Genomic DNA, 56,546 nt, shown 5'->3' on the forward strand with positions numbered 1-56,546 from the left:
ATCGCCCTGTTGACAGGTCTCGGGGGAACCCCGCTGATCGAGCTATACGCCATGTTCGGCGAGGTGGCCGACCGGCTCAAGGAACGCAACATCACGCTCGCACGGTCCCTGGTCGGGGACTACATCACCAGCCTGGACATGGCCGGCTGCTCCCTGACCCTCGTCGAAGCTGACGAGGAAATCCTTCACCTCTGGGACGCCCCTGTGGACACTCCCGCCCTGCGCTGGAAGGCCTGACATGACCGAAGAAGAACTCACCGTCGAAGCCCTTCACGCCTGGCTGCAACGCTTCGCTGCAGACATCACCTCACAGGCGGACTGGCTCACGGAACTGGACTCCGCCATCGGCGACGCTGACCACGGCACCAACATGGTTCGCGGCACCACAGCGGTCATCGCCAAACTCGACGCCGGAACACCGGCCACCGTCCAAGACCTGCTCAAGAGCGTCGGCATGACACTCGTTTCCACCGTCGGCGGGGCCAGCGGCTCCCTCTACGGCACCTTCTTCCTGGAAATGGGCCGCAACAGCCCAGCATCGGGGCAGTTGAAGGCCGCGGAGTTCGAAGGAGCTGTCCGCGCCGGTGTGGACGGTGTCATCGCCCGGGGACACGCTGGGATCGGCGACAAAACAATGATCGATGCCTTGGAACCTGCCACCACGGTTCTTGCGAAGTCACTGGCCAACGGTACTGACCTGCGTGGCTCCATCGCCACCGCCGCAGCCGCAGCGTCCAAAGGCAGGGACTCCACCAAACCCCTCGTGGCCCGGAAAGGCCGCGCCTCGTACCTCGGCGACCGCAGTGCCGGGCACATCGATCCCGGAGCCGCATCCGCGGCCATCCTTGTCGCAGCACTCGCTGCCAGCGTCGAGGAAGGAAGTACCCGATGATCGGCATCGTCCTTGTCTCCCACAGCGAAGCATTGGCCAAGGCTGCACGGGACCTGGCCCTGCAAATGGTCCACGAAACCCAGCCGCCCATCCGCATCGCCGCAGGAGCCACAGGAGGCTTCGGTACCGACGCCACGGCCATCGCAGCAGCGATCGATGAGCTGGCCGACACCGACGGTGTCCTTCTCATCACCGACCTGGGCTCGGCCGTTCTTAGCTCATCACTGGCCCTCGACCTGAGGGAAAGCACCCACCCAGTCGTCATCAGTGACGGGCCCTTCGTGGAGGCGACAACGGCAGCCGTCGTTGGCGCCGCAGCGGGCGCCACCCTGAAAGTTATCGCCGCTGACGCCAGTAACGCCCTCGACGCGAAAAAGACACAACCCGTCACCGGGCCAACAGGAACGCCATCGGCGCCCGCATCGAACGATCACCAAGCAAGCGCCGAGGAACGCCTCATGAACCCCATGGGCCTGCACGCCCGGCCAGCGGCACTGCTGGTCCAGACCGCCGGAAAATTCAGTGCAGAGATCGAACTGACAAACACCACCGCAGGACGCGGCCCGGTGGACGCCTCCAGCGTTATCGGGATCCTGTCCCTCGCCGCGAGCAAGAACGACCAGATCCGCATCGACGCCAACGGTCCCGACGCACCTCAGGCCGTGAACGCCGTCAAACAACTCGTCCTCCAAGGATTCGGCGAACTTTCCTAACAACCCGATTGATCTCTCTGACGCATCATCAACTAGCAGAACCGGAGTAATCCCATGCCCACAGCCGTGCGCCGTCACATCATCAACAACCCCCACAACGTCATCGACGAAGCCCTCGAGGGCTTCGTCCTGACCTACCCGGAACTGGTGACATTCAACAACGAAAACAACCTCATCTCCCGCAAGAACCTCACACCCGGCAAAGTCGGGCTGGTCTCCGGCGGCGGCTCCGGACACGAACCCCTGCACGCCGGATTTGTCGGCAGCGGCATGCTCGACGTCGCCGTGTGCGGGGCTGTATTCGCCAGCCCGACAGCCGACCAGGTCCACGCCGGCACCCAGCTGGCTAACACCGGCGCAGGTGTCGTGCAGATCGTGAAGAACTACACCGGGGACGTCCTGAACTTCCAGATCGCCGCCGCCCTGGCTGATGAGGACGGCTTTGCCGTGGAGCAGGTCCTGGTCGATGACGACCTCGCCTCCGATAATGGCAACGATGGCCCCGGACGCCGTGGAACCGCTGCAGTGGTCACCGTCGAAAAGGTCTGCGGCGCCCTAGCCGAACGCGGCGCCGACGCCAGCACCATCGCAACCCTTGGCCGCGGAGTTGTGGCACGCTCCCGCAGCCTCGCCATCGCCCTGGACGCTGGCGCCCACCCGGGAGAATCCGCTGCCGCATTCGAGCTCGAACCGCACGAGGTCGAATTCGGCGTTGGAATCCACGGTGAACGCGGCACCGGGCGAATCCCCTACGCACCGGCCGATGACCTGATCGAACAACTCGTCTCCCCTTTGGCAGCGAGCCTTGACCTCAAGCGCGGCCAGTCGGTCATCGCGATCGTCAACGGCCTCGGCGGCGCATACCCGCTGGAACTATCCATCGCCGCCCGCCACGTCCACAACCTCCTTAACGGCCGCGGTATCGCCGTCGCCCGCATCTTGGCCGGAACCTACGTGTCGTCCCTGAACATGCATGGCCTTTCGGTCACCCTGACGGTGGCCGACGACGAACTGCTCAGCCTATGGGACGACACCGTCCGCACCCCTGCTCTTACTTGGTAAACGAAACAACAACTAAAGGAAATACCATGAACAACCTCATCGACGGCACCGCTGCACTGACGTGGATCACCTCATTCAGCGAACGGTTCGGCTCGACGCAGGCCTACCTGACTGAGCTGGACCGGCTCGCCGGTGATGGTGACTTCGGCACCAACATCGCTTCCGCCCTGGAACGGACCCACGCGGGCCTGCCCGACGCAGCCGAAGCCACCTGCATCAACGTCTTCCAAGCCGCCAGCCGCGGCTTCATGGCCACCGGCGGCACCAGCGGCCCCCTGTTCGGCATGTGGTTTCGTGACATCGCCAAAAGCACCAAAAACGACGCCGCAGCCGTCCATGAAATCGCCCAAGGCATCGCCGCTGGCTTGGCCACCATCCAAAAACTCGGCGGAGCCAAAGTCGGTGACAACACCATGATCGACGCTTTGGAGCCAGCGTCGGTGGCCCTCACCGCAGCAGCAGAACGTGGCAGCACCCTGGCAGAAGCCCTCCTGGACGCGGCACTGGCCGCACGCGCAGGTGCCGAATCAACCACTGAGCTCATCGCCACCCGCGGCAGAGCCACCTACGTGGGAGAGCTCGCCCGTGGCGTCCTTGATCCGGGCGCCGTAACCATCGCGATCTTCTTCGAAGCCGGCGCCGACGCTACCGGCAACTCCCATACTTGGCAGCCTCTGGGTGCTTCCGTGCAGTGAGTTCCTCAATTGTAAAGCTGACGGGAGAACCTAGACCGGACCCGGGAAGAGCCCGACGGAGCGGAAATCGATCTGCTGGACCGCAACATTGCGCTCGAGCTCGTGCACGCCACGGAAGCTGCAGTCCGATCACGTCACCGGAAGGCGTTTAGGATGACCGTGCGCAGCGATGGGCGTCTCGGGCTGGGGCTGGCAGCCATTGGCCGTCCCGCGTACATCACCGCCGGCCGAGGCGACGATCTGGGTGACCCATCCCACCGGACACCAGCTCGCATGGAGGGCCGGGCGCATCAACTGCTCGATGCTGCATGGGATTCAGGTGTGCGGTACTTCGATGCGGCCAGATCCTACGGGCATGCCGAAAAGTATCTCGGATCCTGGCTCGCCGGGCACCCCGGGCAACGCAGGGATCTCGTCATCGGCTCCAAATGGGGGTATGAGTACGTCGGTAACTGGGAGATGGACGCGGAAGTGCATGAACGCAAAGAGCACTCCGTCATCATGTTCGAACGCCAGTTGCCCCAGTCCGTAGAGGCACTGGGCACCAGACCGGACTTCTACCTGATCCATTCGGTGACCCCGGACAGTCCCGCGCTGACGGACACCCACCTGCTCGACCGGCTCCGGCAACTTGCCGGTACCGGTGTGCGCGTCGGGATCTCCACCAGCGGTCCGGCACAGGGCGAGGTCATCGATCGTGCACGTGCAGTTCCGGACTCACCGTTGACGGTCGTCCAGGCAACGTGGAATGTGCTGGAGCAATCGGCGGCACCGGCGTTGGAAAGGGCCCACGCCGCGGGTTGGTTGGTGGTGGTCAAGGAAGCGTTGGCCAATGGACGGCTCACCGATGGTGGTCCCGTGCAGCATGTGAATGCGCTGGCCTCATTGGACGGGCAAACGACGGACGCGTACGCACTCGGTGCGGCCTTTGCCCAGCCTTGGGCGGACATCGTCCTCAGCGGCGCTGTCACACCTGCCCAAGTGCAGGCGAACCTTGCCGCGCGCACTCCCACGGACCTCAGTAAACTCCCAGACTTTGCCGTGGAACCGGCCGGCTACTGGTCCGGGCGGGCTGCTCTGGCCTGGGCCTAGGATCGCACTCCCACAAATTTCTATCCGGTCCATGTGGGGAGGGTTGACCTGCTCTTCCATCTGACCATGATCCCGCCAATTGGGGTGTTCCAGTTCCTTGAACGTGGGAGACGCGTGGCGGGACGTTGATTTCGCACTTCGGTGGCGACTCAATCGACGTGAATTGAGGGAGCAAGGACCGGAGTCGCCGCCCTGTTACGGCGGCTACTCCGGTCCTTTGTTTGGGGATTGTGAGAGTTCAATGCGCCTGGGGACCCGGTCCCCGTTCGAACGGTGCACACACGACGAGACCCCCGCAGCGCAGGCTGGGATCTAGGACTCGGTCAGGTCCACGATGTCTGATCCTGCGTTGCCTTTCACGGAATCGATACCTTTCATCGCAGCTGCTTTGCTGCTGTAGGACTCTCCTGTGGCAATGACCTCTCCGTTGCCGGCCTTGAGGCGGAATCGGAAGCCCCCGGAACTGTCCTTGTACACTTCAAACTTGCCTGCCATGCGCCTGTCCTCCTGGTCATCGCCGACCGGACGTGTCCGGTACGGCACGGATACTGCCCAACGTGCACATCCTAGCGAGCGGGATGGCGTCGAGCATGCCCACTTGGAATGACAATATTTTGGCGTCCGCGCCGCGTAATCATCTTGTTTCAGAAGTTGTTCCGAAAGTCGTGCCGCCTGATCGCGTGCCGAACCGACTTTCGGTACCGTGCTGGGGTGGGTGTTGGGATGGCTGGACTACGAGACGGGAACGCCGAGCAGCGGCGGGCAGAAGGCATTGATGACGGAAATAAGACGATCGGCCCCGCACCCTGAATGGGTGCAGATGTACCGCCAGGGAATCCCGTCTCCGAAGATCGCGGCCGCACCGGCGTCGCAGCGAGCACGGTCCACTACCACCTCTATATCGCTGCCCAGGCCGAGCCAGCTATCCGGGAGGAACACAAGGCAGCCACCGCTTCAACCTCAAGGAACCTCGCCGCAGGGGTGCGCAACATGTACGACACGATCGCATTCCACAAGGCTGAAGGCAGGCTCCCCACCATGGGCGGGGCTACAGCTCGGGAGCGGGCGATGGGCGTCTGGATCCACCGGCGCCGACAGGAGGCCGTCCTGGGGACCCTCTCCCCCATCTACAGGCAAGGCGTGAGCGTCATTGCCGGATGGGAGAAGCCATCCACCCGCAAATCCGACGACGAAGCCCGGTGGCGCCAGCGCCTGGCCGAGGTCACCGATTACAGGGCCGCCGGCAACGACTGGCCCCGGCACAAGAAAACCGACACCGAGAAGGAACGGGTCCTGGGCGTCTGGCTCCACGTCCAACGGATAAAGCACCGCCGCAACCAGCTGGACCAGAACAAGGAAGCACAGCTGAACACGCTTCTCCCCCGGTGGCGTACCGGCAGGGTCAGGGGCCGGCGTGCCGCGAGCGGTCATCGTCCGCCTCCGAACCGGATGTCGAGGCGAGCCGCGGCGAGTCCCATCAGCTCCGGTGTTGCGGACAGATACCAGTACGTTCCTGCGGGATTGATATGGCCGAGGTAAGTCGACAGCACCGCCATTCTGCCGCTGACGTCGATGCCAGAGCGATGCCAGCCGGTCAGAGTGCGGACCGCGAAGGAGTGCCTCAGGTCATGAATTCGGGGTCGCACTGTCGTGGTGCGCATTCCGATGGAGGTGGTGATCTTATTGAAGAGGTATCGCGTGTTGGCGCCGGTTGCCGTAGCGCCGTCTGCGGTGATGAAGAAGGCCTTCGAGCTCGGCTTCGGACACAGCTGGTCGCGACATGAGGCATAGGCCTGCAGTGCCGCGCTCACGCTCGGGTGGACCGGCACCAGCCGGGGGCGGTCGAACTTGGCTTCCCGGATCGTCAATACTCCCTCGACGGGGTCGACATCGTGGCGCTCCAGGCGGAGGGCCTCTCCCAAGCGCATCCCTGTCACGGCGAGCAGTCCGAGGAGCGCCGCGAGGGTCGCTGCCGTGAGCGGCGGCTGGATCTGACGCGCCGCCGCCAGGAGACGTCCGATCTCCTCGTCCGACCACAGATACGGTGCCGGGCGCGGCTGACGCGGACCGAAGACTCCCAGAGGCGGGGCCGCCTGCGGGGGAAGCAGCCCAAGCTCTCGAAAATACAGGAAACACATCTGGTCTCCGTTCACCGGGCAGGGACGCACACGACGGTGGAACTAGCCGAACTCTTCTCAGTGGCGCGCTCAACCGTCTACCGCGCCATTAAACGCGCCGGCGACACCACGTAACCCCTAGCCTAGATTTCCGTCCCGATCCTTTTCAGACCGCGGAGTAGCCACTAGGCCCACGCCTGTGGCTCACGCCAGAGCGCCGCCCGACGGCGCCTGACATGCACAAACGACGCCGTTCCGCGCCGGAGCCTCGTCGGACCCCTATAGAACCTTGGATGTGGAACGCCAGAATTGGTCCTTCGGCCGGGGCTGCGCACAATTATCTGCGCAAGGCTGGGTTCGCCCGATTATGGATGGCTAGCAGGGGCATGATGGGACATGATCGGAATATGAGCCGATCCGGAAAGACTCCATTCTCGGCGGTCCCGCCAGCCCTGCGTGGCTACAGGATCGAGTGGCTGCGCCACGACCTGGTGGCCGGCGCCGCGCTCTTCGCGATCTTGGTCCCTGCGGGCATGGCGTACGCCCAGGCCGCCGGTCTTCCACCGGTGACCGGCCTGTACGCGACGGTAGTGCCCCTGATTGTCTACGCAGCGGTCGGGCCATCGCGTGTGCTGGTGTTGGGGCCGGATTCCGCGCTCGCGCCGATGATCGTTGCAGCATTGGTCCCCCTGGCCGCGGATAACGAGCAGAAATCCGTTGCGCTGGCGGGTCTCCTGGCCATACTGATCGGCGGCATCTTGCTGTTCGGGTCGGCGCTGAGGCTGGGAGTCGTCACGGGACTGTTGTCGAAGCCCATCCGGCTCGGCTATCTCAACGGCATCGCCTTGCTGGTAGCTGTGTCCCAGCTTCCCACCCTCCTGGGGATCACCGTGGAAGGCGGCACACCCTGGGAAAAACTCTTCGCCGCCGTGCCGAAGGTGTTTGCCGGCGAGTCCAATTTGACGGCGCTGCTGCTCGGCTTGGTCTCGCTGGCGCTCATCTGGGTTCCCCGCTGGCTGAAATGGAAGGTTCCGGGCGTGCTCATTGCGGTAGTTGTGGCCTGCATCGCAGTGGCCCTGTTGGGACTCCACGAGCGTTTGGAGGTCACAGGTGCCCTCCCGCAGGGGCTCCCTGCACCGGCCCTGGGCGGAATTGGCTGGGCCGACGTACTGGCACTTTTGCCCGCCGCCGCCGCGATCGCCCTCATCGTCTTCGTTGATACCGGAACCCTGTCCCAATCCCTGGCGGCCGCAGAGGACGGCAGGGTATCCGGCAACCATGAAATGGCAGCCTTGGGTGCGGCGAACGCTGCCAGCGGGCTACTGGGTGGCTTCCCGGTGTCGGCCAGCACGTCCCGCACGCCGGTGGCAGTCGAGTCCGGGGCGAAATCCCAGCTCACAGGGGCCGTAGGCGCAGTACTGGTGCTCGGATTCATGCTCGTGGCGCCCGGCGTCACCGAGTTCCTGCCCGCCGCAACCCTTGCAGCCATTGTCATCGCCGCAGCCGCAACAGTAGCCGACCCGACCGGTGTGCGACGGCTTATCTGCATGAGCCGCAGTGAATCGTTGGTGATGCTCGCGGCATTTCTGGGGATCACCATACTGGGCGTCCTCCCGGGCATCGCCGTTGCCATCGGCTTGGCAATTCTGGACTTCCTACGGCGGGCCTGGGACCCCTACCGTACTGAACTGGTGGACGTGCTCGGGGTACCGGGGTATCACGACGTGAGCCGTCATCCGGAAGGGAAACGCATCCCCGGCTTGTTGATCCTGCGCTTCGACGCACCGCTGTTCTTCGGCAACGGAGCCTTGCTGGGGTCCTTCGTGCGCAACGAACTGGACCAGGCGGCGGACGGCACAGAACGCGTGGTGCTGGCGGCAGAGCCCGTGACAGGAATCGACACGACTGCACTGGACGAGTTGGTGCAGCTTGACGAATGGCTGGATCGGCACGGCGTGGACCTGGTGTTCGCCGAGCTCAAAGGCCCGGTGAAGGACAAATTGTTGCAATACGGCATGGGCGCCCGCTTCTCTTCCGAACATTTCTACCCAACAGTGAGCGAAGCAGTGAGGGCGTTCCAACGGGAGGATGGGGAGGCGTAGGGAAACGGTTATCCCCGGTCATCAACCATTTCCTCCACGAGGCGGGACCGGTTCCGGCCGCGCTATCCCGGGGGACCGGTAGTGTCAGCGCTCTGCCGATGGCGGCGCGGCCTTCCCGCGCAGTCTGTTCTTAGCGCCATGTTCTATCAGAGTCGGTATGTAGGTGCGGATCCGGCTGGTGTCCAGCCGGGCGTACTCTTCGGCCACGACACCGGCGATGTAGTACCGGGATGTTTCGGGGTATCGCGCGGAGAGGCGGTCCGTGACCTTGGCGATGGTTTCACGCTTTTCCGTATCGTCCATCAAATCATTTTGAGGCCCGGGAACGGCGGCGTCCATCAGCCTGCTTACTGCATTTGGCGGCCCCTGCCGACAGGCCGGTGCCCGGCCTCTGCCCGGGAATGTCGGCTGCTCTTCGGCCGGGCGTGAGCCTGGCATTGAAAAATCACGTTGTGGAAACTTTCGGGCAACCTTGGGGCGTGCACAGTGTAGTCAGGGAACGCCTCGGAAAGGACCCGCCCATGAACGTAGCTGCGAAGAGAGTCGTTGATTCCTGCCATGAGTTGACGGACGGGGATAGGATCGACGCCCGGTATAAAGAAGCTTTGGTGCACCGGGGACGGATGCCCGACCACGGGTTGTTCTGGATCATGGATGAGATTACCGGCGGCCGGAGGCTGCTGGACATGGCCGAACTGGAAATCGTCCTGCTGCAGGCCGAGGCAGGACCACAAGCTGCCGACATCGAAGCTACCGCTGCGTAACTTCGGGACGGACTGGGTGTGCAGAGACATCGGCTCCGGGCTTTCATTGAGGGAGCCCGGCTCGCCCGTTCCGTGGACGCCCATTTGGTGTGCGCGTACGTGGACCCGGCGGGCTATCTGGCGGAATGGGATCCTCCCCGTTCCGGCACGCGGCGTCGCTGGACCCGGCAAGCAGTGTCGAGGCTCTGGTCCCTGCCACGAAAGTGCAAGAGGGCCTCGTGCTCTGCCTGGGAACTCCAGGGGCTGGGTGGTCCTTCCGGGTTGCTGAGCGGTGCCGCCGCACCGGCCCTGGCCCGTCTCACGGCGAGCACAGGAGTGTCCCTGCTGATCGTCGGCGGTCCCCGGCCCGGCGTCCTCGCCAAGCCCAGCGCGTGTTGGAAGGAGCCGTTCCGGATTCAGGACCGTCCGGTGCTCGTCCTCCCGGCAGGGTAGCCCTGACTATCCGGTCAGCCGAACAGTTCGGCGCGTTCCTTCACGGCTCTGATATGTCGGCGAAGGATCGTTCCGTGTCCTAGACGGTTTTTCCCATGAGCCCGGCCAGAGGGCCGGCGAATTCTTCCTGCACGCGCAGGTGCGTCATCGCGTCCTGGGAGGGAGGAGATGGTGAAGGTCCGGACGCTTTGAACAGGCCCAAGGGGCAGACCGCCGGTCCAGGTCATCACCTCGCCCGGGATCTGTTCCACGCGGAGACGGTACCTGCGGTTACCGCTGGTGGTGGTGCGGATCCGGATGGTGCCGCCGTTGCGGACGTCACCGTCGATCTCGGTGATGCCCGAGTCCCACACGGTGTAGCTACTGGCATCGGTGATGCCCGAGTCCCACACGGTGTAGCTACTGGCATCGGTGATGACGTCCCACACGGTCGAGCTGCGGGCGTTGATCAGGATCCCGGCCTCAAGGATCTGCATGGCCTTCGCAGTGTCCGCCGACTCCTGCCGGACCGCCGGTTTTGGCCGCCCTGCGGGTTAACGTCACATGTCCTGGTCGACACATTCCGGGACATAGCGGGTTCCCGCCGCCTGCTCGACGGTTTGAGGTCAGGTTTGGAGGCGGCGGCCGCGCGTTTTTTTACGCAGTTTCCGGTAGGCCGTCTCGGTTTTTGCAGCCGTTTCGGCTTCCTGTTCGGTCAGGGCCTTGTAGACGGCGGCGGTTCCGGCGGCCATGTCCGGTGCCGAGGCGAGCCGATTCAGAAGCTCGCGCGCAACGACGGTGTCCTGGTGGTCGCCGAGGACACTTTGGATCCGATGCCCGGTTTTTTCCAGGACACGTGCCCGTTTCCTGTTGATGGCGGTGGCGGATTCTGCGGCGTGACGCAGCCGTTTGGCGTCTTTGCGGACCTGGTGGAGCGTAGTGTCGTATTCGGCGGTTCCGGCTGCTTTCCGGGCGGCTTTGTGGGCCCGGTCCAGGCGGCGGGCAGCTTTGTTCACCAGCCGTGCGCTGGCTTTACGGGCCGGCCGGGAGGCTTTGGATTTCGCGAGCGGGTTGTCGCGGAAGTGTTCCAGGGCAGTCACGATCCGGTAGTACCGCGCCGAGCTGAGCGTTGCGAGGGCGCGCTGGTAGCCGGTGTTGTAGGCGGTGCCGAGTTCGTGTTCGATCTGTCCGAGTGCCGGCCCGGAAGCCTGCGCTTCGGGGAGGGCGTGCAGGTTCGCGAGGATCCGCGCGCGCATCACTTCGGCGTCGCGGGGACGGCCCAGGATCCGGCCGAGCCACTGCAGGTCCCGTTCCAGTCCGACGACGGCACCTTTTTTGAACAGGGTCCGGTAGGTCCGCAGCACGGACCGGAGCCTGCGGGCGGCGGAGCGCATCTGGTGCACGGAGTCCGGCACGCCTTGCCGGACTCCGGCGTCATGGGTGAGGAGTTCGTTGATCTGCGCGCCCACATAGGCGGTCACGACGTCCCGGACCGGGCCCTTCTTCCGCGGCGCCACCGGGCCGGCGGTCCGGGCCTCGGGCCAGGAAGGGCCGAGGGCGCGGGCGACTTTGGCGGCGTAAGCTGACGGCACTGCCCCGGCAGCCTCCAAGGCCGGCTGCGCGGAGGTGAAAAGCTCCGGTGTGCCGTGGACGAGTTCGAGTTCCCATTCACGCCAGTGCGTTACCGGGCCCAGGTTATGGAGGGGGACGGCGTGGACGCGGTCATCGGTGAAGTCGGCGAGGTGTTCCCCTGCGGACCCGTGCAAACTGTAGGTGCTGCGCCGGGTTGAGAGGCGGGCCACAGGCGAGAGCTCCTGACCGCGGGTGAAGACGGCGAGGTGGTCGAGCAGTTCGGCCGGGACGTGGTCGGGCTGGCCGAGGGGCGCCTGGAGCTCCCGCCGGCTGTCCGGCCCTGCCGGCAGTTTCAGGTGCCAGCCCTGGTCGGTGCCGCCCGTGCGGCGGCGCAGGGTGATGCCCCGGGCCGCGAGTTCCAGTCCGGCGGTGTCATAGTAGACGGCCTCCAGGAACGTCTCCGAGGGTTCTCCGGCCGGTTCGACGCCGGCAATATCGGCGAAGACCGGGACCCGGGCGGTGTGGCCGGTGTCGTACTTACGCTCCGTTTCGGTGCTGTCCCGGGACGCCATGATGCTCAGGCCGCCAGGGCCGTGCGACAGGCTGTGGGGGCGGTGGTGGCTGCAGGGGTGTTCGTCATGGTGCACGTCCTTGCCGGGCGCCGTGGCAATGGCCGGGGCGGGGCGCCCCGCACATCCCGGTCGTGCACTGATTCTAGGGCCCGCCCTGCGCGCCGGGCCAGTGCCGTTGGCCCGGGTCTAGCGGCTCGGGGCGGTGCCGGCCCATGGTGAAGGCCCGCCATGGGGGACGGCGGGCCTTCGGGAACGACCTTACCGGTGCGCGTTTCGAACATCGAGTGGAGAAAGCGGCAGGAGAGGCCGTTGGCTCCACGGCGCCGGACGTCCCGAAATGCGGAGTGGCCACCTGGTCCGCGTGCAGACGACTTCTGACATTCCGTGCAGTCGACTTCTGAAACTCACACCGAGACATAAGCGAGCCCGGCTTTTCAGCCGGCCACTAACCCCTCCCCAAGCTTAAAGTGCTGTCTTGAAAAGCTTATGTTTTTCGAGACAGGCGTGGTTACAGCCCTCTGGCCGCAAGGCTTGCGACGTGGGTGGTCTGAGTCTGCGATGCAAGCGGCTGGGGTGGCAGTCAGGGCCTGACGTAGGCCCAGCCCTGCCATTGGCGCTCCGCCAGGTGCGCCACTGCTGCTGGAAAAGTGCTGATGCCGGCGGTAAGGTCTTCTGTTTCCAGTCCTGCCGAGCGCATGCTGTTTGCACAGGCGAGAACTTCTACGTCCAGTTGCCGGGTGTGGGTGATGGTCTCGCTGACCGGCGAGTCTGCAGTGAGCAGGCGTACGCCAGGGCCTTGAACCACTACTTCGATGGCTGCTCCGGGCTCGAGTGCGGCACGGGCATTGGCTGAACTGCGCAGGATGCCTGCCAAAGTGTCGGGCTCAAGTGGACCTGCTGCATGGATGAGCAGACCTGGACCGTTTGGTGCTTGTGGCACTACAGGGGTGCCCTCGTTGTCAGACACTACTTATTCCGTTAGTCGCTCAAGGCGGCAAGGGCCTTGCGCAGGCGACTGCCGGCGTCGTCTGCGACCTCTTTAACAGCCGGCGAAGCGCTGAGCTGGACCATGGTCTGCGGGTCGATGGCCTCGATGATGGTCGTTCCTGCATCTTTGCCTTGACGTACGACGACGTTACAGGGCAGGAGCGCACCGATTTCGGGCTCGGCAGCAAGGGCACGGCTGGCTAGGCCGGGGTTGCAGGCACCAAGAATCACGTAGTCGCCGACAGCGTCAGCGGCTTCAGCGCCAAGCTTGGCCTCGAAGGTGGAACGCACGTTGATCTCGGTAAGTATTCCGAACCCCTGGGCCGACAGGGCCTCCCGGGCACGGTCAACGGCTTCGGCCCACGGAAGAGCGATGGTCGTGCTGAGTGTGTACGTCATGGTTCTCCTTGGGTGGCTCGAACGTGGGGGTTGGTCAGGCGAGGGAAAGGAAGAGCTTTTCCAGGTCTTTCTTGTCCATCGTTGCGTCCTTCTGGACGATGCACTGCTCCAGGCCAGTAGCGATGATGGCGAACCCGGCCCGGTCGAGTGCCTTGGACACGGCCGCGAGCTGGGTAACGACGTCCTTGCAGTCCCGGCCTTCTTCAAGCATGCGGGTGACAGCGGCCAGCTGGCCCTGGGCGCGCTTGAGCCGGTTGATCACGGGTGTCAGTTCTGAGGGATTGAGTTCCAAGAGTTTCTCCAAATGTCGATGACTTCCCTAAACCCTATACCCCATAGGGTGTTTTGACTACCCCCGGGGGTATCTGTAATACTCGGTGGGGTATCCACCTGACGACCTTTTGAGAGGCCAGCAATGACTTCCCCTTCCACGGCTCCTGCCGTTACCGCCCTTGCTCCCGAGACCCTGCGTACCTGGATTGACCAGCACCAGGACCTCGTGATCGACGTCCGCTCCGCCGCGGAGTTCGAGTCCATGCACATCCGCGGCTCTTACAATGTGCCCCTGCCGTTGCTGTCCGAGCACACCGACGAGCTCGCCGCCCGTCTGGGCTCCCGCGTGGTGCTGGTCTGCCAGTCCGGAGCGCGCGCCGAGCAGGCCCGCCAGCGCCTTGCCAAGTCCGGGATCGACTCCGCCTACGTCCTGACCGGCGGGGCGCCCGGCTTCGCTGCCGCCGGCGGCGACGTCGTCAGGGGCAAGGACCGCTGGGACCTGGAGCGCCAGGTCCGCCTCGCCGCAGGCTCCCTGGTGGTCCTGGGCCTGGCCGGCGGCAAATTCGTCTCCCCGAAGATCCGCATGCTCGCCGGCGCCATCGGCACCGGCCTGACCTTCTCCGCAGCCACCAACACCTGCGCCATGGGCCAGGCCCTATCGGCAATGCCGTGGAACAAGGCCGCCAAGGAACCCACCCGCGAAAGCGCCATCCTGACCCTTCCCGTCGCAGGCGCCCGGGAGGAGGCCAAAGCCTCATGACCGCCACCCTGATCCTGGTCCTTGCCCTGTCGGTGGTCATCGGACTCTCGCTCGGCGTCCTGGGCGGCGGCGGATCGATCCTGACAGTCCCGATCCTGGTCTACGTCGCCGGGTTCGAGGCCAAGGAAGCCATCGCGGCATCCCTGTTCGTTGTCGGCGTCACCTCCGCGGTGAGCGTGCTCAGCCACGCACGCGGCGGCAGGGTGATGTGGCGGACCGGCCTGATCTTCGGCGCGGCCGGCATGGTCGGCGCGTTCGTCGGGGGCCTGCTGGGCGGGCACATCCCCGGCCAGATCCTGTTGATCGCCTTCGCGGTCATGATGGTGGCGACCTCCGTGGCCATGCTTCGCGGCCGGAAGAAGAAGTCCGACGCCGGCGCAGCGCCGGTCAAGCATGAGCTGCCCCTTGGCAGGGTGCTGCTGGACGGGGCCGTCGTCGGGCTCGTGACCGGTCTGGTTGGCGCGGGCGGCGGATTCCTTGTGGTCCCGGCACTGGCACTCCTGGGTGGATTGCCGATGTCCGTCGCCGTGGGCACCTCCCTGGTGGTCATCGCGATGAAGTCCTTTGCGGGGCTCGCCGGATACCTCACCACCGTCCAGCTCGACTGGGGCATCACCCTCGGCGTGACTGCTGCCGCCATCGTGGGCACCCTTGCCGGCTCCAAACTCGCCGGCCGCATCCCCGAGGCCGCGCTGCGCAAGGCCTTCGGCTGGTTCGTCCTATTGATGGGAACCTTTGTCCTCATCCAGCAGGCCCCCGCCGACCTCCGATGGTTCATCGCCGCCGGAATCGCAGCTGTCACGGCAGCCACCGCCGGCATCTGCTGGTTCTTCATCCGCTCCTGCCCTCTGCGCAACCGCAGCGGCCGCCGCAGCAGCAGCGTACCCTCACCCGCCTGACCCACGACCACAAGGACAACACCATGGGCCTCATCAGCTCCCTGAAGAAAGCCTTCAGCAAGCCCTACAAAACAATCTCAGTCGCTGAGGCAAAAGACCTCCTGTCCTCAGGCGCCTCGCTGATCGACGTCCGCTCCGCCCAGGAATGGCGCTCCGGGCGGGCACCCCAGGCAAAGCGCGTCCCGCTGGACCGGCTGCAGACCAGCACCTCCGGAATCAACAAGAACCGGCCCGTGATTGCCATGTGCCAGTCCGGGGTCCGTTCCGCTTCTGCGGCCCGACTCCTCGCTACCCAGGGTTACGAGGTCTACTCCCTGCGCGGCGGCATGAGCGCCTGGCGCCAGGCCGGCGAACCCGTCCGCTAACAACAGCCCACATTATTTTGAAGGAGAATCCGATGGCTGAAATCACCATCACCGAAGCCGAGCAGCGGCGCTCCAACTCCTGCATTCTCGATGTCCGCGAGGACTTTGAGGTCGAGGAAGGCATGATCCCCGGCACCCTGCACATCCCCATGGGCCAGCTGCAGGCCCGCCTGTCCGAACTGGACCCTGCAGTCCCCGTCATTGCGGTCTGCCGCAGCGGCAACCGTTCAGCCCGCGTCGCCGACGCCCTCAACGGCGCCGGTTTCACCGCGGACACCATGGCCGGCGGCATGATCGCCTGGACCCGCGCCGGCCTCCCCACCACCTGACCCCTGCAGCCCCGCCACCAACCAAGACAACGCCCGAAAGGACACGAAAGACGATGGCAACCATCGACATTACCCAACAGAGCTTCGCAGAGACCCTGGAGAACAACGAGATCGTCTTCGTTGACTTCTGGGCAGCCTGGTGCGGTCCCTGCCGCATGTTCGCCCCCACCTACGGAGCCGCCGCTGAAAGGCACCCGGACATCACCTTCGCCAAGGTCGACACCGAAGCAGAACAGGCCCTCGCCGCCGCAGCCAGCATCACCTCCATCCCGACCCTGATGGCATTCAAAAACAAGACTCTGGTCTTCTCCCAGCCCGGAGCCCTCAACGCGACCGGCCTGGAAGAGGTCATACAGGCCGTCAAGAACCTGGACATGGACATGGACATGGACAAACTCCGGGCTGATACAGCCGAATAGCCTGCCTGACGCACGCAACGGATTTCCCGGCGCATATCCCTCTTTGCAGGATACCCCCAGGGGTATTACACTTAAACCAAGTCCCCAAGACACCCACTCCACGAAGGAGAGCACCAGATGCTTATCGAGCGCATTTACGATGAAGACCTCGCCCAGGCCAGCTACCTGATCGGCTGCCAGGCCAACGGCACCGCCGTTGTTGTTGACGGCCGCCGCGACATCGCGGTCTATCAGGATCTCGCCGCAAAGAACGGCATGAAGATCGTGGCCGTCACCGAAACCCACATCCACGCCGACTATCTCTCCGGCACCCGCGAACTCGCCGCCGCCACCGGCGCGAAGATCTACGTCTCCGGTGAAGGCGGACCGGACTGGCAGTACGAATTCGACGGCGAACGCCTCTACGACGGCGACAAAATCACCATCGGCAATATCACCATCAAGGCCCTCCACACCCCGGGCCACACCCCCGAGCACCTGTCCTTCCTGGTGACCGACGGCGCGTTCAGCGACCAGCCCGGTTACCTGCTCTCGGGTGACTTCGTCTTCTCCGGCGACCTTGGGCGGCCGGACCTGCTGGACGAGGCAGCCGGCGGCATCGACACCCGCTTCGAAGGCGCCAAGCAGCTCTTCGCCAGCCTGCGGGACAAGTTCCTGACGCTGCCGGACTACGTCCAGGTCCACCCCGCCCACGGCGCCGGCAGCGCCTGCGGCAAGGCCCTCGGCGCCATCCCCTCCTCCACCGTCGGCTACGAGCGGCTCTACGCCTGGTGGGGCCCCTACCTCGCCGCGAACGACGAGCAGGGCTTCATCGACGAACTCCTCGACGGACAGCCCGACGCGCACGCCTACTTCGGCCGGATGAAGCGCGAAAACCGTGAAGGCCCCGCCGTCATGGGCGAGCGGACCCCGCTGCCCGAGCTCGCAACCGGCATTGTTGCTGCAGGCCTGGCAGAGGACACCCTGACCTTCATCGACACCCGCCCCAACAGCGAGGTCCACGAAGGCACCGTAACCCGTTCCCTGAACGTGCCGGCCGGAAAATCCGTGGCCAGCTACGGCGCCTGGGTGGTCAACCCGGAGACGGACAATAACCCGCTGGTGCTCCTGGCTCAGGACCAGGAACAGGCCCAGGACATGTGGGACCACCTGGTGCGCGTCGGCATCGACAACGTTGCCGGCTACATCACCAGCATCGAAGGACTCCCCACCTTCACGCCGAAGCTGATCCAGCCCGAGGAACTCGACGGATTCGATCCCGCCATGGTGCTTGATGTCCGCAACAAGACCGAGCACACTGCCGGGCACATCTCCGGCTCCCACCAACTTAGCGGCGGCCGCCTCATGTGGCACCTGGACGAAATCCCCACCGAGGGCACTATCGTGACCTACTGCCAGAGTGGCGTCCGCAACTCCGTCGCCGCCAGCGCCCTGCGCCGGGCCGGGTACGACATCGTCGAACTCGACGGCAGCTACGCGGGCTGGAGCGCCTGGCGGAACTCCGTTCCCGCAGCCTAACCAGGCATCCCCCCAGACCGCCCGGGCTGGTCCCCCCTCCGGCCCGGGCACCTTTATGACCGCACAACGAACGGAGCACCGCGAATGCCGGGCAGCACACTCCCGCGCCATTACCCAGGATCTGCGGGCGCCGTGCTCGGCCTTCGGCAAAACCTTGCGCAGTTCATGCTGCTGGTGACAGTCAACGCACTGGTGGGCGGCACGATCGGCCAGGAGCGCACCGTCCTGCCCCTGCTCGCTTCCCAAACATTCCACCTGGACCTGTACACAAGCGCGCTGACGTACATTCTCGCTTTCGGTCTGTCCAAAGCCGCAATGAACTACTTCGCGGGAACACTCTCTGACCGGTATGGCCGCAAACCAGTCCTCGTCACGGGCTGGCTGGTAGCGATCCCCGTACCACTCATGCTCATCTTCGGGCCGTCGTGGGGATGGATTGTGGCGGCGAACGTGTTCCTCGGTGTCAGCCAAGGCCTGACCTGGTCCACGGCAGTGATCATGAAGATGGACCTGACCGGCCCGAAGCGGCGCGGCCTCGCCATGGGCCTGAACGAAGCGGCAGGCTACCTCGGAGTCGCCGTCACGGCCCTCGCTACCGGGTACATCGCCTCCGCGTACGGGCTCCGCCCCGGCCCGTTCCTCCTCGGAGCCGCATACATCGCCCTCGGTTTGGGCCTATCTGTCCTGACCGTGCGCGAGACCCACCACCACGCCAGGACCGAGGCCTCCCAGCACGTTAGTACACACAGGAGTGCCCACGCCGGCCTCACCACGGGCCAGGTTTTCACACTCACCAGCTTCAAAGACCGCTCACTCTCCGCAGCCAGCCAGGCGGGACTGGTGAACAACCTCAACGACGGCCTCGCTTGGGGCCTCTTTCCGGTCTTATTCGTCAGTTCCGGGCTAAGCCTGAACCAGGTAGGAATCCTGGCCGCCGTTTACCCCGCGGTCTGGGGCGCCGGGCAGCTCTTCACCGGGGCCGCCTCAGACCGGTGGGGCCGCAAGTGGTTCATCGTGGCCGGCATGATCGTCCAAGCCGCGGGACTCGCGATAGTCGCCTCATCCCACAGTTTCGGGCCCTGGCTCATCGCCGCAGTTCTCCTTGGGCTCGGAACGGCCATGGTCTACCCCGCCCTCCTGGCTGCAATCGGAGACGTCTCACACCCCACCTGGCGGGCCCGCTCCGTCGGGGTCTACCGGCTCTGGCGTGACGGCGGCTTCGCCATAGGGGCACTCCTGTCGGGTCTTCTCGCAGACCTATATGGGATTCCCACAGCCATCGCCACTGTCGCGGCACTCACCGCCGCCTCTGGCTTAGTAGTCGCCGTCCGAATGCGCGGCAACGACCACATGACGGGGTAAAAACTGGCCCTTAGCCTGACACGGCAGCCCGAACGATTCCGCATGAACGGACGGCCGTCAGCAGCCACAGCTCATCCGCAATCACGACACACAGCGACAACAAAACGCCGCCAAGCACCGTCAAAACCCACAGATTTGCGTTTCGAGTTCCAACCCTTAGGACCCAACCACGTGTCTCACTTAGCATCATAGAGAGAGACATAGTTACTGATTCTCAGTGCCAAACCATATCGATACGTTCGTGGTTGATGCCTCTCTTTCCCTTCGCGTCGGGTTTAACCCTATTAACCCTCGGAGTCGCCACCGCACGGAGGACGCGGCGCTTGTGGGGTAAGTCCAGTTCGGCCCACCCTTTTCGGGCCGCCCCTTCCCGCACGAGCCGCACCACGACCGGGTCCATCTCAACGAGCTTTTCCAACCGGTTCTGGGCTGCTTTGATCTTCGGCCCGATTCTGGCCTCCTGATCCAGGACCAGATCAAACCTGAGTTTCTGGGCGGCGTCCTCGCGGACCCTGTCCAGGTAGTCCTGATAGCTCGCAATCTCCGCCAATATGGCCTGGCGCTTGGCGTCGGTGTCCGTGTCACGCTCCCCGATCATCGCAAAGAAATCAGGCCGCTCCAGCCGGGTCAACACTAGATCGGTAACAACCTCGTCCAGGTGCGAATCGCGCATCGCGACGTGGAAGCCCGTCTTCCCGGGCACCCCGACGCAGACGTAGGTGTTGTAAAACGGATACGGCAGCTCATTGCCGTGGTCATCAACAGGCTTCGGCAACGGTTCCCCGGTTACCCTGTCCTTCCGTCGTCCGGCGTTTTGCTTACCTATTCGCATCGGAGCCCCGCACACACCGCACACCGCGATACCGGTGAGCAGGTGTTTGGCCGGCCAGTCGTTAGTCCGCTTGCGCTCCGGAGGACTCATGACGATCTGAAGTTTCTCCCAGGTTTCCAGCTCAATGAGTGCCGGCCACATAGCGTCACCGATGATCTCCCCCTGGTGCTGACGTTTTGCCGCATAGGCGGGCATAGTCAGCATCTGCTTGACGGCCGGGGGCGTCCAGCCAAGGCCCTGCCGATGCTCTTTGCGGGTCTCACGCCTCGGCGGGATGCCGCGTCCGTTGAAGTCCTTGGCGATGGCATAAAAAGTCTGTCCGGCAAGGACGCGCCGTGCTGCCTCCTGCACGATAGAGGCCTCATGTTCATGAGGCTCAACCCGGACCAGGGCGCCCGTCTCAGAATCCTTGATGCGCCGGTAGCCGTAGATCTTCTTGCCGTGCGGCCGGCCCTTTTCGGCGTTGGAGCGCATGTCGCGTTGCAGGCGTTTACTCGTCTTGGCGCTCTCATATTCCGAGTCGACCGCATCTTCCAGCAATGATCGGCGGTCCCGGGCATTGGCCGGGTCATACAACCTGCCGTGCGTTGTCACCCATATGCGGATACCACGCTCCTCACAGAGTTCGATGAGATCGACCCACTCCCCTGTCCGTCGTGATCCACGGCTTGACTCCCACAGCCCAAGTGCACCAGCACCAAAGGTGTCTTCTTCCAGGTCCATCATCAAGCGTGCAAAGCCCTCACGCGCCTGCTTCGAGTACCGGCTGGCACTTCGGTCATTGTCCCGGTAAGGCTCAGGATGGAGATCCCATCCCTGCTGCGCAAGAGCTGCGGCATTCTCCGCGTGCTGCTGGTCAGGACTTTTGCCCTTGCCACTACGATCCTTTGACCTGCGCAGATACTCGCGGACGAGCAGATTCTTGGGGTTCATTGACCCACCCTACTTTATAACTGTGTCCACGCTGACGGCCGTGAGGTGGGTAAATTCTGTGATCACGTCCGATCAAATTTGCCAGCCAGCGTCGCTGTTCAGTGCGGGACGTGGCACGACCATCGACGTCATGCCGCAGTGCTGCAACTCCTCCGTGAAGGACCTTTCGGCTCTCACCGGTCGCACTTGCCTGCTGCTTTGGTAACGGTCATGCACCAGATCGAGTCACTTCCATGTAAGGGGTGCCGAGGTCATCCAGGATCTGCCGATCAGGAGGGCACCATGCTCGACGATCAAAACACCCCAGATATGAGCGTTCCGGAGCAAGCCGCAACGCCAGGTCCGCGCCGGGACGTCCCACGCTCACAGGACGCCACTTCCGATGGTCACGGAAGCACGGTCTGGGGCATCCACTGTGACGGGGCCAGGCGACTGAACTATCGCGACTACTACTGGATGATGTCGCTGGCAGATTTTCTGGCGTGGATCCAGAAGGACGATGGCAGCGACCCGCCGATATCGTTCTCCCAGACCTGACTTGCCCAGGCAAACCATCTGATCCGGGCCCAACGTTAATCCCGAACATGCCAAGCCTCCTTTTTGCGCAGGAATCCCAACACCAATCGACCCTTCTGGTCCCCCATCATCGCTGGGCGGTCCCTGCACGCAACCCGCGCGCTACGCGCCGGTCATTCCCCCGGAGATTGTTCCTCGGCGCTCCTACGTCGCTTATTTCCTCACAACAATCTCCTCCCCCTGCCCGGTTCCCCGGGTTGCCCTCCGGTCCCTCATACCCAGCGGTGATTCCTCTACCAGAAGGCCCCACCAAAGCAGAAGCCCAAGCCAACAAAAAAGGGCCCTGCCAACCACGGAGGAGAGATCACCATGGACACCCTGCACATCACCACACCGGCCGACCTCGTCAGCCTCATCGGCCACAGCCTCGGCTACTGGCCCCACGAAAGCCTCGTCTGCATCTCACTCCAAGAAAACAGAATGGGAGCAACCCTCAGACTGGACCTGCCCACCACACCCGACCACGCCCACATGTACGCACGAAAAGTCGGCGGATACCTCCGCAGCGACCAGGACGCGACGGCGGCCGTCTTCGCGATCTTTACCGACACCACCCGCGACAACGACAGTGAGGCCCTCTTCGGCCCTCTCGTCGAATCACTCGCCCAGCAACTGGCATTGGCCGGGATGCCGATCCAGGCCGGCTGGATTGTCGGCCCCACCTCCATGGCCGAGTTCAGGATCCACCCCGTCTCCTATGGCCCGGACATCCCGCTTACTACCGTCCAATCAAGCGTGCTCAACGCCGAACTCATCTTCCGCGGCAGCCAAATCAAGGAGAGCCTAGCCCTGACACTCCCGAACCGAACGGTCACGCCTGAATTCACCGCCGACGTCGACACTCACCTCAAAGCCGCGGCGACGCAAAGTTACTCACAGCGGACAGCCGACGCCCGCGGAATCTGGTCCAGCCTCCTCGACGACGGGGAGGAGCCGACGACGGAGCAGCTCGCCGAAGTCCTCGCCCACCTACAGAGTCCCGAGCTCAGGGACAGGCTCATCGCGGACACACCCGGTCTTGACCTTCCGATGGAACTCCTCCTGTTCGGCGAATCCGACACCGCGCCTGACTGGGACCGGATCGACACCGCCGAAGCACTGCTGCGGCAGCTCTATGCCGTCGCTGCCCCCGAGTATGCCGCGGCCCCTCTCACCGTTCTCGGGTGCATCGCCTGGTGGAAAGGCAAAGGCTCCATCGCTTCCGACCTGATGGACCTCGCCCGGACTTACGACCCGGACTACCGCCTCGCCCGTCTCATGAACCAGATGCTCGGCTGCGGCCTCGTCGCAGGATGGGCCACGAGCAAAACCCAGGCCTACCGCACGCTCTAACCAAACCCCAGAAGGGAGCCGACACCATGAACATCGTTCTCTACGGCAAGCCCGGCTGCCAGCAATGCCGCCTGACAGCCCTCAGCCTCGACAAGGCAGGCCTCAACTACACGAGCGTCGACCTCACCACCAACGACGCGGCCCTCGAATACGTGCAGGACCTCGGCTACGGACAAGCGCCCGTCGTTGTAGTCGACGACCAACACCACTGGTCTGGCTTCAACCCGACCGAAATCGAGCGGCTAATCCGAGCGCTCCAGCACGCCCCTGGCACCCAGCCAACACCGAACGGCATTTTCTAGACCCCTCCACGGCTGAGCAATCCAAAGACCGTCGACCCGCCGTCGACGGTCTTTTCCTGTGCCCGAATCCACCCCAACCCAATCCCCCACTCATGGACCCGCCGGCAATCACGATTTCAGGCCAACCCCTTCAGCCCAGCTGTCTGCCACGTGGCTCACCCTCCCACGCCCCCCAAAGCCCGCGCCGCCTAGGCACAAGAGCGCCTCACACCTCTGGCATCTTGCAATGCGCCGTAACGAAGCACATAACGCCGAGTCATGCCGAGTCCTGCACCCGGACCCATGAACGGGTGTGAAAGACCAAACTTGCCCGGAATGCCACACCGCCTTCACGCCCACCCGCCGTGGGCAGGTCTACTGCACGTCAGCCTGTGCGAGCAGGCGGCGCCAACGACGCTACCGCGCGGCACGTCTGCGCCAGAGACGTAACTCGGGACAGCCCCCGGAAACAGTTCCCCATCGAACTGACAAAGATGAGCGGCCGACGCCGCAGCGCGCTGAGGTCTCACGTCTTCGCACAGGCTACGAGCGACGACTGCACAAGGCCTCGGCCGACCACGACGTTGAACTGGCGACGGCCTACGACCGGCTACACAAGATGGCCGTTTCAGCCGATCAAGCCATCTCCACGGCGACCGCATTGGCAGAACGTTGCCGCCGTCTCCAGAGCGAAAACTGGTCGCTGCGCCAGCACCGCGGGCAGGACCTGAGCGACCTCCAGCTGCTGGCCGCTCGCCTTGTCTCGTTCACGACGGCGGGCGCCCACTTGGGGGAACGGGTCACCGACGTCTTCACTCGCCGGGGATGGAACACAGGCAGGACCGACCCATGACTGTATCGATAGCCAGGCTGTCGAGTGAGTCCGGCGTGAAGTACCTGCTCAAGACGACCCTGCGCGCTGACGTCGCAACCCGCAACCTGACCGATTACTACACGCAGTCCAGCAACCCGCAGGGCAGCTGGCTGGGTGCCGGCCTGGCCGGCATCGGCGTCGAATCCGGCTCCACGGTCACACCATCGGCGGCTCAGGCGCTCTTCGAACGGGCTGAAAATCCGACGACGGGCGAAGCGTTGGGCAGGCATCCACACCAGGATCCGCCTTCGTCGCACGCAGCCCCGCAGAATAGGCGCCCCACCGTGGCAGGTTTTGACCTGACGTTCAGTGTCCCGAAATCGATCTCCGTGCTCTGGGCGCTGGCCGACAGCGTGGACAAGGCCAGGATCCTGCGAGCCCACCACTCCGCCCTCGACGCAACGATGGTCTGGTTGGAAGCAACGGCGATTCACACCCGCGCCGGCCACAACGGCATCGCCCGGCTCAGCGTCCGCGGCGCAGTCGCCGCGTCCTTCGACCACTGGGAATCCCGGACCGGAGATCCCCAGCTTCACACCCATGTCGTGATTGCCAACCGCGTCCAACGCAACTCCGACGGCGCCTGGGGCACGCTGGACTCACGCACCCTCTACAAGGCCACCGTCGCCGCGAGCGAGCACTACAACGGTCTCCTGTTTGACCAGCTCAAACGCGACCTCGGCACGGCCGCCGACGTCCGCCGGCCCGGCAAGACCGAGCTCAACCCCAAACTGGAGCTCACCGGCGTCGACGACATCCTGATCCGTGAGTTCTCCAGCCGAACCCGGCTGATCGACGTTGAAACTGACCGGCTTGTCCAGGACTGGGCCGAAACCCACGGCCGCGAACCCACCGCCACTACCAAGATCCGGCTTCGCCAGCAGGCCACGCTGTCCACCCGCACCGCCAAGCCCGACCTCATCGTCCCACTCTCCACACGGACCCTCGAGTGGCGGAACCGCGCGGCCGCCATCGAGTTCGACGCCGAACGTGTCGTCGCCGAAACCATCAACCGCTCACGCACTGCACCACTGCACCAATCGGACCTCGCCGCGGACTGGATACAGTCCACAGGAAGGCTTGTGGAACACGCTGTTGCCGGCCGACGAGCCACGTGGAGCCGGTGGAACCTGCTCGCTGAAGCGGAACGCATCTGCCTCGAACTCCGCTGCGCGAGTCCAGAGGACCGGCGGCACATCATGGATGCCGTCGCGACCGCCGCAGAAGAGCAATCCGTGCCACTCAGTGAGTTCCGCTACGGCCCAGTGGCCAGCACGGCTCCCGATCTGGCCTTCGATGGGCACAGCGTCTTCGACTGGCCCAGCGACCACCTATACACCGACGTGTCCACGCTGGCCAACGAGGTCCGCGTCATGGCAGCCCACCACACAACAGATGCCCCCGCGCTGTCTCCGTCCGCATGCTCCGCCCTCACCGAGTACACGAACGCCAGGGGCGTCGGGTTGTGGCCGGACCAGCTCGACGCAGCGGCCAGCATCCTGGGAAGCGGGCGCCGGCTGGACGCCGTCGTAGGGCCGGCCGGAACCGGCAAGACCACCACCATGGCTGCGGCAAAGAGCCTCTGGGAAGCACAGCACGGATCGGGCAGCGTCATCGGTCTGGCCCCCGCCGCGGCATCGGCCGACGTCCTCGGACACGAGCTCGACCTGGCAACGGACAACGTCACCAAATGGCTCTACGAATCCACTGGCCCCGGAGCCGCCAACCGCGCCGAACAATACCTCGACGCCGAGCAACGCTACCTGGTAGCCCTCGCCACAGCAGGCCGCGACTCGTCGTCCGCGCGCTACATACAAAGGCTCGCGCAGCAGCTCAGCGTACTCACCGCGACACAATCCAGATGGCGGTTCCGCACCAACCAGCTGGTCATCGTCGACGAAGCATCCATGGTTCCCACGCATCATCTCGCGGCCCTTGTCGATCAGGCCGAGGCAGCCGGCGCGAAACTCGTCCTCGTCGGCGACCCTGCCCAGCTGGACGCGATCGACGCCGGCGGCATGCTCGGGTGGCTCAGCCGCACCGGCAAAGCGGCGCAACTGACAACCATCTGGCGCTTCAGCCAGTCCTGGGAGCGCCAGAGCTCCCTCAAACTTAGGTCGGGCGACTTCCAGGCCATCCAGGACTACAACAGCCGCGGCCGGATCCGCGCCGGCACATACGACGCCATGGTCGACGCCGCCTACGACCGCTGGAACACAGACGTTCAGGCCGGCCGGTCATCCATCCTTATCGCGCCCGACAATGACACCGTCGCCATGCTCAACGAACGCGCCCAGGCCGACCTAGTCACCACCGGCAGCGTCGACCCGGAAATAACCGTCATTCTCAGCGACGGACTACACGCCGGCCGCGGGGACAGGATCCTGGCCCGCCGCAACGACCGTCGCCTTACCGACGAAACAGGCGATTTCATCCGAAACGGCACACTCATCACAATCACAGATCCGCCGGCCTTGGATGGCTCTGTCACAGGCATACGGCTCGACACCGGCGCCACCATCACGCTGACCAGCCGCTACCTTGCCGAGTCCGTCGAACTCGGCTACGCCACAACAGCCCACCGCTCCCAGGGAATCACGGTGGACACCGGGCACACCCTCGTCTCGGAAGGACGCCTCACCCGCGAACTCTTCTACGTCTCCATGACCCGCGGACGCCACTCCAACACCGCCTATGTGTGCGAACCAGACCCGCGCGACCACCACGCCATCGATCCCTCAACCCTCCCGGACTGGCAGCAGATCCTCAGCCAGGTTCTCGCGGCAGAGGGTGCCGAACACACCGCCCATGAGGTCCAGGCCTCCGAAGCGGCGACGGCCGACTCCCTGAGCCTGCTGATGGCGGAGCGGGACTACCTTCTCCAAATCTCCGCGCACGACGACGTCACTCGCCTTATCAGCGACCACTCCCCCGAGTCGCTTGACCGGCTGCGTCAATCACGGGATTGGGGCCCGCTCACCACGGCCTGGAGGAGGGCTTCCGCTGTGAACCGCGCCGCTGCGGAGGAAGCCCTCGTCGACGCACTCGGGACTGCGGCGAGCGGCCACGACTCTGCATCCGGTATCCGCTCACGACTGCTCACTCTATCGCTCCGAAACCGGCCATCAAGCCCGCGCTGAACTGGCCACTTCTATTGCCCCACGGGAAGACATCAAACTGCTGCTGGAGAAGGTCGAACATCGCATTGCCCAACGGCGCCGCAACACCACTCGGGCAGCGCAAATAGAAGATGCCACGTGGAAAGAAACGCTCCGGGCCTTGATTCCTGGCGCAATTGATCCGCACGCATGGCATAGCCTCGTCAGGGAGGTTGCCAGTTACCGTGACCGCTGGGATATCGACGGTGACATCCTCCCCCTCGGACCCAAACCTGACCCGTCCGACGCCGTTCTAGGCGCGGAACACTCGAGGGTCCACGCCGTGATCGCAGCGATGGCTGCTGGAGCGCAGGGGACGAACGACTCAACAACTTCCGGAACGCTAAATCGAACTTCTCGCACGGCCGCCGCTGTTCAGCCTCTAGACCTCGGGAGCTAAAATTGGAGGGTCAACGGGCGGTGCAAATGAACGCTAATCCATTCGTGAAGCCAAAGATAATGACGGGCTGGCTGCTAGTTGCCAGTGCCTCCGCGGTTCTCTGCCTTGCATTCAGCACAACCGCGATCTTGCCGACTCCCGCGTCACTGAGCCCATGGCTGCTGGTTGTTTCATCCCTGGTGTTCGCTGCGGCCGTGGGCGCCGTCTGGCTAGTACGGCTGCGACGGACGAGTAGGTGGACCAGGCTGGCGATCGAACAGTGGCAGAGGCTCGAGACAGCCAGACTTCACGTAGCAACGACGACCGAAGTCACAATCCTGTCCATAGAGGCGGTGGAACCGACCGGTACATGGGTGACCTTGCGCTGGAACCAATTCGATCACGTTCAGCGCGCCTGGATGGAGGCTCTGCCCAATGAGATCTGGGAAGGCGCCGTCCTCCTGATTTCACCTGATCCGGCCCAGATCCAGCTTGGCAGCCCATGGCCGCCGATCTATTACCTGAAAGCTCAGAACTATCACGGCTTCGCGCCGGCAGCCGCATGGGCGGACTACTGCAGAACTCGCGGCTAGCATCGCGGCTACGTCGCGAAGTTTTTTACCGATCGAGTAGGAATCAAGAAGGCTGCAGCTCGCAACAGCCCCACCAGCCACATTCAGGGACACGCATGCCCCCCGCCGCCGGCGAGTCTTTGCGCGTCCCGGGCCACTGCGAAAACTAAGAAGGGCGAGTTGCAATCATCGCTGATGCTGAATACACGGTGCCCACCCAGGCGTTTGGCCGAGTCTTGGACGCTGAATGTCAGACCGGCACGCCAGAATAGGTGCTGGGGTTGCACAGTGACCCCGCGTGCACGAAACGACACTTCACGAAAAACCCGTGCATCCTGTCATCGTCAATCTCTGGGGGAAGTCATCGCTGGTTCCATCTATTCCGAAGTGCTCACGTATTCGCAAGGTCTGCTGCCATGGCAACAGGATGCACTTCGCAGACATGCCGGGAGTATTAGCCTGTCGGATGCTGACTTGGATGAACTTACTGAAATCGCGTTCATCGCAGCTCTGTCGCAGTCACTTGGTCTCGACGACGATGACCATGGAATAGACCCACCTGCACCAGACCCCCTAACACAGGCACACATTCCTAGTAGTTCTTCGGACAGCCCTGCTGTCACCCTAAAAAAGGTCACACATCTCCAAGGCGTCAACCGGATGCGGGCTAACACAGACCTCACCTTGTCCTCGACGGGATTGAATATCGTTTTTGGTCTCAATGGTGTCGGGAAGTCCGGCTATACAAGGATTTTGAAGTCCTCTTGCCACACCCGCCACCCCGAATCCATCCTTGGTAACGTTTTCCTTTCTGACAATGTCGAGCCACGGGCAACCATCGAATACCTGCTGGGGGACCAGGAGAAGAGCCACGAATGGAACCTTGGCAAACCGTGTGGCGACCCGCACCTTTCCCGCGTAGCCGTTTACGATTCCAAGTCGGCACAAAACCACGTCTCAAGCAGGGGAACGACCCTGACCGTCACACCGGACGGACTGGAAATGCTGCAAAGCCTTATCGCTACCTATGATGCCGTGGCACTCCAAGCCAGAATGCGGCAAGCTGCTGTTCAGGGCACGGCATCACCCGGCATATACAGGGAAGCCACCGATGCACAAGTCAGGACTGCGCTCGGCACCCTCGGCAAGTTCGGAGGCTACGGGATTATTGAAGTCATGGGAAGCCTGGATGAGACCGAAGAGTCTGAACTGCAGTCCCTTCCTGTAAACATCAGTGACAGGAAGACGAACAGCCAAGCCACGAGACAGGCTCAGGCACAAACGAAACAGAACATGACGGCGACTCAGGCACGGAGAATCGAGACACTTGCTGAGAAGGTCACCGCTGAACAGATTGTGCAACTGTGTGTTATTTGGAAGCGTCTGCGAGCCACCAGGATTGAGGAAGCCGAACAGACTCAGCATGATTTCTCCCAAGAAGCAGTCCCCGGAGTTCTCAGCCGTCATTGGCACGAGATGTGGAACGCAGCCAAGACCTATGCAGACCAGGTTGGCTTCACGAACGACCAGTTCCCTTCGGAAGACATGTCCAACTGCCCGTTGTGCCACCAGCCCCTGACCGCTGAAGCACACGCGCGGCTTCGGCGTTTCAATAAAGCGATGGAACTTGACCTCGCGGCAGAACGCCGCCGGCTTACCGGGCTAGGCAGTCAGCTTGTCGATGGCATCCGCAACGCAGCGGCTGACGACCAGATTGATGACCACTTGTTAACCGTGCTGGCAGAAGAAAACGGTGACGTCCTCACCCAGCTCCGTGCAGACGTTCTCACTGTACGCAGTTTCCTCGACAACCTTCCTGCTGACACAGACACAGCCGAATCCATTGATACGCTCGTTGCACCGTTCATCCACGGTTCCGAAGTTGCGGAGGGAGACGGCGGATCTGTGGAAGGTTTTACGATCGGTGACAGCCTGACCGGTGGCGTGACCTTCATCGACAAGATGGCGAAAACCTTCGAGGCAGACGTAGAAAAGATCCGGGCTGAGTCCGGGGATGGTTCCGACGTCGCTGACATGGAAGCGAAACTGTTGCACCTGCAGGACCGTGCCAAGGTTGCTAAGGCCCTTCCCGAACTGAAGAAACTCCATAACAGACTTATCCACATTGAGTCATGGCAGACCGTCATCGGACAGTGTGCCACCTCGGGTCCTTCCGTATTTTCGGGCAAGGTATGTTTTGACTACGTCCAGCAAGTTGCCGCGGAGTTTAAGGACAACCTGATGATCTTGGAGGACCGCCCGCGAGGCGGTAGCAGCGAACCCGCCCTGCAGGTTGAACTAGTTGCCAGCAAGGTCAGCAAAGGCACGAGCAACATTGCATTCACCATCAACGGCGCAGCGAAAGCCAAAACGCCGGCTGAGGGTGTTCTGAGTGAAGGAGAGTTGCGCGCAGTATCCATCGCTGCTTTCCTCAGCGATGTCTCCAGCAGTGGTGACGGTTCAGCCATCATTTTTGATGACCCGATGAACTCCCTTGATCAGGCCTTCCAAATCAAGGTTGCCCAGCGGCTGGTAAAGGAAGCACGCACACGGCAGGTCATTGTGTTCACTCACTCCATGGCATTCGTCGGTGCACTTTGGCACGAGGGCGTAAAGAAAGACCTCTCGGCTCAAATCAAGGAGGGGATACCCAGCCCCATCGAGGTTAAGAGTGCCTTCATCGAGATAACTCAGCGTGCAGCAACCGGTACGGGTCAGCAGGTTGCCGGAACCGGAACGCCCAAGGGCGGGTACACGCCCCTCTACGCCCTCTTGGAAAAGGAGCTGTATCCTGCCGCGAAAGCCCTGTTTGAGGCTGTGGACGACTCAGGCTACCAACGGGCCTGCGAAAACTTTGCCAACAACCTCAGGAAAGCCTGGGAATATGCGGTGGAGGAAATCGTCATTAATGGAGTTGTGGCACGGAACAAACCGAGCATTTCAACCATGAAGCTTGGCGGACTCCTGGCTCTGACTGCTGAGGACGTCACCACCATCAACGAGGGCATGGAGGTCAATAACTTTTACGTTCACTCCACGGGAGAAGGAAACGAAAAGCGCCTGCCTGAACCTCCAGAGCTCTTGGAGCGATTGAAGGACATAAGCGCCTTCGTCAAGGGTTATAAATCCCGCAGGACCGCTGCCCTCGCCCAGTTCTAGCCAGAACCCTCACCTGCCGTGGTCTCCTTGCTGGCATCCCTGAGACCACGGCAATGTGTCGGACTTCTGCTGAGATTCGCGTGCGCAGAAGGCTTGAGATTTTTCTCCGTCCTTCGATCCAGAACAAGCAGACTGAAGCGGGTCCACCCGCGCCTGCAGACAGCGATCTATGCAACTGACGAGGTTCGGGCAAATACGCCTAGCCCGTCTCAGCCTGCTTTTACTTTTCCTCGATCACCAGAGCGGCATCCGAGCCAGCAGCGCAACTACAGCGTCCTCCCAGCATTTAGAATCCAGGTTCCACTCGTGCGAATGCCCCACAGTGTCGAAGGCAACGAGCTGGATTACATCGGGACAGAGATCAGCGACCTGCTGTGACACATGGAATGGCGTTGAGGGATCCTGCCGTCCATGCAGCACCAGCGTGGGCTGGCTGATCTCTGCGGCCCGGTTCAGCCAAGCCATCTGCGCAAAGTCGATGGGATCTTTCATGCCCGTGACCCACCGCATTTTCGGCGATTGCAGCAAGCGCAGCCCGAGCGATGAGATCCAACGCGGCAGCCCGCTGGCACTGGCGTTCTCGGTTAGCGTCGTCGTCCAGTCCATGACGGGCGCATCCAGGACCAACGCGACTATGCGGTCCGAATGGGCCGACAGATCGGCAAGTCGAAGCGCTATCGACGCCCCCAGTGACCATCCGAACAACACAATCTGCTGTGCCCCGTTGTCGACGGCGTACTGCACAGCCCCCTCGACGTCGAGCCATTCTGTCTGCCCGAGAGTGTACCGCCCATCAGCCGACGGCGGTGCCTCACCGTCGTTCCTGAACGAAACAACCAATGACGAGTAGCCCAGCCTGACGGCCACCGGCACTCCGCGAAGGGCGCCGGCCCTCTTTCCACCCATCCCATGGATATGGATGGCCCAGGAGTTGGGCATCGACGAGGCCTCCGCCGGGTCAAACCTCCAAGCCGGCGCTATCCCACCTTCCACCGGTATCTCGACCTCAGAATGGGGCAGCCCCAGCTGATCCGGCTTGGAAAAGACGTACGCGCTCCAGATCCCAGCCGTAGCGGCAGGCAGGTCACCAGAGTCGACCCGCTCCACTAGGCGGGTGACAGTGCCGGCTTCCAGATCGCTTGCGACCACTGGTCCAACACAAGCATGACCGGTGCCGGTGGCAAACCAAATGCTGTAACGGCCCGGCGCTGATGTCTGCGCCGAAGCTGGCAGTTCAATCAAGAGCTCGCCGTCAGGTCCGCCAAACACCCTTCGGATAGGTAGGTCTTCCCTCCTCGTGGTCTTGGGAACGACAACCTCGCGCGCGAAATACGCGGCACCTAGAAAGGCCATCAAGGCGCCGACTCCCCCGACTGCACCCAGCCCGAGCAGGACTTTACGAACCACCGTCGTCACCCCCACCACCCATCCGTTCGTCGATTACCTTCCGAAGCTGAACCAAAGTTTCCGGAGAGATGCCCTGCAGCTGCCTGGCTGCAAAGTTTCGCACGCGAGCTTCTCGCATGGTGCGCAGCAACTGCAGCTGAGCATCAACGAGCCCGTGAACATCACCAGTTTCGTCCAGCAGGTAGTTCGAGTCGACGCCGAAGAACTCTGCGAGATTCCGGAGCAAGGCTGCATCCGTCGCTAAGGAACTGTCGCCGCTGCGCATGTAGGCCCACCGCGAGCGCGACAAAGGCGTCCCGAGTTGTGACATGTGTTGGCTAATCTGCGGATAAGTCAGCGATTCTGATCCCTGCGCCTCAAACAGATCAAGCAGGAGGTTGAGCCTCCGAGCAAGTTTGGCTTGAGGCGTTTCTTGAGACTCGCCGGCTGTATCTCCCACGAGGTGCCGTCCTCCTTTCGATGTCCCCTAACCGTTTATGCGGACCCGCCCGTTGGTGCACCGCTAGGTACTCCTCCGCTTGTGCCAACATCTCGACTTCCTGGTTGCTCAATAACTTAGCAAGGGGCGGATCAACGAGCAGCGCGTCTTGGGTTTCTACGAGCATCCTATGAAGCCGCCATCTCGCGGAGTCACGCTGATCGGCAACGTTCACACCGGACTCAAGCCGAAGCTCCGTCCGTGTGCCGGTGGTTTTATCCCAGATGTCCGTCAGCCCGTTAACCAGCAAGGCTTCTGTTTTCGCATCGCTCCTTCGAGTAACACGACGGGCTACCGGCGGAAGTGCCAGCCCTGCGCACAAAAAGATCATGGCGCCCAGCACGGCGCCGTCGTAGACCACAGACAGTGCGCGCATCGAGTGCAGGTCGCCAAGCAGATGGAATATGTCCATCCCAAGCACTGCCAGGACCAGCACTACCGCCAGCGAACAGCCCACACCAATCAGCGTGAACGCGAAGCGGAAGTAGGGCCGGGTCATGTCTCCGCGGAATCTGAAACACGTGTAGCCTGTCACGCCCACAACTACTCCCATGTACACAAACTGCACCGCAGAATAGATCGCCGCAGACCATTGCCCGCCGTAGTCCAACATGAAGCTCGTAGACGATTGGGGCGCGTCTATGACACTAAAGCTCACAACGAGTCCCACGACCACCAGGCCCAGGACGGCCAAGCCGAACCTGTCCGGCGTCGCGGGCAGTTCACTCGGATCCGCAGCGCGAAGGATCGCCCTCGACAGGAAGTAGATACCGACGACCATCAGCGTGTTGGAGCTCAAGTCCAACACGTTGCGGCCACCCAGGATCGCGTCCCCGGCGATATACACGGGGTCGATGTTCAGAGTGAGTGAAGACGCAATGGTCACGGCTGCGACGACGATGCTCTGGTCGCTTCGGCGTCTCACCCCTGGCAACAAGCAGAGCACTAATCCCCAAATGACAGCGGCGGCGATGGTCTGGATCATCCGAACACTCTTTCGAATGAACGGGGTTCAAGCGTGCTGTCCCGGATGGCGGCTGCAAAGAGATCCGCCAGAGTTTCTGCGGCTGCCTCCAGCCGATCGACAAAACTGCTCCGCATCAGGACCCGCCTGACCATCGCCTCGGGAATGTTAGCAAAAAGAATGCTGGCATAGTCCTTAGGAATGCCCACCTCGTCGTGCCGCAGGACCATGTGGCTCAATTCGTGGAGAACGAATTGTTGGCGATGAAGTCCCGATGGTGTGGCCGCGTGAAGAATGATTTCCTTCGTGTCTGTCGAGAGCCAGAGCCCGCAGAGAGTAGATCCGTTGAGCCCGTCGGCAACATCGATGGTTATGGGACGGTTGCGGATCGACTCCACCACCGCGACAAGCCGCTCTAATGTCAGATGTGTCGGCAGCCGAAGCGAGCTGAATGCCAGCGCCGCGCTGTCCGCTGGCATTGAATTTACGACGAATGAAGGATTTTCCATTGGTATCCCGTCATTGCATCGGCCGGCCAAGGTGAGGCGACCGACCCGACGTCGAGCGGTCCAAAGGGCCGCAGGAACGTCGTATCTACTATTGAACCGCTCTTGCTCTGGACATGTCCAGAGCAAGAGCACAATGCGGCCCAAGGACTTACATCTGCAACCCATTCGATGTCCGGCCCGCTCCGACAGCAACCGAAGAAAGTCCTCCCTGCGGTGCAGCTCCCCAGTCCTCCCCTGGTCCTAAGTCCCGCTGTGTAGGTCCTGTGGGGCCCGCAAACACCTCGGCGCTCGCCTTGGGCGTCCGCTGGAATGCGACCGTCCCGTAGCGCAGGTCGGGCCCCACGCTGTCGGCCAGGATGCGGTGAGCCTCGTGCTGCACTCCGTCCCTGTCGTAGTGGCGGAATTCCATCTCCCCGCCGATAACAACCGGGTCGCCCTTCTTCAGGGAGTTGGCGACATTCTCTGCCAGCGCGCGGAACGCGGACACGTTGTGGAAGATCGGCTCTCCGTCCCGCCAAGAGCCGTCTGCATTCTGCAGTCGCTGATTTACGGCCACACGCATTTTCGCGTGGGCGACCCCCGACTCACCGAAGGAGAGTTCCGGATCGGCGACGAGGTTGCCGGAAATGGATACCGGGATTCTGGTGCCCATGGTTTGGTGCCTACCTTTCTCGATTCCAGCCGGCCAGTCCGGCTGGAAATCTGGAAGCTCATTTCGCCCGGATGTGGGAGGACGCGGGGCGCGGCCAAGCGTGGATCGGGTGCGAATCGACCTGCGCGGCAGCAGAGGGCGCCTGAAGCGACGCCAGCTTTCCGCCCGCACCGACGGGTTGGGTGATTTGAAGGATGTCGCGGCATGTCGCGGTCACGCGGCCGAGAGTCGACCGGGCTATGTCCATCCGCGTCAGGAGGTGGTCCTGCTCCCCGTCCCCGGCCCACCCGGTCCGTTCGACGTCGATGACCTTGTCCGCCCATCCGGCGAGATAATTCGATGATTGAGCGCCACGGTCTATGCCATGCGCGCGCAACACCGTATATGCGACGGACTCGGCTTCCACCTCGGCGAGTCCGCGGTGCTGCAGCCCGCTGCCGTACAGTGCTCCGACTTTGTCGTCAGGTCCATGAAGGTGCACGTGTCCGAGCTCGTGCGCCAGGACGGCCGCGGCGTCCTCCGGACCGAGCCAGGCACCGACCTGGACCCGTCTATCCGCAAAATCAGTGAAACCGCTCGACATCGAGCGCTGGCTGCCCGTGACGTCCACGGCGAAACGGCGGCGTTCCGCAGCGCAAACCAGGGACTTCCAGAATCCCGCTGGGACATCCATCCCGACGCCGGCACGCGGCACATAGATCGGCTCGCCTTCCGTTTGGGAGACATCGAAAACCGCCTGGCCGCGCCAGCCGACAATCTTCCTGTCAGCCCGCGGGACGGCTCCGAGCTCCTCCACTCCCCTGACCCCGACCGTGTCGTTGCCAGAGGCTTCCGAGGAGTCCGAGTTATTGGGTGCCGTTCGCGGAGCCAGCACCCAGAGCGCATGCTCACCCTTGAGCACCAAACGGCCATGCCGCTCCCATTCGCGGTACCCGGCGACCAGCGTGGGCGGTTGGAGCCCGAGCAGTTCGCGCTGGGCCCTAAGCAGTGCCACGTTTCCGCCGGAGTAGCGCCACAGCGTGGCCGACGTATCCAAAAGTTGATGCCAGCGACCCGGCTACGATATCGCGCCCTCGAGAATGGCATGGAGCTGGCCTGTCAGTTGGATGACGCGCGCTTCGGGATCCAGTCGCTTACCAGCCGCGCCGTTGTCCGCGTTCGACGCCGCATCTCCGCCAGGGGCCACGACAGCCTCCTCCATCGCTTCTTAGTACGGATCCGCCCCTACGAGTAGCGGACACTTATCCATGCGACCAGCCGGTTCTGTTCGTATGATCTTGGGGCGTCGTGCGCAGTTGGTGCGATTCAGAGCTCCAAGCAAGGAACTCTGAATCACCTACAGGCATCACACGTGGTTTGGCCTCCCTGTGGGCCTGCAGTCCGACGCAACCAACAGCCTTGGTGTAGACCCGAAGCCGCTCGACGGCCAACGACATCCGTTCGTGGAACCCGAGCGGGCCGAATCCGGAGTCAGCTTCACCATAGGAGGCTTGTTCCGCCCTCTGCAGTGCGTATAGTTCTGCAACGAGTTCAGCGTGCCTCCACCAGCAGTCCGGTACGACCGAGGTCGACAGCCTGTACGTGGAGACGAACCACCGTACCCAGAGGTCCAACTCCGTCCAAGCGGTCCTGACTGTGTCCGGATCGAGGTCCCGCCACCTGTACGTTGGTGTCGTTGTACCCTGCGGCTTGGGCTCAAGTTCGTCGAAGAGCAGGGCCAGCGGATCGCCGTCGTCTTCAGACTGTCCCATCGGGAGCCTTTTCGACAGGCGCACGCTGTGCGGCATGGCCCAATGCCAAGGCTTCCTCTGCCTCCTGCTTGAACCGACCCAGGTCTGCCGCATCCTTCCGTTGGTGCCAACCGCGGAGGTCAAGCAGGATGGGCCGTGTTCGGCGCCCCAACATCAGGGCCGTTCCGGGAGGAAGCCGCCGGATCTCGTGCAGGGCAATGACAGGCAAATCGCGGATCTGTTCGCCAATCTGCCGGCCTTGGGAGGACCAAGACCGGGTCCTGTACGTGAACTGACGCTCCCCCATCAATGCCGCAAGATCCCGAAGGTCGCGTTCGTCCGATCCGCCGCCGAAAATGACTTTGATGATGGCAGATTCCCAGATGGTGGAGGCTTCCTCGATGGACCAGCCTGAGCGGGCCTGGGATAGCGACTGCAGGACAACCATGGTGGAGATCCCGATTCCGCCGCCGTCGGACAATGTCACCGGGAGGCCGGGCCAGGGCGAGAGATTCGCGATCTCGTCGAGGATCAGCGAAAGAGGTGGATCGAGTCTCCCGCCCGCGGCGGTGAAGGCCATCTCCCGAGCTGTGGCGTCAATGTCGTCGATGAGAGCGGACAGGTAAGGCCCCGCGGCAGCCGCCCCGGACTTCGTGCCGATCAGGTACAGAGTTCCGCGTTCGCGGATGAAGGTCCGGGGATCGAATTCGTCCTCGGGATTCGTCGGATCCAGGGCGGCGAGGACTTTCGGGGAGCACAGCGGCGCCACTGCAGCCGATACACCGATCCAGGAGTTCGACGTGTTCCGGGGATCGTCCTCCAGAATCCCCATCAGGTCCGATTGCCAACCAAGGGCCGCCCGCGGACCCTGAAGGACTTCCAAGGCCTCCGCCGCGAGCACCGGGTTGGAAGACCACCGGCGGAAGGCCCTGATTCCCTCGCCGGAGAGCGCCGCCGCATGCAGGAGTGTTTGAAGAACGATCTGGGCACGCTTTTGCCAGGCGGCATTCTCGCCCGTCATCTGTGTGTCGGCCGAGATCACCAGCGCTCGCCGGACAGCAATGTCGGGGTCTTCACAGCCACGGACCGGTGACCAACGAAGCGTCGAGCCCAACCCTGACATCCCTTGAGGATCGAACACGGTGACCGGCCGTCCTCCGCTGGCCCTGGCCTTCATCGTCACGGCCAGGTTGTCAGCTCGGGTCGACGTGGTCACCACGGCACCGGGGGCATCGAGAATGGCGTTGATGACCACAAAGAGGCCCTTGCCGGAGCGCGGCGCCCCTTGGATGACCATCGATTCCTCGGTGGAGACGTTGATCTTCACGCTGCGTGAGGTGCCGAGGGTCCAAGACACATCGGCAAGGCGCAGCCGTTGGAGGCCGGGCCTCGTCACGTGCCCCCGGCGCAGCGCCGCCCTCCGCCCAAACTCCCGAGCTATCTCCGCCCGTTTAGCGATCCCCTCGCGGCTTAGAATCTCAAGCCGGAGCCAGGCACCCGACTGCCGCCAGCCGTGCCACGCAAACAATACAATCACTGCCCCGGTGGCCAGAACGGCGAGCGCCGCACCCAGCAGCAACCGAACGACGAAGATGTCGATCGTGCAGCTGTCTGGGATGTGCCCGATGGAGCCCACATCCCCCGTCACCAGCACGACGACGGCGAACGGACTATGCGAAACCTTCAGCTCAGTCCCGCATTGCCACAGCGCTACGACGCTCACGGCCCATTCAGTCACTGCGCATGCGGCGAGGTAGCCGGCAAGACAGAAGAGGCCGAGGTTGAGGAGCGGGACGTCTTCCTGATGACGGAGTGTCATTCCAGCATCCTGTGGTCCGTGGTGAAGACTTCGAGCTCATCAGTGGTCACCCTGTTGGCGACGATGAACGATCGGCTCCCCACCTTCCAAAGTCCGACGCCCTTGGGCAGGTTCTCCACCTGTTCACACTCGGCAGCCGTAAGCCCCAGTGCCTCCTTAGTCAGGCGCATCGAGTCATGCTTCTGCCGGTAGACGATACGAGTGTCGGCCTCAGTCAACAGGCCCAGGGCCTTCTGACGGTACCCGCTGGTGCTGTCCCCAATCTCGTTGAGATCGGCCACCTTGTGCATGATCAGCAGGTTGGCGATGCCGTATGTGCGAGCCAGCCGCCATTGTTCGCTCATCTTGACCAACATGTACGGGTCGGCCAGCATGCGCCAGCCTTCATCGTAGACAACCAGGCGCTTGCCGCCATCCGGGTTGGTGATGGCCGCTTCCAGCCACGTGGCACTGCATGCGGCCGCGAGCGAGAGCGCCTGCTCGGACGCTCCAATGAGCCCCGACGTGTCCATCACCATCATCGGTGCATCCGCGTCGAACGTGACCGTGGACGGCGCATCGAACATACCTTCGAGGTCACCGGAGACGGTGCGGCGCAGTGAGTGCGCAACTGAAGTGCCGCCGTCGGGCCCTACGAGCTTGCGCGTCTCCGGGGCCGGGTCCAGAAGCCGGTCGAGCACCATGGGAAGCGTTGGGGTTGCGTTGGCGGCCACGGCTTCAGTCAAGGCCATGTCCAACGCAGTGTGCTCGACAGGCAGCAGCGGCGCCCCCTGGCGCATGAGCGACACCAGCGCTACCAGCAGCTGCCGGCGACGCTGCCGGACAACAGCCTGCCATTGAGCGTTGGACAGATCGCTCGCCCGCGGGCCAGTGTCCAGCGGATTCACCCGCGTCCGGCGCCCCGGACCCACGGAAATCACCTTGCCCCCAACAGCGCGCGCAACCGGCACCCACTCCCCCTTGGGGTCAGAGGCAACGGCGGCCTTCCGGCCCAGCGTGATCGAGCGCGCCACCAGCGACTTCGCGCACATCGACTTGCCCGTTCCCACGGTGCCGATGACCACGATGGACGGGCCGCTGATTACTCCCTTGTCGTACAGAATCCAAGGGTCATACGAGAACGCGCCTGAGCCGAAGACATCCGAGCCGATGTATGTCCCTTCGTGCCCAAGCCCCGATTCAGTGAGAAACGGATAGGCGGCAGCAAACGTCATCGTCGAAGCCCGGTGCGGGGACGGCTGAAGTCGATGCTGACCAGCCATCTCATGGGGACCCGGACGACGGCGTTTGGCGGCTTCTGCGTTCGGCGCATCGTCAAGTGGCTCACGCGTCAGCCGTTCCCACACTCGCTTCGTGCCGCCGTCGTCCGTTCCCAAACGTCGACGGCGGCGTTCCCGACGAGCGCTCCGCGTCTCACCAGCGGAGATGAACTCGACCCTATTGCTCTTCGATTTCATTTGAGTCCCCTACCGAGTGGCAGCCCGCCCGCGATGAAGGCAGCCCATTGCTGCCCCACCAGCAGGCGAAGGTCGACGAACGCGCTCGCAGCAGCAGATTCCAGTTCCTGCCGGCAACGCGAGAGCTCCTCCAGCGTCGCGGCGGTGATGGTTACGTACGCCGCCTGGCGGACATCGCCGTGGCCGGCGACGATCTCTTCCTCGCGCTGCTGCACCTCCTGTTCCTCCGCGAGCTGTTCGCGCGTGGTCGGCCGGTCGAACTTCGCGTTGATCCGGCGTCTGGTCTCGTGGGATTCCTGCGCGGACCGGATGTCCTTCAATGCCCGGTCCGCGGGTACAGCCCTGAGGACCTGTGTGACGGCGTGCCTAAAGCCGCCGACATAGACGAGTGGGTGAAGGAAGCCCGCGAACACCTTCTGCCGCGGCCATTCTGCAACCCAGAACGTTTGGTGGAAGCCCGTGTCTGTCTGAAGATACGACCAGTGTTCCTCCATGCCCATCGGGCCGGACTGTGCAGGGTCAACGCCCTCAACGTCACGTTTTCGCTGTTCGATCGCTACGACCGAGGACGGGTCAAAGGCCCCACGGAGGATTGACGCGAACTGCCTGTCGGAAAGCCATTCTTCGACCTTCACACCGTGGGTCTTAAGTCCTGTCGCCAGCGCCTCCAGCTCCGACCGCAGAGTCTGCTCGATCCCTGCAGCCCCGCCTCCGGCGTCGCGGATTCTCCGGCGAGCGCGGGCGGTGTCCAGCACCAGGGTCAAGAGAATGTCATGGCTGCTCGTTGTACCCGCTGCTGACACAAGATCCTGGTACGAGCGGTCACCCCACTCGGTTCCCGGCGACATCGACTTCCGTGCTGCCACACGCCGCCTGTAGTACTCCTCCAGCGCCGAGGCAGGGAAGTGAACGGTGTAGTCCTGAATCGCAATACGGGCAACACCTGGACGTTTGGCTAGGTTGGCTTGGACTCGGGACCATTCCTGCACGGCATAGGCCTTGTCCTCGTCTTCAAGCAAGGCAAAGGCCGTGGCACGGCACCGAATAACGGCGAAGGCTTCTCGTGACTCGCGGTCGACGCCGAAACACCAACCTCCCGCCGTCTGATGAATGACCAGCGTGGAGAGGCCCCCAGGGAGGACCAGAGACCCCACGATCACTGACTTCTCGGGGGACGCCAGGAACGTGGTCTGGTGTGTAGCTTTTCTCGCCGTAAAGCGGGCCGCGGTCAGGATCCACACTGGATAAGGAATCCTGGCGTACTGCAGAAACCCGAGGAACAGCAGTGAGAGCCAGAGCGGACTCGTCCAGAAAAGCCTTTGGGGCCCACCGACTGCCGACGCTAAGCATGCCGCGAGGATTCCACAGCCCGCGAATGCCAACTGATACCACTGCAGTCCGAGCAGGACACCGTGTCGTTCCTGCCGGGGGAAGCTGACGGGATGGAGACCCCCGGTTTCGTCAGTCATGGTGGCCTTCAATTCTTGGTGGGATCACCGTCGTAGTTGTTTCGGGTTTTGGTGCAGGAGGTTTCGGTGCCGGAGGGGCTGGGCGCGGTATATCCGGAGCCGGCTGGACTGTGGCGGTATCGTGCTGGGAGCCCGGTACGCGGGATGCCGCCTCATTGGCGCCTGCCCCGAACCCGGGACGATCTGCCGTACGGGCTGGCGCGTCGGACCCCCGCGGCCCGGAGAGCAACTGAAGTTGGGATGAGCTGACGACCGCCGAATCTGGAGCGCCGGAAGGCCTCGGGATGGTGGCGGCTGGCCGCGAGACTCTTGCCGTGAGAGACCGGGGAGTCGAGGGAACGGGTGAAAATCCCGATGCTCCACCGTGTCCCAACCACAAGTGATGGCTTCGGATCTGGTGACTTAGTTGGCGTCCGGAGAACCCTGCCGCCGCTCGTGCTGTTTGGCCGCCGCCGGCAGCTCCTGCTGCTGCGGCCAGCTCACCGCCGGCGAAGCCGACAAGCTTGAGCGCAAGCAGCGGCGCCGCACAGGCGACAGTCATGCCAACAGCGCCCGCAGCGATCCCGGCAAAGGAGGTTGAATCGGAAAACAGCTTTACGGCTACGGCCAGGATGGTCGCCGCGAGTGGCTTGGCCAAAAGCAGGGCCACCACTACCTCGCACCACCGTGCCATCCATGACTTCGTCTTCTCCCACGGCATCATCATCAGGGCCACTGGAGCAACTGCTCCGAGGACGATGAGGGCAAAGGACCTGAATATCATCGAGCACATCAGAATGAAGGCGAGGATCCAGATGATCAGAGTGGCGAAGACTGTTATGACCAACGCTCCGCTCAGTGCCGATGGTGCCGTACTAACTGACCCAAGCACGAGCTTCCACTCGTTGACAGATCCTGCGGGAGCCCGCTCGAAACCAAAGAGGCGCATGAAGACGACGTACGGATCGGAGCCGAGCGTCTCCAGAAGCGCCGTTGATGCTTCGTCGCTGACGCGCGTCAGCGTCCGCATCAGGTAGACCGCAGCTCCTACAGCGGGGATGGCCAGCAGGCCGCCGATCAGGGCACGCCAGATCCTTCGCGACTGTTGGGCGATGAGACCCGACAGCAGTTGCAGAATCATGGCGACGACGAGGGGTGTCGCCATGACAACAAGCCACCATCCGGTGAGGCCCTGCACGGCCGCCCATTGGGAGTCATCGACGTTGGATGCTCCGAACGCGCCGGAGATGAAGGACCAAAGCCAGGAGGCGATGCCCTCCAGAATGCCGGCAAGAAAGGCGTTGAACGCAGACAGTGCGCCGTTTTGGGCCTGCGAGACTAGCCCGCAGCCTGGAGGCCACCACGCTCCGGGAGCGCAGAGATCGGGCAGCATTGCGGAGCCCTAAAATCCGAGCTGGAATGCAGTTTGCGACCACAGGATGTAGCCGTTGATGCCGCCGAGGATCGCAGCCACAGGCCCGGTCCACAGGAGAATCATGCCGCCGCCCGAGGCAAGGCGCGATGACTGGCTGAGTTTGCCAGCCAGGAGCATGGCGGCGCCGATGACCGCCACGATGGCTATCACGATGAAGGCACCGACGAGGATGCCGCCACCGATCTGTTTCAGGGACTCCAGGAACGGGAAATTCGTGTTGGGGACGATTCCAGGGTCAACGACTGCGAAGTTCATGACATTCTCCGTTCAGGTGTAGACGCAGGCGAAGACCTGCGGTTATCTCTCCATGTGCTCGTTGCGTGAGCCGTACATGACTGCCTGGGTCTATTTCTGATTCAAGTGGCTGATCTAGCCCAGCAGCGTGAAGTAGCGGCTGCCGGGGTTCCAGTCGATGGGGTGGAGCAGGGTTCCGGCGCCGGGATTGAGGGCGCTGTACATCATCCCGTCGCCTGCATAAATCCCTACGTGGCCCCAGTGCTCCGGACCATCCGGGTTCTGGACAACCAAGTCGCCCGGTAGGGGCGTCGAAGTCGGAACGCCCACAACCCACTGGTCGACCCGTGGAAGCTGCCTGCCGATCTGGGCGTAGATCCACATTACGTAGCCTGAGCAGTCCCAGGCTTTGAAGGCTGTCCCTCCCCATACGTACCTTCCGCCCAATCCCTGTTGGGCGAAGCCAATGATCGCGCGCCGTTGGTCATCCAGGTCTCCCGGAATAGCCGGCGCTGGACGGCCGCCCTTCTGACCAGGTCTTTCGCAGCGTGGCACCGTGATGTCGCCGGCCAGCGCGGCGATGATTGCTGCGGAGGCCGGTTCCCACCGTGCGTACCGCTCAGGGAATGCCGAGACTTGAACGGCTTGGGCTGCCTCGCCAAGGGACATCCGTTCCCAGCCCCCGATGTCCAGCAACCCCCGGGGAGAGCCCCGGTTGGGACCGGCGGCTCCACCGAAGAAGGCGGCCGCGTTGTACTCGGCACGCATGAGCTCCTGCACGCGTCCCCATCCGGCGCCGGGCCGCTGCTGGGCAGAGCCAATGGAGTCGTGGTCGTACCCGAGCCCGTCGTTCGGGAAGCCCAAAGACTCTGGGACTGCGGGATTCGCAAGCATGCGCAGACCCGACTCCTGGAGGGCCATCATGATTGATATCTGGATTGCCTGCCCGGGCACTTTGAGGGACCGTCCGACGGAGATATAGGCCATAGCGACCTCCTGTTGCCGCACGTTGAGCGTCATGGGTGCCCCATTTGGGCCCGAGACAGTCAGGGCTTCCCGGCCGACACCGGTGGCACCGCCATCACCGGATGCATCCGGCCAGACGCACACGTCTGCGGCGTTGGATATTCCGGACCCAAGGAGAGCAAGGGACCCAGTAAGAACAGCGGCCAACACGATCAGTGCAACCAAAGTGCCTGCAGCTATCGACCGCGTAACGACGCCTGCCCGCACTGCCCTCCGAATGCCCATCAGTAGACGATTCTGCTGGCATCGGTGTAGAACGCGACCAGCGCACACCGGTCGCCAGGGGCGGACGCTGCCGGCGGACAGTTGGCCACGACGCTCACGGGGACCGCGTAAGGAGCCGATCCCGTATCCGACGTCGAGCGGTCAGTCACACTGACCGTCACCGTGCACACGTGAAGGCCCTCCCACGGGGCCGGATGAACCACAAAGTTGGCCAGTTCAGCGTCGCATTTGGTCTGCACGAGGTTTGAGCTGCGGTGGGCCTGGCGAGAAGTCAGCTGCGCGAAGGCCGCGGCATCGATGCCTGTCCCTTCGAACTGCGCCGTGTAGACGCTCAGAGGATTCGACCCGTCCTCAAGAACCATCCACCAGCCGCGCACCCGGGCGTAGATCTCTGTGTAGCCTGACGTCCGCGTATCCCAGGTGTAGAGCGCTATGGCTGTCGATTCCGAAAGGGCCCGGTGGTCGAGCGTTTGCGGGCCGTGGTCATGCTTCGGAGCGACGGTTGTTGACGGCACCGGTCGGGGTGCGGTTGGCGTTTGAGGCCGAGATTCTGACGCCGTCGGCGCCGTCGCCCGAGTTGGGCCATCCTGTCGTGGCTCACTGGGAGCGAGGAGAAGCGCAGCAATCAGCGTGACAACGGCCAGCAGACCGGCCGCAAGAATCAGCAACCGCGTGGTTCGGGTTAGTCGTCGGGCAAGAACGGTTGATCGCTTCATGATGTCCCTTCTTCACCCCTTCATGCCGACCATGTGCCTACACCACATGACGTTGCTGGTCACGCTCTCCGTAGTTGGGCTCCCACAGGGGAACCGACCGTGGGAGCACAGATCTCCGCCGCGGCCGCATACAGTCGGCGCACCCTGCCAATCTGCACCTCGACATAGCGCCGACTCACACCGAAGTCGGAGGCGATGGCCGCAATCACGTCGGACCGCTCCTCCCTGCGCAACTCCAGTCGGACTACCCTCTGGGCGATCTGCTGCTGCAAGGGAGTCGGCAAGCATCGCGCAGCAAAACTCGCTTCATCCCCGATGTCGCGGCCCTCGGCGTCAACAGCCGCCAGCGCCTGCCTCACCGTGATCGCCATCTGCCGGACGAATACAAGTTGCCGGTAGGATCGGCGGTCCTTGGACGAGCCGGGAGTTCGCGAGTCGTCCGCGAGTAGCAGTGACGTCGCCGCACCCCACACAGCATCGCCTACATAGTGCCTCGTTGTCTGAAGTATGCTGAGGGCCCACTCCCTCTCGGCCACATCTTCTGGTCCAAAGATCTCATGCGGAGAGACGACATTGCCCTCGTCGTTATCCCCGGGATCGATCAGAAGCGGCAGAGATTCCCTTGACCGCGCTTTGGACGTGTATGCCGAGCAAACGTGGGCAGCGATCCCCTGAACCCAGGCGCCAAATCGTACGCCGGGTATCTGCCTGTAGTGGCCATCGTCCACTCCTCGCCAGACTGCAATGCGGATGTCTTGAAGGGCATCATCAAAGTCGCAGGCACGTCCCGCCCGGGCCAAACGCGATCCAACATATCGCGCGACTTCGTTGATCGACGAAGTCATCTGCTCCATCGAAATGGTGTTCAGCTGCATCTGCGATTCAGTTCGGCTGACGTCGACTGTTTCGACCGCGGCGTTGGCTGCACGGGGTAAAGGCGTTGCGCTCATGACGGCTCCCAGGACAGGGAAATTCAGAGAAATTATGGATGCGTGAGCTCGTCCCTGTCAGAAATTGGGGCGATCCGCTTGATATTTAAAGACTACTTTAACTATTCTCAGCACTCACTAAAGTAGAGTCAAGAGCGCAACGCTGGAGATTCTGGACGTGAAAGACAAGAATGAAGTCATGCCCAGGATCACTCAGCCCGAAGATGAAGCCTGGTCACCCGACGTCGAAGCGGCCATCGCAACCTTCGGCAACAGGTCCCGCAATGAAATCCTGCGATTCCTAGCCGCCAACGGCCCGGCGACTCGGGGCGACATTGTTGACGCAGTCAGCGCGACGGAGCCCAGCGTCGCCAAGCATTTGCTCGTGCTTGAAGAAACTGGCGTCGTTCATGCCGACGTTGAGCCCGGTCGGCGACATGGTCGATCTCCGCGCTACTCAGTGGACAACGGGCGCATCAAGGCCCTACTGGCGGCCCATCTGGACTATCTTCTGAACCGCTAGCAGCGGACACCTCGCCGGCCGGATGCCTTGCGATATCTTCGTTGAGGTACTCGGTGATGGCTCGAAGAGTTTCAGGGGAAACGTCCCCAAGTGTCCGCGCCGCGAAGGTCTTAACCCTGGCGGCACGTAATGACTTCACAAATTCTAACTGCGCATCTATGCGCTCAGGAACTTCCGCATTTTCGCTGCCAAGAAGGTAGCTGGGGTCGACTTCGAAGAGTTCGGAAAGTGCGGTTAGCAGTCCATGGTCGGAGACCATTCGCCCAGTGCCGTCCTTCATATAGAACCACCTCGCGCGGGATAGGCTCACCCCACGCTTGGCCAGGGCTTCGCTGACTTCACGGTAAGTGAACGGGGTTCCGCGCTCGGCGACGACAATGTCCAGGAGGAGGTTCAGTTTTCGGGCGAGCTCCGCCTGCGGCGTACGATTTCCGCCGTTGGCATTTCGTGCAACCTCGTTTGGGTTCACTTATCGCCGTTCTGTTGGCCCGATTGCCTGCTCCCAACAGCTTTTCATGCGAGATCAGCGCGCTTGGTACCAGTATTGCTTTCTCCGCGTGACCCAACAAGGCCTGAACCTCTGCCCAGTTAACCCAATCAGCACCTAGCCAACTTCTCAGCAAAGGCGTAGATTGTGGTCATTGCAGACGGGTCTACACCCTCCATCCTTCCAGCGATGTAAACGGAAGTGGCAGCGATGACGAACCTCCTCATGAATAGAACGCGGAGCCGGCTCCTGCACTTCCTCAGTAAGAGTGGACCGTCGACCAGCAAGCAAATCGCCACGGGCATCGGACTGAGCCCAAGCGCAATCCGAAGGCACTTGGGTAGTCTCGTTTCGAGTGGCTGCGTCGAGACGTCACGAAACGCATCTGCGCAGCACGCCACGGTTTTGTACTCGGTCAACGCAGGGCGAATTCAGGAACGAAGTCAGGCCCATGACTACTACCGTTCTGGCGCCGTCCCCTCCGATCCAACGGCCTTCGCAAGTCCTGCCGCTTACGATGCGGTCAGAAAAACTTGACGAGCCGTCCAAGTCCGCAGAACTATGCTGCATCGCCGAAAATCTTCCTCGGACTGCAAGATGACCTTACTGGCGAAAGGGAATCTCGCTGTAGGAGACCTTGACATCATGCAACCCGTGGAATTGAAGCAGCTGCTTGAGGCTGGCGGCGGCCCCGGCACTGTATGGAGTTGGGCCAATACGAATTTCCCGTATCGGCAGCCGCCCCGGTTCAGTGGCGAAACGATCCTCATGCACGTCATGGTTAGCTCCGCCCAAGGAGGTGAGCTTCGCGTAGGGCACTAGCCCGAATGGCCCGGGACGGTGGAAGACAAACTTCCAGTCGGGGTTGGGCCATATAGTTATCCGTTCTTCCCGTTCATCACGAAAGCTTTCGTTTTTGATGAGGTCCAAGGATTCATTCATGAGGTAGGGAAAGAGCCAGATCCGGAGGCGGCCAGGCTCTGAGGGCGAATTGCGCTTCTCAACCCCTTTACGAAGGTTTTCAAATATCTCGGCGATGATCCTGGCCTGTTGCGCCGAGTCGTAGACCACAGGATTCCAGTCACCGCCCTCAATAAATAAGGAATCTGGGTCAAAAATGACAACGGGGCTTCCATCTTCTGGATGAGTCGCGATCTGGCCATCCTCATCCCGGTCATACTTATCGTCGTCGTAATCCGCCGGCGGGTTCGGATGCGTGTCCTCTTTCAGCCGTGCTAGGGGAACCAAGGGCTCGTTTCGGTCGAGCCCGACTGCGAAACTCACTTGATCACGGCCGTAGTAGCGCCACAAGGTTAGGCTGTCGCCATCCGAGGAGGCGGACAGGACAAAGGAATGCCGCGATCTTTCCCTCACTTCGGGAATGTATTGTTCCAGCCCCACGATGACATCCTCCGGCAGCGCTGACCGCTGATCCTCGAAATGCTTTCGAAGCTGGATGCTGCCGCTCAGCAGTTCATTTGTGTCGTTCATGAATGCCGCGGAACCGGCCCATAGCTCGTTCTTTGCAAGGATATTCATAATGGCAGCACCATCGGTGTAGTGCCAAACAAGTTCCGTCGGTTTCATCGTCATGCCCCGAGCCTATGGTGCGTCAACGGTGCCGTACGTTCACGCTTCGCCGGGAGCATCAGCCAACACAGGCCAGCGGATACAGCTCGGAGTCCGACTCAGCATTCGGCTGCCTACGTACCATCTTGAAGAAGGTGTCTGCCTGCGCTGCAGTCAGATACTGGAAACTCTGTGGAGGACGGAGGGAGCTGCCGAGTTCAGCCAGGGGGACCGGTTCCGGGAATCGGCGGGCCGTCTCCACCAGGATCCCCGTTCCGTGTTCGCGCTCGTCGTAGTAATCGAAGAACCTGCTCTTTGAGATACCACCGACTGCACGAAACGTGGACCAGAGCCCCTTGGGTGACATGGTCTTTTGGCCTCGGACGGCAAACCACCCAAGAAGTGAGCCAACAGGCATCGTGGCGTAGATCAGGACGTGGCTGACATCATCTGCGACGGGACGCTTGCGGAACTCAACAACCTTCTCACCGGAGAGAATCGCGTTCGCAAACTCCGGCCTTATAGACATCAGTGCTACCCTTCCTAGAGCGTTCTTGCCCACTGAATTCCTTCCTCTGACTTGATTTGTGCGATGGACTGCGGGGACTCGTCCATGACTCCCAGCATCTTGAGGTTCTCACGGCTTACAGGTGCCTCCAGCACTTGGTCAAGCCTGAATTTGACCGCCAGCACTTCTTTTTCGCACATCTTCTGGAGTTCCTCGGCGCGGTATACGGTGCGTGCTCCTGCGAAGCTCAGCACATCGGCCAGGTCCCTGGTCCGCAGTGTGTCCTCAACGACGCCGACAGCATGCACAGCCCGTCTTTCGTGCGTCCGGAGGAAGAACAGAGTGTCGCCCGGCTCCAACGCTTTTATACCCGAGTGGCAGATGTACACCTTACGGATCGCGTTTCCATAGGTCGAATCAAAGAAAGACTGCTGTGGTTCGGAAGCAGGGAACAGCATGCTGTGGAAGACCGGAATGATAGGGACAAGGAAGGCCCTGTTCACACGTCGCTTGCCAGGGCCGTAGCGCCTGTTGTACTCAAGAGGGTGCTCAGGCGGCTCCTGCTCGACACTGGGCTCCAGGATCTTCCCAAGCACAATTTGATCCGATGTCCCGGGTTTGGGGCCCAGATCGAAAAACCCGAATTCCCTCAGCATTGCGAGTAAGGACTCTTTGTCCAAGGAAGCCTCGATGAAGCAGGTGTCAGCCCCCATCGACCGGATGCGGGCTATGACCGCTTCCAGCAATGTCTCCCCCAGTTTCTTACCCTGGTTGGCTTCGGCGATCTTGAAGGTACAGATCTTCACACTGTTTCCGGTCAATCCAGAGACCTCCGGCTCCTGACCATCCAGGACCGCCAGGCCTCGGATGTCCTTTCCTTCCCCGATGACGAGGCAGGTCCGTCGTTGCGCAACGACCTTGTCCCACCAGCTGGAGAAGTCCCCATAGTCGGCTCGTAGCGAGTCAAAGAACGGTTGGACGGGATCTATGGTGTGGGGCTGGACGTCGTCGACCGAGTGATGAACTGGCAACTGCCCGGATAGTGCCGTCAACACCCCTTGGGCGTCATCGAGCGTCATCACGCGCTCTTGAAGTCCGGCATGGCGGGCATGCGCGTGAAGCTTCCGGTCCTCAGTTATCAGCCAGGTGGCAGCGTTTCGCTGCAGCGTGAGAAGCAGCGCGGCGTCCACACCATCATTGCTGTGGACCTCCAGATCCGTTGCATAGCGCGCTTCGGTAAGGAACCCTGTGGTGAGTTCAACGCGTCCCAACCGCGGATACTTCTCCAGTTGCCGGCGCCGGCGGTCCCTCCGTCGGCGATCCGCAATCCGCACGATGTCATCCAATTGATTCTCCACGATGGAGATCTGGCCCCCGGCGTCCAGAACAAGGCGGTAAACAGCCGACGCCGACTGGTGGTTGACGTGGTCTGCATCCTCATCGCCTTCGATGGCTAGAACAATGTTTGTGTCCATCAGGACTCGGAGGTCCCCCATTTGCACCGCGCGGCTTCCCATAGTCTCCCCAAGCTCTCGAACGCTGCAGATCATCCACGTTGTCCCTGCTGCATACGCTACTGATCTGCGCGCACCCTGACGCTTTGCCACGGCGGTGTCGCAGAAAATGACACGGCGCCTGGACACTGTCACACGCCAGACTGAACACGATCTGGGGACGTTGATGGCAGCGCTGGAGCGGAGTTGGCTGGCGCAGAGGCCTAGGAACTGGGGTGAAAGTGATCCTGACTGTTGAAGCCTTCGACGGCCCACAAGCCGCGTCAGCGCCGAAGGCGATACCTACGAAGTGGCCGAACCAGCCGCCAAGGCCATGATCCCCGAAGGTTCAAGAGCCATCGCGATCCGCGCTGCAAGGCAGGAAATTAGATCCGTCACTACGCCCCACGCGGTCGGATCCTGCTGGGCGCCGAACCTCCAACCCCAACCAGTAATGCGTTAGCTCCCGAATTCGCTCGAAGGGAGAAGGCCAGGGCGAGCCGCGCGTCCCCATGGGGCGTCGGACTAGTCATGGTCACCACCATCCGCGAGACCGAATCCCTAGGTACAAGCCAGCTTCCACCGGGTCATGTCTCCATCGGCCTATGGCCGTATGGATGTCCAAGCGAACTACGCGACTTAGGAGTTCCTATGCACCTTGAGTTTTACGAGCCGGCGGAAGCGGCAGCCCTCATGCATTGCACGGAGGCATGGCTTCGAGAAGGCGCCGCGAACGGTCGGTTTCCTCATGTTTGCTGGGGCAAAGGGAAGATCGTCTTCACCTCGGAGCACATCGCCGAGATCGCCCGCCTCCGCGAGGTCCCTATTCATGCCGGGTCCTCCCCTCAGGAGCGGCTAATCGGCACCCGAGCCCGGCGCCGCCTTGCGCCTGTGAGCTTCCAACAACCCTGACCACGACAGAACAATGCAAGTTTCAGCGCACGAACCCCGTGATCGCCCGTTCCGTGGCATCCGCGGCATCCTGTAGGGCCTGCGGCATCAAGTGCCCATACACCTGCTCCGTCGTTCGTGTTGAGGCGTGCCCCAGCCGCCTAGAAACGGTGAAGAGCGAAACACCATCCTGAATCAACCAAGAAGCATGCGTGTGGCGCAGGTCGTGAATCCGGGGCGACTTCTTCAGCCCGAGGGCCTGCGCCGCTTCCACCGCAGGAACCCAGTAGTGGTGCCAATACAGCTTGTGAACAATACGCTCGCCTTTGGGAGTGGTGAACAGCAGTTCTGAGCCGGGCCGGCTGGCCACCAAGGGAATCAGGATTTCGACCAGACGCGGATTCAGCGAGACCGTCCTCTTGCCGGCACCGGTCTTGGTCGCGCCGATGTAGTACTCGGAGTCAACACCACGCTTCCACGCCTTGTTGATCCGCATCGTAGCCGGCTTGGACATCAGGTCCACGTCGGCAACAGTCACAGCCGTTGCTTCACCAAAGCGCGTCCCCGTCATGACCAGGAACTCAGTGAATGCCTTGTACCGCTCCCCCATGCCCTCCAGAATCAGCCCGAATTCACCGTGCGTCAGGAATCTGGCCTCATCCTCTGCCTTTTCGCCTGAGGGTAGTTGGACCCCTCGGCATGGATTGTCCTTCCGGTAGCCGAGCCGGACGGCCGTCTCCATAGCCGAGAAGATCAGTCCGTGGTTGTTCTTGATGGTTTTGGAAGACCTGCCTTTGGACTGCATCGACCTGATCCAGTACGTCAGATGCCGGTAGTCAAGCTTGTCCACCGGGATATGCCCAATGACGTCGGCGATGTGCAGCTTCAACATGGTCTGATACGTGTGCACCGTGCCTACGGAAGGCCGAACCAGAAGGTCAATGTGCTCTTGAATCACGGCCGCCACGATGGGCGCTTTGGATTGGTTCGCAAGCATCGCGTGCTGGGCAATCTCAAATGATTGGTTGTTGGCGTCAAGGAGGCGCTTCAACGTTTGAGCCTCAGCCGAAGTGGCGAGGGTGATGCCCTCTTGCTTTCGCGTCTCAGGGTTCCGCCAGCGGACCGTATAGGACGTGGATCCGTCCGATTTTTTTCGTTCCCAAATGCTGGCCATACCCAAAATTCTAGGCTTCGTGTGCACAGAAATCGAGTTTTTGTGCACACTCAGAGGCTCAAAGGCCATCTGAACTGCGGAAATACTGTGCCCGAGGTGGGACTCGAACCCACACACCTTTCGATACCGCATTTTGAGTGCGGCGCGTCTGCCAATTCCGCCACTCGGGCGCGGAATACGTTGTGCAAACCGGTACGCCCACAGCTGATTGTGAGCAACGCGATCGCTTCACGTACGCGGAATTACTCTACATGCAGATAGGCTGAATTCCAGAATCGCGCCGCTGACGCCGCAATAGACCATGCAGATCAAAGTACGGCCGCGGGCGCACCTAAGATGGTGATGTTCCCGCCGTACCTTTCCAAGGAGATCCCGTGACTGAACAAACGGAGTCAAAACCCACGTCCCAGCCGGCGCGCCGCGTCATTGTGGCCGAGGATGAAACCCTCATCCGACTCGACATCATCGAGATCCTGCGCGGCGAAGGCTATGACGTGGTGGGCGAAGCAGACAACGGCGAGAAGGCCGTGCAGCTCGCCGAGGAACTCAAGCCGGACCTCGTCCTGATGGACGTCAAGATGCCGATTATGGATGGCATCACCGCAGCCGAGAAGATCGTCAAGGCCCGCATCGCCCCCGTAGTCCTTTTGACGGCTTTCAGCCAGAAGGAACTTGTGGAGCGCGCCCGCGACGCCGGCGCCATGGCCTACGTGGTCAAGCCCTTCACCCCGGCGGACCTCATCCCGGCACTGGAAATCGCGCTCTCCCGCCACGAGGAAATCAAGGCCCTCGAAAGCGAAGTGTCGGACCTCCAGGAGCAATTCGCCACCCGCAAGCTCGTCGAGCGCGCCAAGAGCCTGCTGACCACCAAGATGGGCCTGACGGAGCCAGAAGCTTTCCGCTGGATCCAGAAGACCTCCATGGACCGCCGCCTCAGCATGCGCGAGGTTGCCGAAACCATTATCAACCAGGTCAACTAAAAGATTCTGGATTAGAGCCTGTCGGGATTTCGACAAGCTCAATCACCGGACAACCTCAATCACCGGAGCAAAGAAAAGGACCCCTGCCAGCTGGCAGGGGTCCTTCCCTTTTAGGTCGCTAGACCGTCGGCCAGGGGCCGAGCTTTTCCCTGGGTGCGCCACCTTCGCCATCGAGGCGCGAGGTGTCGGCGTAGTCGCCCACCCTGTGTGCCTTCAGCGAGTTGGTGGAACCGGCCTTGCCGGGAGGGGAACCGGCGGCAATGATCACCATGTCGCCGTCTTCCACCAGTTTCATTTCAAGCAGGCTGCGGTCAACCTGCGCGGTCATCTCGTCGGTGTGGCCCACCATAGGGACCAGTACCGGCTGGATGCCCCACGTCAGCGCCAACTGGTTCCACACGTGCTCCAGCGGAGTGAAGGCGAACACCGGCTTGATCGGGCGCAGGCGGGACAGGCGGCGTGCCGAGTCGCCGGACTGGGTGAAAGTACAGATGTACTTTGCGTCCAGCTGGTCGGCGATTTCGACGGCGGCGCGGGTGATGGCGCCACCACGGGTCTTGGGCTTGGTGCCCAGCGGCGGAACGCGTTCCAGGCCGTGGACTTCGGTGGATTCAATGATCCGGGCCATGACCTTGACGGTCTCGATGGGGTACTTGCCCACGCTGGTCTCGCCGGACAGCATAACTGCGTCTGCACCGTCGAGCACGGCGTTGGCGCAGTCGGATGCCTCTGCACGGGTGGGGCGGGGGTTGTCGATCATGGATTCGAGGACCTGTGTGGCCACGATGACCGGCTTCGCCCAGCGGCGTGCCAGTTCGATGGCGCGCTTCTGCACGATCGGCACTTCCTCCAGGGGAAGTTCCACACCGAGGTCGCCACGGGCCACCATGATGGCGTCGAAGGCGTCGATGATCTCGTGCAGCTGGTCCACTGCCTGCGGCTTTTCGATCTTGGCGATGACCGGCACGCGGCGGCCTTCTTCGTCCATGATCTCGTGCACGCGGACGATGTCCGACGCATCACGCACGAACGACAGGGCAACCAGGTCAACACCGCGGCGCATGGCCCAGCGGAGGTCGTCCTCGTCCTTTTCGCTCAGCGCCGGGACGTTGACCGCAACGCCGGGAAGGTTGATGCCCTTGTTGTTGGACACCATTCCGCCGACGGTTACCTCGGTAACGACCTTGACGTCGTCGACCTCGATCGCCCGCAGGGCCACCTTGCCGTCGTCGATCAGCAGGGCATCCCCCACGTTGACGTCCTCGGTGAGGCTCTTCAGCGTGGTGGAGCAGATGTCCTGGGTGCCCGGAACGTCCTCGGTGGTGATGGTGAAGATGTCACCCTCAGCCAGGGCGTGGGGGCCGTCCACAAAGCGCCCAAGACGGATCTTGGGGCCCTGCAGGTCGGCCATGATTGCCACAGGCTTGCTCAGCTGGGCTGCTGCCTTGCGGACATTCTCGTAGGTGTTGTCGTGCACGGAGTAGTCACCGTGACTCATATTCATCCGGGCAACATCCACGCCGGCTTCCAACACCGCGAGCGTGTTCTCAAAGCTGGCAATTGCCGGGCCAAAAGTGGCCACAATCTTAGCGCGTCTCATATACCTACCCTAGTAGTGTCCTGCATTGGTTAAGTTGATGTGGAGGTTAATCCGCGGCGAACTGACGGCTGTCAGAGAACCGCGATGGCCCGGTCCGTCGGAGCCACCGGCGCCGGCAGGATGGTGCTGCCCATAAGGAACTTGTCCACGGCGGCGGCACAGGCCCGGCCCTCAGCGATGGCCCATACAATGAGCGACTGCCCACGTCCGGCGTCGCCGGCCACGAAAATGCCCTCCGTGTTGGTCATGTAGTACCCGTCGCGGGTCACGTTGCCGCGCCCGTCGAATTCGGCGCTGACCTGCTCGGTAATGCCCGCGGGCTCGGCACCGGTGAAGCCCAGCGACAGGAAGACCAGGTCCGCCGGGATGATCCGTTCGGTGCCGGCCTTCGGGAGCCGCTTGCCGTCAACGAATTCCGTTTCGGCAACCTTGACGCCGGTGAGCTTGCCGTTCTCCCCGACAAACTCCACGGTGGAGGCGAGGTACGTGCGTTCGCCGCCTTCCTCGTGGGCGCTGGCCATTTCGAACAGGGTGGGGAACGTGGGCCAGGGCTGGTGCCCGGCGCGTTCCGCCGGTGGCTGCTTGCCGATGGCAAGGGTGGTCACTGATGCGGCTCCATGGCGGTGCGCAGTACCGAGGCAGTCAGCACCGGTATCACCGCCGCCCAGGATCACCACGTGCTTACCCTTGGCGTGGATCTGGTTCTCCACCGTCTCCCCCGCGACAACGCGGTTGGCCGGCACCAGGTAATCCATGGCAAAGTGCACGCCGTCAAAATCGCGGCCCGGGATGGGCAGGTCCCGCGGGACGGTGGCGCCGGTGGCAACCACGACGGCGTCGTAGCGGCGTCGCAGCTGCTCCCACGTCACGTCGGTGCCCACAGCGACGCCGGT

58 protein-coding genes and 1 tRNA gene (2 of these 59 cut by a window edge) are annotated in these 56,546 nt (G+C 62.7%); 26 read left to right on the top strand and 33 right to left on the bottom strand.

All coding sequences use genetic code 11. The features are described from left to right. From dhaK to NG701_RS16585, 6 genes are all read left to right on the top strand, one after another. Positions 1–237, top strand: the 3' portion of a protein-coding gene (dhaK, locus tag NG701_RS16560) for a dihydroxyacetone kinase subunit DhaK (protein ID WP_252568869.1). 756 nt of this gene lie to the left of the window's left edge; only the last 237 of its 993 coding nucleotides appear in the window; its start codon lies beyond the left edge, outside the window; its stop codon occupies positions 235–237. Position 238: 1 nt separating this feature from the next. Continuing rightward, positions 239–892, top strand: coding sequence for a dihydroxyacetone kinase subunit DhaL (dhaL, locus tag NG701_RS16565; RefSeq protein WP_252568870.1), 654 nt, complete (start codon positions 239–241; stop codon positions 890–892). Further along, entirely contained in the window at positions 889–1,605 is a 717-nt protein-coding gene (locus NG701_RS16570; protein ID WP_252568871.1) for an HPr family phosphocarrier protein, read from the top strand. Before dhaL (NG701_RS16565) ends, NG701_RS16570 begins: the two co-directional genes overlap by 4 nt. 54 nt (positions 1,606–1,659) lie before the next feature. Continuing rightward, complete coding sequence (locus NG701_RS16575; protein WP_252568872.1) at positions 1,660–2,667, top strand: dihydroxyacetone kinase subunit DhaK; 1,008 nt, start codon at positions 1,660–1,662, stop codon at positions 2,665–2,667. Positions 2,668–2,693: 26 nt separating this feature from the next. Continuing rightward, positions 2,694–3,362, top strand: coding sequence for a dihydroxyacetone kinase subunit DhaL (dhaL, locus tag NG701_RS16580; protein WP_252568873.1), 669 nt, complete (start codon positions 2,694–2,696; stop codon positions 3,360–3,362). A gap of 153 nt (positions 3,363–3,515) precedes the next feature. After that, the gene (locus tag NG701_RS16585) at positions 3,516–4,454 is read left to right on the top strand and encodes an aldo/keto reductase (protein WP_252568874.1); all 939 of its coding nucleotides are present in this window, start codon (positions 3,516–3,518) and stop codon (positions 4,452–4,454) included. 312 nt (positions 4,455–4,766) lie between these two features. On the opposite strand, the gene NG701_RS16590 is transcribed toward NG701_RS16585, so the two are convergent. Continuing rightward, positions 4,767–4,949, bottom strand: coding sequence for a YegP family protein (locus tag NG701_RS16590; RefSeq protein ID WP_252568875.1), 183 nt, complete (start codon positions 4,947–4,949; stop codon positions 4,767–4,769). A 315-nt stretch (positions 4,950–5,264) separates the two neighbouring features. On the opposite strand from NG701_RS16590, the gene NG701_RS16595 reads away from it, so the two are divergent. Beyond that, on the top strand, positions 5,265–5,993 hold the full coding sequence (locus tag NG701_RS16595; protein WP_252568876.1) for a helicase associated domain-containing protein: 729 nt from the start codon (positions 5,265–5,267) through the stop codon (positions 5,991–5,993). On the opposite strand, the gene NG701_RS21460 is transcribed toward NG701_RS16595, so the two are convergent. Continuing rightward, the gene (locus NG701_RS21460; protein ID WP_374208705.1) at positions 5,882–6,592 is read right to left on the bottom strand and encodes a tyrosine-type recombinase/integrase; all 711 of its coding nucleotides are present in this window, start codon (positions 6,590–6,592) and stop codon (positions 5,882–5,884) included. The genes NG701_RS16595 and NG701_RS21460 overlap by 112 nt on opposite strands. A gap of 386 nt (positions 6,593–6,978) precedes the next feature. Between NG701_RS21460 and NG701_RS16605 the strand changes: the two genes are divergently transcribed. Continuing rightward, positions 6,979–8,673, top strand: coding sequence for a SulP family inorganic anion transporter (locus NG701_RS16605; protein ID WP_252568877.1), 1,695 nt, complete (start codon positions 6,979–6,981; stop codon positions 8,671–8,673). Positions 8,674–8,757: 84 nt separating this feature from the next. On the opposite strand, the gene NG701_RS16610 is transcribed toward NG701_RS16605, so the two are convergent. Continuing rightward, positions 8,758–8,976 (bottom strand): three-helix bundle dimerization domain-containing protein, encoded by a 219-nt coding sequence (locus NG701_RS16610; RefSeq protein ID WP_252568878.1) that lies wholly within the window; start codon positions 8,974–8,976, stop codon positions 8,758–8,760. Between the two features lie 218 nt (positions 8,977–9,194). Between NG701_RS16610 and NG701_RS16615 the strand changes: the two genes are divergently transcribed. Together NG701_RS16615 and NG701_RS16620 are read left to right on the top strand one after the other, a co-directional pair. Beyond that, positions 9,195–9,437, top strand: coding sequence for a hypothetical protein (locus tag NG701_RS16615; RefSeq protein ID WP_252568879.1), 243 nt, complete (start codon positions 9,195–9,197; stop codon positions 9,435–9,437). A gap of 18 nt (positions 9,438–9,455) precedes the next feature. Continuing rightward, a complete protein-coding gene (locus tag NG701_RS16620) occupies positions 9,456–9,869 on the top strand; it encodes an adenine nucleotide alpha hydrolase family protein (protein WP_252568880.1) in 414 nt (137 codons plus the stop codon). A gap of 14 nt (positions 9,870–9,883) precedes the next feature. On the opposite strand, the gene NG701_RS16625 is transcribed toward NG701_RS16620, so the two are convergent. From NG701_RS16625 to NG701_RS16645, 5 genes are all read right to left on the bottom strand, one after another. Further along, positions 9,884–10,345, bottom strand: coding sequence for an SRPBCC family protein (locus NG701_RS16625; RefSeq protein WP_252568881.1), 462 nt, complete (start codon positions 10,343–10,345; stop codon positions 9,884–9,886). Positions 10,346–10,474: 129 nt separating this feature from the next. Then, the gene (locus NG701_RS16630; protein ID WP_252568882.1) at positions 10,475–12,067 is read right to left on the bottom strand and encodes a CYTH and CHAD domain-containing protein; all 1,593 of its coding nucleotides are present in this window, start codon (positions 12,065–12,067) and stop codon (positions 10,475–10,477) included. A gap of 505 nt (positions 12,068–12,572) precedes the next feature. Further along, entirely contained in the window at positions 12,573–12,959 is a 387-nt protein-coding gene (locus tag NG701_RS16635) for a DsrE family protein (RefSeq protein ID WP_252568883.1), read from the bottom strand. Between the two features lie 11 nt (positions 12,960–12,970). Continuing rightward, positions 12,971–13,378, bottom strand: a complete 408-nt coding sequence (locus NG701_RS16640) for a DUF302 domain-containing protein (RefSeq protein WP_252568884.1) — start codon at positions 13,376–13,378, stop codon at positions 12,971–12,973. Between the two features lie 34 nt (positions 13,379–13,412). Further along, the gene (locus NG701_RS16645; protein WP_011777016.1) at positions 13,413–13,670 is read right to left on the bottom strand and encodes a metal-sensitive transcriptional regulator; all 258 of its coding nucleotides are present in this window, start codon (positions 13,668–13,670) and stop codon (positions 13,413–13,415) included. A gap of 123 nt (positions 13,671–13,793) precedes the next feature. On the opposite strand from NG701_RS16645, the gene NG701_RS16650 reads away from it, so the two are divergent. The 7 genes from NG701_RS16650 (at position 13,794) to NG701_RS16680 (ending at position 19,303) form a co-directional block, all read left to right on the top strand. After that, on the top strand, positions 13,794–14,411 hold the full coding sequence (locus NG701_RS16650; RefSeq protein WP_252568886.1) for a rhodanese-like domain-containing protein: 618 nt from the start codon (positions 13,794–13,796) through the stop codon (positions 14,409–14,411). Further along, positions 14,408–15,310, top strand: coding sequence for a sulfite exporter TauE/SafE family protein (locus tag NG701_RS16655; protein WP_252568888.1), 903 nt, complete (start codon positions 14,408–14,410; stop codon positions 15,308–15,310). The genes NG701_RS16650 and NG701_RS16655 overlap by 4 nt, the downstream gene beginning before the upstream one ends. 23 nt (positions 15,311–15,333) lie before the next feature. Further along, positions 15,334–15,675, top strand: a complete 342-nt coding sequence (locus NG701_RS16660; RefSeq protein WP_252568889.1) for a rhodanese-like domain-containing protein — start codon at positions 15,334–15,336, stop codon at positions 15,673–15,675. Positions 15,676–15,707: 32 nt separating this feature from the next. Beyond that, positions 15,708–16,004 carry a rhodanese-like domain-containing protein gene (locus tag NG701_RS16665; RefSeq protein ID WP_252568891.1) on the top strand — a complete coding sequence of 99 codons (297 nt, stop codon included), beginning with the start codon at positions 15,708–15,710 and terminating at the stop codon, positions 16,002–16,004. Between the two features lie 53 nt (positions 16,005–16,057). Further along, on the top strand, positions 16,058–16,423 hold the full coding sequence (trxA, locus tag NG701_RS16670) for a thioredoxin (RefSeq protein WP_252568893.1): 366 nt from the start codon (positions 16,058–16,060) through the stop codon (positions 16,421–16,423). Between the two features lie 117 nt (positions 16,424–16,540). Then, on the top strand, positions 16,541–17,941 hold the full coding sequence (locus tag NG701_RS16675; RefSeq protein ID WP_252568894.1) for an MBL fold metallo-hydrolase: 1,401 nt from the start codon (positions 16,541–16,543) through the stop codon (positions 17,939–17,941). A gap of 84 nt (positions 17,942–18,025) precedes the next feature. Next, positions 18,026–19,303 (top strand): MFS transporter, encoded by a 1,278-nt coding sequence (locus NG701_RS16680; RefSeq protein WP_252568896.1) that lies wholly within the window; start codon positions 18,026–18,028, stop codon positions 19,301–19,303. A 214-nt stretch (positions 19,304–19,517) separates the two neighbouring features. Here the strand turns inward: NG701_RS16680 and NG701_RS16685 are convergent, their stop codons facing one another. Next, positions 19,518–21,068 carry a recombinase family protein gene (locus NG701_RS16685; protein ID WP_252568898.1) on the bottom strand — a complete coding sequence of 517 codons (1,551 nt, stop codon included), beginning with the start codon at positions 21,066–21,068 and terminating at the stop codon, positions 19,518–19,520. 282 nt (positions 21,069–21,350) lie between these two features. On the opposite strand from NG701_RS16685, the gene NG701_RS16690 reads away from it, so the two are divergent. The 6 genes from NG701_RS16690 (at position 21,351) to NG701_RS21240 (ending at position 31,399) form a co-directional block, all read left to right on the top strand. Next, positions 21,351–21,605 carry a hypothetical protein gene (locus NG701_RS16690; protein WP_252568900.1) on the top strand — a complete coding sequence of 85 codons (255 nt, stop codon included), beginning with the start codon at positions 21,351–21,353 and terminating at the stop codon, positions 21,603–21,605. A 348-nt stretch (positions 21,606–21,953) separates the two neighbouring features. Continuing rightward, entirely contained in the window at positions 21,954–22,976 is a 1,023-nt protein-coding gene (locus tag NG701_RS16695) for a DUF4192 domain-containing protein (protein ID WP_252568902.1), read from the top strand. Positions 22,977–23,002: 26 nt separating this feature from the next. Next, positions 23,003–23,278, top strand: coding sequence for a glutaredoxin family protein (locus NG701_RS16700; protein WP_252568903.1), 276 nt, complete (start codon positions 23,003–23,005; stop codon positions 23,276–23,278). An 828-nt stretch (positions 23,279–24,106) separates the two neighbouring features. Then, positions 24,107–27,271 carry a MobF family relaxase gene (gene mobF, locus NG701_RS16705; protein WP_252568905.1) on the top strand — a complete coding sequence of 1,055 codons (3,165 nt, stop codon included), beginning with the start codon at positions 24,107–24,109 and terminating at the stop codon, positions 27,269–27,271. Between the two features lie 444 nt (positions 27,272–27,715). Next, complete coding sequence (locus NG701_RS16710; protein ID WP_252568906.1) at positions 27,716–28,261, top strand: hypothetical protein; 546 nt, start codon at positions 27,716–27,718, stop codon at positions 28,259–28,261. A gap of 267 nt (positions 28,262–28,528) precedes the next feature. Continuing rightward, on the top strand, positions 28,529–31,399 hold the full coding sequence (locus NG701_RS21240) for an AAA family ATPase (protein ID WP_252568908.1): 2,871 nt from the start codon (positions 28,529–28,531) through the stop codon (positions 31,397–31,399). 234 nt (positions 31,400–31,633) lie between these two features. Here NG701_RS21240 and NG701_RS21245 read toward each other — a convergent pair whose 3' ends face one another. From NG701_RS21245 to NG701_RS16790, 16 genes are all read right to left on the bottom strand, one after another. Next, positions 31,634–32,815 carry an alpha/beta hydrolase family protein gene (locus tag NG701_RS21245; protein ID WP_252568909.1) on the bottom strand — a complete coding sequence of 394 codons (1,182 nt, stop codon included), beginning with the start codon at positions 32,813–32,815 and terminating at the stop codon, positions 31,634–31,636. Next, positions 32,796–33,071 (bottom strand): hypothetical protein, encoded by a 276-nt coding sequence (locus tag NG701_RS16725; protein ID WP_252568911.1) that lies wholly within the window; start codon positions 33,069–33,071, stop codon positions 32,796–32,798. The genes NG701_RS21245 and NG701_RS16725 overlap by 20 nt, the downstream gene beginning before the upstream one ends. A 100-nt stretch (positions 33,072–33,171) precedes the next feature. Next, complete coding sequence (locus NG701_RS16730; protein ID WP_252568913.1) at positions 33,172–34,269, bottom strand: hypothetical protein; 1,098 nt, start codon at positions 34,267–34,269, stop codon at positions 33,172–33,174. Beyond that, positions 34,266–34,757, bottom strand: a complete 492-nt coding sequence (locus tag NG701_RS16735) for a hypothetical protein (RefSeq protein ID WP_252568914.1) — start codon at positions 34,755–34,757, stop codon at positions 34,266–34,268. The genes NG701_RS16730 and NG701_RS16735 overlap by 4 nt, the downstream gene beginning before the upstream one ends. Before the next feature lie 148 nt (positions 34,758–34,905). After that, a complete protein-coding gene (locus tag NG701_RS16740) occupies positions 34,906–35,409 on the bottom strand; it encodes a single-stranded DNA-binding protein (protein WP_252568915.1) in 504 nt (167 codons plus the stop codon). A gap of 58 nt (positions 35,410–35,467) precedes the next feature. After that, positions 35,468–36,445, bottom strand: a complete 978-nt coding sequence (locus tag NG701_RS16745; protein ID WP_252568916.1) for an ArdC-like ssDNA-binding domain-containing protein — start codon at positions 36,443–36,445, stop codon at positions 35,468–35,470. 21 nt (positions 36,446–36,466) lie between these two features. Continuing rightward, entirely contained in the window at positions 36,467–36,595 is a 129-nt protein-coding gene (locus tag NG701_RS21045) for a hypothetical protein (protein ID WP_256475891.1), read from the bottom strand. A 55-nt stretch (positions 36,596–36,650) separates the two neighbouring features. Further along, positions 36,651–37,160 carry a hypothetical protein gene (locus tag NG701_RS16750; RefSeq protein WP_252568918.1) on the bottom strand — a complete coding sequence of 170 codons (510 nt, stop codon included), beginning with the start codon at positions 37,158–37,160 and terminating at the stop codon, positions 36,651–36,653. Beyond that, entirely contained in the window at positions 37,147–38,958 is a 1,812-nt protein-coding gene (locus NG701_RS16755) for a type IV secretory system conjugative DNA transfer family protein (protein WP_252568919.1), read from the bottom strand. The genes NG701_RS16750 and NG701_RS16755 overlap by 14 nt, the downstream gene beginning before the upstream one ends. Then, positions 38,955–40,172, bottom strand: coding sequence for a putative type IV secretion/conjugal transfer ATPase (locus NG701_RS16760; protein ID WP_252568921.1), 1,218 nt, complete (start codon positions 40,170–40,172; stop codon positions 38,955–38,957). Before NG701_RS16760 ends, NG701_RS16755 begins: the two co-directional genes overlap by 4 nt. Positions 40,173–40,411: 239 nt before the next feature. Further along, a complete protein-coding gene (locus NG701_RS16765; RefSeq protein ID WP_252568924.1) occupies positions 40,412–41,884 on the bottom strand; it encodes an SCO6880 family protein in 1,473 nt (490 codons plus the stop codon). Next, entirely contained in the window at positions 41,877–43,256 is a 1,380-nt protein-coding gene (locus NG701_RS16770; RefSeq protein WP_252568927.1) for a hypothetical protein, read from the bottom strand. Before NG701_RS16770 ends, NG701_RS16765 begins: the two co-directional genes overlap by 8 nt. Positions 43,257–43,265: 9 nt before the next feature. Further along, the gene (locus NG701_RS16775) at positions 43,266–43,553 is read right to left on the bottom strand and encodes a hypothetical protein (RefSeq protein ID WP_252568930.1); all 288 of its coding nucleotides are present in this window, start codon (positions 43,551–43,553) and stop codon (positions 43,266–43,268) included. 114 nt (positions 43,554–43,667) lie between these two features. Next, positions 43,668–44,552 (bottom strand): C40 family peptidase, encoded by an 885-nt coding sequence (locus NG701_RS16780; RefSeq protein WP_252568933.1) that lies wholly within the window; start codon positions 44,550–44,552, stop codon positions 43,668–43,670. A gap of 230 nt (positions 44,553–44,782) precedes the next feature. Then, on the bottom strand, positions 44,783–45,298 hold the full coding sequence (locus NG701_RS16785) for a hypothetical protein (RefSeq protein WP_252568935.1): 516 nt from the start codon (positions 45,296–45,298) through the stop codon (positions 44,783–44,785). A 260-nt stretch (positions 45,299–45,558) separates the two neighbouring features. After that, positions 45,559–46,449, bottom strand: a complete 891-nt coding sequence (locus tag NG701_RS16790) for a sigma factor (RefSeq protein ID WP_252568938.1) — start codon at positions 46,447–46,449, stop codon at positions 45,559–45,561. A gap of 157 nt (positions 46,450–46,606) precedes the next feature. On the opposite strand from NG701_RS16790, the gene NG701_RS16795 reads away from it, so the two are divergent. Beyond that, positions 46,607–46,951 carry an ArsR/SmtB family transcription factor gene (locus tag NG701_RS16795; RefSeq protein ID WP_252568941.1) on the top strand — a complete coding sequence of 115 codons (345 nt, stop codon included), beginning with the start codon at positions 46,607–46,609 and terminating at the stop codon, positions 46,949–46,951. Here NG701_RS16795 and NG701_RS16800 read toward each other — a convergent pair. Beyond that, a complete protein-coding gene (locus NG701_RS16800) occupies positions 46,905–47,420 on the bottom strand; it encodes a hypothetical protein (RefSeq protein WP_252568944.1) in 516 nt (171 codons plus the stop codon). The genes NG701_RS16795 and NG701_RS16800 overlap by 47 nt on opposite strands. A gap of 243 nt (positions 47,421–47,663) precedes the next feature. Between NG701_RS16800 and NG701_RS21465 the strand changes: the two genes are divergently transcribed. Further along, entirely contained in the window at positions 47,664–47,975 is a 312-nt protein-coding gene (locus NG701_RS21465; RefSeq protein ID WP_374208709.1) for an ArsR family transcriptional regulator, read from the top strand. Positions 47,976–48,041: 66 nt separating this feature from the next. On the opposite strand, the gene NG701_RS16805 is transcribed toward NG701_RS21465, so the two are convergent. The 5 genes from NG701_RS16805 to NG701_RS16825 form a co-directional block, all read right to left on the bottom strand. Next, the gene (locus NG701_RS16805; RefSeq protein ID WP_252568947.1) at positions 48,042–49,031 is read right to left on the bottom strand and encodes a hypothetical protein; all 990 of its coding nucleotides are present in this window, start codon (positions 49,029–49,031) and stop codon (positions 48,042–48,044) included. 55 nt (positions 49,032–49,086) lie between these two features. Beyond that, positions 49,087–49,569: an ASCH domain-containing protein gene (locus tag NG701_RS16810; RefSeq protein ID WP_252568950.1), complete on the bottom strand. Its 483-nt coding sequence runs from the start codon at positions 49,567–49,569 to the stop codon at positions 49,087–49,089. Further along, positions 49,551–50,990: a GNAT family N-acetyltransferase gene (locus NG701_RS16815; protein WP_252568953.1), complete on the bottom strand. Its 1,440-nt coding sequence runs from the start codon at positions 50,988–50,990 to the stop codon at positions 49,551–49,553. The genes NG701_RS16810 and NG701_RS16815 overlap by 19 nt, the downstream gene beginning before the upstream one ends. 952 nt (positions 50,991–51,942) lie before the next feature. Then, on the bottom strand, positions 51,943–53,142 hold the full coding sequence (locus NG701_RS16820) for a tyrosine-type recombinase/integrase (protein WP_252568956.1): 1,200 nt from the start codon (positions 53,140–53,142) through the stop codon (positions 51,943–51,945). Between the two features lie 19 nt (positions 53,143–53,161). After that, positions 53,162–53,243: transfer RNA gene (locus NG701_RS16825), tRNA-Leu, on the bottom strand. Positions 53,244–53,447: 204 nt separating this feature from the next. Here NG701_RS16825 and NG701_RS16830 point away from each other — a divergent pair. Next, positions 53,448–54,053 (top strand): ANTAR domain-containing response regulator, encoded by a 606-nt coding sequence (locus NG701_RS16830; RefSeq protein ID WP_056345656.1) that lies wholly within the window; start codon positions 53,448–53,450, stop codon positions 54,051–54,053. 118 nt (positions 54,054–54,171) lie between these two features. On the opposite strand, the gene pyk is transcribed toward NG701_RS16830, so the two are convergent. Beyond that, positions 54,172–55,653 (bottom strand): pyruvate kinase, encoded by a 1,482-nt coding sequence (pyk, locus tag NG701_RS16835; protein ID WP_252568959.1) that lies wholly within the window; start codon positions 55,651–55,653, stop codon positions 54,172–54,174. Positions 55,654–55,724: 71 nt separating this feature from the next. Further along, positions 55,725–56,546, bottom strand: the 3' portion of a protein-coding gene (locus NG701_RS16840) for a glutamate synthase subunit beta (protein WP_252568963.1). Its footprint extends 636 nt past the window's final position; only the last 822 of its 1,458 coding nucleotides appear in the window; the start codon falls outside the window, past its right edge; it ends in the stop codon at positions 55,725–55,727.

This window comes from Pseudarthrobacter cellobiosi (genome assembly GCF_023913815.1).
Taxonomy (GTDB): domain Bacteria; phylum Actinomycetota; class Actinomycetes; order Actinomycetales; family Micrococcaceae; genus Arthrobacter; species Arthrobacter cellobiosi.

What these genes read in the sequence shown, in the direction of transcription:
- dhaL (WP_252568870.1), top strand. Translation starts at nt 239, where the DNA reads ATGACCGAAGAAGAACTCACCGTCGAAGCCCTTCACGCCTGGCTGCAA.
- NG701_RS16570 (WP_252568871.1), top strand. Translation starts at nt 889, where the DNA reads ATGATCGGCATCGTCCTTGTCTCCCACAGCGAAGCATTGGCCAAGGCT.
- NG701_RS16575 (WP_252568872.1), top strand. Translation starts at nt 1,660, where the DNA reads ATGCCCACAGCCGTGCGCCGTCACATCATCAACAACCCCCACAACGTC.
- dhaL (WP_252568873.1), top strand. Translation starts at nt 2,694, where the DNA reads ATGAACAACCTCATCGACGGCACCGCTGCACTGACGTGGATCACCTCA.
- NG701_RS16585 (WP_252568874.1), top strand. Translation starts at nt 3,516, where the DNA reads ATGACCGTGCGCAGCGATGGGCGTCTCGGGCTGGGGCTGGCAGCCATT.
- NG701_RS16590 (WP_252568875.1), bottom strand. Translation starts at nt 4,949, where the DNA reads ATGGCAGGCAAGTTTGAAGTGTACAAGGACAGTTCCGGGGGCTTCCGA.
- NG701_RS16595 (WP_252568876.1), top strand. Translation starts at nt 5,265, where the DNA reads ATGGGTGCAGATGTACCGCCAGGGAATCCCGTCTCCGAAGATCGCGGC.
- NG701_RS21460 (WP_374208705.1), bottom strand. Translation starts at nt 6,592, where the DNA reads ATGTGTTTCCTGTATTTTCGAGAGCTTGGGCTGCTTCCCCCGCAGGCG.
- NG701_RS16605 (WP_252568877.1), top strand. Translation starts at nt 6,979, where the DNA reads ATGAGCCGATCCGGAAAGACTCCATTCTCGGCGGTCCCGCCAGCCCTG.
- NG701_RS16610 (WP_252568878.1), bottom strand. Translation starts at nt 8,976, where the DNA reads ATGGACGATACGGAAAAGCGTGAAACCATCGCCAAGGTCACGGACCGC.
- NG701_RS16615 (WP_252568879.1), top strand. Translation starts at nt 9,195, where the DNA reads ATGAACGTAGCTGCGAAGAGAGTCGTTGATTCCTGCCATGAGTTGACG.
- NG701_RS16625 (WP_252568881.1), bottom strand. Translation starts at nt 10,345, where the DNA reads ATGCAGATCCTTGAGGCCGGGATCCTGATCAACGCCCGCAGCTCGACC.
- NG701_RS16640 (WP_252568884.1), bottom strand. Translation starts at nt 13,378, where the DNA reads ATGACGTACACACTCAGCACGACCATCGCTCTTCCGTGGGCCGAAGCC.
- NG701_RS16650 (WP_252568886.1), top strand. Translation starts at nt 13,794, where the DNA reads ATGACTTCCCCTTCCACGGCTCCTGCCGTTACCGCCCTTGCTCCCGAG.
- NG701_RS16655 (WP_252568888.1), top strand. Translation starts at nt 14,408, where the DNA reads ATGACCGCCACCCTGATCCTGGTCCTTGCCCTGTCGGTGGTCATCGGA.
- NG701_RS16660 (WP_252568889.1), top strand. Translation starts at nt 15,334, where the DNA reads ATGGGCCTCATCAGCTCCCTGAAGAAAGCCTTCAGCAAGCCCTACAAA.
- NG701_RS16665 (WP_252568891.1), top strand. Translation starts at nt 15,708, where the DNA reads ATGGCTGAAATCACCATCACCGAAGCCGAGCAGCGGCGCTCCAACTCC.
- trxA (WP_252568893.1), top strand. Translation starts at nt 16,058, where the DNA reads ATGGCAACCATCGACATTACCCAACAGAGCTTCGCAGAGACCCTGGAG.
- NG701_RS16675 (WP_252568894.1), top strand. Translation starts at nt 16,541, where the DNA reads ATGCTTATCGAGCGCATTTACGATGAAGACCTCGCCCAGGCCAGCTAC.
- NG701_RS16680 (WP_252568896.1), top strand. Translation starts at nt 18,026, where the DNA reads ATGCCGGGCAGCACACTCCCGCGCCATTACCCAGGATCTGCGGGCGCC.
- NG701_RS16685 (WP_252568898.1), bottom strand. Translation starts at nt 21,068, where the DNA reads ATGAACCCCAAGAATCTGCTCGTCCGCGAGTATCTGCGCAGGTCAAAG.
- NG701_RS16690 (WP_252568900.1), top strand. Translation starts at nt 21,351, where the DNA reads ATGCTCGACGATCAAAACACCCCAGATATGAGCGTTCCGGAGCAAGCC.
- NG701_RS16695 (WP_252568902.1), top strand. Translation starts at nt 21,954, where the DNA reads ATGGACACCCTGCACATCACCACACCGGCCGACCTCGTCAGCCTCATC.
- NG701_RS16700 (WP_252568903.1), top strand. Translation starts at nt 23,003, where the DNA reads ATGAACATCGTTCTCTACGGCAAGCCCGGCTGCCAGCAATGCCGCCTG.
- mobF (WP_252568905.1), top strand. Translation starts at nt 24,107, where the DNA reads ATGACTGTATCGATAGCCAGGCTGTCGAGTGAGTCCGGCGTGAAGTAC.
- NG701_RS16710 (WP_252568906.1), top strand. Translation starts at nt 27,716, where the DNA reads ATGAACGCTAATCCATTCGTGAAGCCAAAGATAATGACGGGCTGGCTG.
- NG701_RS16725 (WP_252568911.1), bottom strand. Translation starts at nt 33,071, where the DNA reads ATGCGCAGCGGCGACAGTTCCTTAGCGACGGATGCAGCCTTGCTCCGG.
- NG701_RS16730 (WP_252568913.1), bottom strand. Translation starts at nt 34,269, where the DNA reads ATGATCCAGACCATCGCCGCCGCTGTCATTTGGGGATTAGTGCTCTGC.
- NG701_RS16735 (WP_252568914.1), bottom strand. Translation starts at nt 34,757, where the DNA reads ATGGAAAATCCTTCATTCGTCGTAAATTCAATGCCAGCGGACAGCGCG.
- NG701_RS16740 (WP_252568915.1), bottom strand. Translation starts at nt 35,409, where the DNA reads ATGGGCACCAGAATCCCGGTATCCATTTCCGGCAACCTCGTCGCCGAT.
- NG701_RS16750 (WP_252568918.1), bottom strand. Translation starts at nt 37,160, where the DNA reads ATGGGACAGTCTGAAGACGACGGCGATCCGCTGGCCCTGCTCTTCGAC.
- NG701_RS16755 (WP_252568919.1), bottom strand. Translation starts at nt 38,958, where the DNA reads ATGACACTCCGTCATCAGGAAGACGTCCCGCTCCTCAACCTCGGCCTC.
- NG701_RS16760 (WP_252568921.1), bottom strand. Translation starts at nt 40,172, where the DNA reads ATGACGTTTGCTGCCGCCTATCCGTTTCTCACTGAATCGGGGCTTGGG.
- NG701_RS16765 (WP_252568924.1), bottom strand. Translation starts at nt 41,884, where the DNA reads ATGACTGACGAAACCGGGGGTCTCCATCCCGTCAGCTTCCCCCGGCAG.
- NG701_RS16770 (WP_252568927.1), bottom strand. Translation starts at nt 43,256, where the DNA reads ATGCTGCCCGATCTCTGCGCTCCCGGAGCGTGGTGGCCTCCAGGCTGC.
- NG701_RS16775 (WP_252568930.1), bottom strand. Translation starts at nt 43,553, where the DNA reads ATGAACTTCGCAGTCGTTGACCCTGGAATCGTCCCCAACACGAATTTC.
- NG701_RS16780 (WP_252568933.1), bottom strand. Translation starts at nt 44,552, where the DNA reads ATGACGCTCAACGTGCGGCAACAGGAGGTCGCTATGGCCTATATCTCC.
- NG701_RS16790 (WP_252568938.1), bottom strand. Translation starts at nt 46,449, where the DNA reads ATGAGCGCAACGCCTTTACCCCGTGCAGCCAACGCCGCGGTCGAAACA.
- NG701_RS21465 (WP_374208709.1), top strand. Translation starts at nt 47,664, where the DNA reads ATGAATAGAACGCGGAGCCGGCTCCTGCACTTCCTCAGTAAGAGTGGA.
- NG701_RS16805 (WP_252568947.1), bottom strand. Translation starts at nt 49,031, where the DNA reads ATGACGATGAAACCGACGGAACTTGTTTGGCACTACACCGATGGTGCT.
- NG701_RS16815 (WP_252568953.1), bottom strand. Translation starts at nt 50,990, where the DNA reads ATGGACACAAACATTGTTCTAGCCATCGAAGGCGATGAGGATGCAGAC.
- NG701_RS16820 (WP_252568956.1), bottom strand. Translation starts at nt 53,142, where the DNA reads ATGGCCTTTGAGCCTCTGAGTGTGCACAAAAACTCGATTTCTGTGCAC.
- pyk (WP_252568959.1), bottom strand. Translation starts at nt 55,653, where the DNA reads ATGAGACGCGCTAAGATTGTGGCCACTTTTGGCCCGGCAATTGCCAGC.